This window comes from Cellulophaga omnivescoria, from assembly GCF_001999725.1.
Lineage (GTDB): Bacteria > Bacteroidota > Bacteroidia > Flavobacteriales > Flavobacteriaceae > Cellulophaga > Cellulophaga omnivescoria.
On the sequence record NZ_MDDP01000043.1, the window covers coordinates 173,015 to 230,685 of the forward strand.

General features: G+C 31.2%; 52 protein-coding genes (2 of these 52 running past the window's edge). 31 read left to right on the forward strand and 21 right to left on the reverse strand.

Annotation, left to right across the window (positions count from 1 at the left end; translation table 11 throughout):
• From BFJ87_RS13895 to BFJ87_RS13925, 7 genes are all read left to right on the forward strand, one after another.
• Positions 1-282, forward strand: partial view of an NTP transferase domain-containing protein gene (locus tag BFJ87_RS13895; protein WP_077405817.1) — the final stretch only. Its footprint begins 321 nt before the window's first position; only the last 282 of its 603 coding nucleotides appear in the window; its start codon lies beyond the left edge, outside the window; its stop codon occupies positions 280-282.
• Between the two features lie 15 nt (positions 283-297).
• Positions 298-1,356: a ThiF family adenylyltransferase gene (locus BFJ87_RS13900; protein ID WP_338064801.1), complete on the forward strand. Its 1,059-nt coding sequence runs from the start codon at positions 298-300 to the stop codon at positions 1,354-1,356.
• The gene (locus tag BFJ87_RS13905) at positions 1,357-2,556 is read left to right on the forward strand and encodes a molybdopterin molybdotransferase MoeA (protein WP_077405823.1); all 1,200 of its coding nucleotides are present in this window, start codon (positions 1,357-1,359) and stop codon (positions 2,554-2,556) included.
• A gap of 2 nt (positions 2,557-2,558) precedes the next feature.
• Positions 2,559-3,569: an XdhC family protein gene (locus tag BFJ87_RS13910; RefSeq protein ID WP_077405826.1), complete on the forward strand. Its 1,011-nt coding sequence runs from the start codon at positions 2,559-2,561 to the stop codon at positions 3,567-3,569.
• Between the two features lie 9 nt (positions 3,570-3,578).
• Complete coding sequence (locus tag BFJ87_RS13915) at positions 3,579-4,163, forward strand: nucleotidyltransferase family protein (RefSeq protein ID WP_077405829.1); 585 nt, start codon at positions 3,579-3,581, stop codon at positions 4,161-4,163.
• 117 nt (positions 4,164-4,280) lie between these two features.
• Complete coding sequence (locus BFJ87_RS13920; protein ID WP_077405832.1) at positions 4,281-4,769, forward strand: sigma-70 family RNA polymerase sigma factor; 489 nt, start codon at positions 4,281-4,283, stop codon at positions 4,767-4,769.
• A 2-nt stretch (positions 4,770-4,771) separates the two neighbouring features.
• Complete coding sequence (locus tag BFJ87_RS13925; protein WP_077405835.1) at positions 4,772-5,380, forward strand: hypothetical protein; 609 nt, start codon at positions 4,772-4,774, stop codon at positions 5,378-5,380.
• A gap of 84 nt (positions 5,381-5,464) precedes the next feature.
• Here BFJ87_RS13925 and BFJ87_RS13930 read toward each other — a convergent pair whose 3' ends face one another.
• Positions 5,465-5,728 (reverse strand): hypothetical protein, encoded by a 264-nt coding sequence (locus BFJ87_RS13930; protein ID WP_077405838.1) that lies wholly within the window; start codon positions 5,726-5,728, stop codon positions 5,465-5,467.
• Positions 5,729-5,888: 160 nt separating this feature from the next.
• Between BFJ87_RS13930 and BFJ87_RS13935 the strand changes: the two genes are divergently transcribed.
• The 3 genes from BFJ87_RS13935 to BFJ87_RS13945 all read left to right on the forward strand — a co-directional run bounded on the left by BFJ87_RS13935 (position 5,889) and on the right by BFJ87_RS13945 (position 8,646).
• Positions 5,889-6,461, forward strand: a complete 573-nt coding sequence (locus BFJ87_RS13935) for a uracil-DNA glycosylase family protein (RefSeq protein ID WP_077405841.1) — start codon at positions 5,889-5,891, stop codon at positions 6,459-6,461.
• Positions 6,462-6,719: 258 nt separating this feature from the next.
• Positions 6,720-7,169, forward strand: coding sequence for a cold-shock protein (locus BFJ87_RS13940; RefSeq protein WP_077405844.1), 450 nt, complete (start codon positions 6,720-6,722; stop codon positions 7,167-7,169).
• Positions 7,170-7,293: 124 nt separating this feature from the next.
• Positions 7,294-8,646: a DEAD/DEAH box helicase gene (locus BFJ87_RS13945; protein WP_077405847.1), complete on the forward strand. Its 1,353-nt coding sequence runs from the start codon at positions 7,294-7,296 to the stop codon at positions 8,644-8,646.
• A 7-nt stretch (positions 8,647-8,653) separates the two neighbouring features.
• On the opposite strand, the gene BFJ87_RS13950 is transcribed toward BFJ87_RS13945, so the two are convergent.
• A complete protein-coding gene (locus BFJ87_RS13950) occupies positions 8,654-9,250 on the reverse strand; it encodes an acyl carrier protein phosphodiesterase (RefSeq protein ID WP_077405850.1) in 597 nt (198 codons plus the stop codon).
• Positions 9,251-9,345: 95 nt separating this feature from the next.
• Here BFJ87_RS13950 and glmM point away from each other — a divergent pair, with 95 nt between their 5' ends.
• The gene (gene glmM, locus BFJ87_RS13955; protein WP_077405853.1) at positions 9,346-10,734 is read left to right on the forward strand and encodes a phosphoglucosamine mutase; all 1,389 of its coding nucleotides are present in this window, start codon (positions 9,346-9,348) and stop codon (positions 10,732-10,734) included.
• Between the two features lie 55 nt (positions 10,735-10,789).
• On the opposite strand, the gene BFJ87_RS13960 is transcribed toward glmM, so the two are convergent.
• A complete protein-coding gene (locus BFJ87_RS13960; RefSeq protein WP_077405856.1) occupies positions 10,790-11,677 on the reverse strand; it encodes a lysophospholipid acyltransferase family protein in 888 nt (295 codons plus the stop codon).
• 57 nt (positions 11,678-11,734) lie between these two features.
• Here BFJ87_RS13960 and BFJ87_RS13965 point away from each other — a divergent pair, with 57 nt between their 5' ends.
• Positions 11,735-12,382: a rhomboid family intramembrane serine protease gene (locus BFJ87_RS13965; protein WP_077405859.1), complete on the forward strand. Its 648-nt coding sequence runs from the start codon at positions 11,735-11,737 to the stop codon at positions 12,380-12,382.
• A 116-nt stretch (positions 12,383-12,498) separates the two neighbouring features.
• Positions 12,499-14,136 carry an LVIVD repeat-containing protein gene (locus BFJ87_RS13970; protein ID WP_077405862.1) on the forward strand — a complete coding sequence of 546 codons (1,638 nt, stop codon included), beginning with the start codon at positions 12,499-12,501 and terminating at the stop codon, positions 14,134-14,136.
• Positions 14,137-14,226: 90 nt separating this feature from the next.
• Here BFJ87_RS13970 and BFJ87_RS13975 read toward each other — a convergent pair whose 3' ends face one another.
• Both BFJ87_RS13975 and BFJ87_RS13980 read right to left on the reverse strand, forming a co-directional pair.
• A complete protein-coding gene (locus BFJ87_RS13975) occupies positions 14,227-15,336 on the reverse strand; it encodes a TlpA disulfide reductase family protein (protein ID WP_077405865.1) in 1,110 nt (369 codons plus the stop codon).
• 106 nt (positions 15,337-15,442) lie between these two features.
• Complete coding sequence (locus tag BFJ87_RS13980) at positions 15,443-15,958, reverse strand: hypothetical protein (protein ID WP_077405868.1); 516 nt, start codon at positions 15,956-15,958, stop codon at positions 15,443-15,445.
• Positions 15,959-16,048: 90 nt separating this feature from the next.
• Between BFJ87_RS13980 and BFJ87_RS13985 the strand changes: the two genes are divergently transcribed.
• Positions 16,049-18,955, forward strand: a complete 2,907-nt coding sequence (locus BFJ87_RS13985; protein WP_077405871.1) for an FAD-binding and (Fe-S)-binding domain-containing protein — start codon at positions 16,049-16,051, stop codon at positions 18,953-18,955.
• A 23-nt stretch (positions 18,956-18,978) separates the two neighbouring features.
• Here BFJ87_RS13985 and BFJ87_RS13990 read toward each other — a convergent pair whose 3' ends face one another.
• Complete coding sequence (locus BFJ87_RS13990) at positions 18,979-19,842, reverse strand: UDP-2,3-diacylglucosamine diphosphatase (RefSeq protein ID WP_077405874.1); 864 nt, start codon at positions 19,840-19,842, stop codon at positions 18,979-18,981.
• Positions 19,843-20,009: 167 nt separating this feature from the next.
• On the opposite strand from BFJ87_RS13990, the gene aroC reads away from it, so the two are divergent.
• Positions 20,010-21,071, forward strand: a complete 1,062-nt coding sequence (gene aroC, locus BFJ87_RS13995) for a chorismate synthase (RefSeq protein WP_077405877.1) — start codon at positions 20,010-20,012, stop codon at positions 21,069-21,071.
• A gap of 124 nt (positions 21,072-21,195) precedes the next feature.
• Positions 21,196-22,527: a dicarboxylate/amino acid:cation symporter gene (locus BFJ87_RS14000; RefSeq protein WP_077405880.1), complete on the forward strand. Its 1,332-nt coding sequence runs from the start codon at positions 21,196-21,198 to the stop codon at positions 22,525-22,527.
• A gap of 62 nt (positions 22,528-22,589) precedes the next feature.
• Here the strand turns inward: BFJ87_RS14000 and BFJ87_RS14005 are convergent, their stop codons facing one another.
• The 4 genes from BFJ87_RS14005 to BFJ87_RS14020 all read right to left on the reverse strand — a co-directional run bounded on the left by BFJ87_RS14005 (position 22,590) and on the right by BFJ87_RS14020 (position 28,373).
• Positions 22,590-24,617 carry a DUF4139 domain-containing protein gene (locus BFJ87_RS14005; protein WP_077405884.1) on the reverse strand — a complete coding sequence of 676 codons (2,028 nt, stop codon included), beginning with the start codon at positions 24,615-24,617 and terminating at the stop codon, positions 22,590-22,592.
• A gap of 108 nt (positions 24,618-24,725) precedes the next feature.
• Positions 24,726-25,991, reverse strand: coding sequence for a mechanosensitive ion channel family protein (locus BFJ87_RS14010; protein ID WP_077405887.1), 1,266 nt, complete (start codon positions 25,989-25,991; stop codon positions 24,726-24,728).
• A 57-nt stretch (positions 25,992-26,048) separates the two neighbouring features.
• Entirely contained in the window at positions 26,049-26,456 is a 408-nt protein-coding gene (locus BFJ87_RS14015; RefSeq protein ID WP_077405890.1) for a thiol-disulfide oxidoreductase DCC family protein, read from the reverse strand.
• A gap of 39 nt (positions 26,457-26,495) precedes the next feature.
• Positions 26,496-28,373: a tetratricopeptide repeat protein gene (locus BFJ87_RS14020; RefSeq protein WP_077405893.1), complete on the reverse strand. Its 1,878-nt coding sequence runs from the start codon at positions 28,371-28,373 to the stop codon at positions 26,496-26,498.
• A gap of 359 nt (positions 28,374-28,732) precedes the next feature.
• On the opposite strand from BFJ87_RS14020, the gene BFJ87_RS14025 reads away from it, so the two are divergent.
• On the forward strand, positions 28,733-30,697 hold the full coding sequence (locus tag BFJ87_RS14025; protein WP_077405896.1) for a thiol-activated cytolysin family protein: 1,965 nt from the start codon (positions 28,733-28,735) through the stop codon (positions 30,695-30,697).
• 735 nt (positions 30,698-31,432) lie between these two features.
• Here the strand turns inward: BFJ87_RS14025 and BFJ87_RS14030 are convergent.
• Entirely contained in the window at positions 31,433-33,604 is a 2,172-nt protein-coding gene (locus tag BFJ87_RS14030) for an endonuclease MutS2 (protein ID WP_077405899.1), read from the reverse strand.
• Between the two features lie 65 nt (positions 33,605-33,669).
• Entirely contained in the window at positions 33,670-34,533 is an 864-nt protein-coding gene (gene rlmF / locus BFJ87_RS14035; protein ID WP_077405902.1) for a 23S rRNA (adenine(1618)-N(6))-methyltransferase RlmF, read from the reverse strand.
• Between the two features lie 101 nt (positions 34,534-34,634).
• Here rlmF and BFJ87_RS14040 point away from each other — a divergent pair, with 101 nt between their 5' ends.
• The 7 genes from BFJ87_RS14040 (at position 34,635) to BFJ87_RS14070 (ending at position 41,820) form a co-directional block, all read left to right on the forward strand.
• Complete coding sequence (locus tag BFJ87_RS14040; RefSeq protein ID WP_077405905.1) at positions 34,635-35,972, forward strand: DEAD/DEAH box helicase; 1,338 nt, start codon at positions 34,635-34,637, stop codon at positions 35,970-35,972.
• 13 nt (positions 35,973-35,985) lie between these two features.
• Entirely contained in the window at positions 35,986-37,296 is a 1,311-nt protein-coding gene (locus tag BFJ87_RS14045; RefSeq protein WP_077405908.1) for a DEAD/DEAH box helicase, read from the forward strand.
• A gap of 2 nt (positions 37,297-37,298) precedes the next feature.
• The gene (locus tag BFJ87_RS14050; RefSeq protein WP_077405911.1) at positions 37,299-38,849 is read left to right on the forward strand and encodes an SDR family NAD(P)-dependent oxidoreductase; all 1,551 of its coding nucleotides are present in this window, start codon (positions 37,299-37,301) and stop codon (positions 38,847-38,849) included.
• 134 nt (positions 38,850-38,983) lie between these two features.
• Positions 38,984-39,490 carry a peroxiredoxin-like family protein gene (locus BFJ87_RS14055; RefSeq protein WP_077405915.1) on the forward strand — a complete coding sequence of 169 codons (507 nt, stop codon included), beginning with the start codon at positions 38,984-38,986 and terminating at the stop codon, positions 39,488-39,490.
• 207 nt (positions 39,491-39,697) lie between these two features.
• Positions 39,698-39,889 carry a cold-shock protein gene (locus BFJ87_RS14060; protein WP_013622397.1) on the forward strand — a complete coding sequence of 64 codons (192 nt, stop codon included), beginning with the start codon at positions 39,698-39,700 and terminating at the stop codon, positions 39,887-39,889.
• 144 nt (positions 39,890-40,033) lie between these two features.
• Positions 40,034-41,293 carry an NAD(P)/FAD-dependent oxidoreductase gene (locus tag BFJ87_RS14065; RefSeq protein ID WP_077405918.1) on the forward strand — a complete coding sequence of 420 codons (1,260 nt, stop codon included), beginning with the start codon at positions 40,034-40,036 and terminating at the stop codon, positions 41,291-41,293.
• Positions 41,294-41,370: 77 nt separating this feature from the next.
• A complete protein-coding gene (locus BFJ87_RS14070) occupies positions 41,371-41,820 on the forward strand; it encodes a KTSC domain-containing protein (RefSeq protein WP_077405921.1) in 450 nt (149 codons plus the stop codon).
• 150 nt (positions 41,821-41,970) lie between these two features.
• Here the strand turns inward: BFJ87_RS14070 and BFJ87_RS14075 are convergent, their stop codons facing one another.
• The 6 genes from BFJ87_RS14075 to BFJ87_RS14100 form a co-directional block, all read right to left on the reverse strand.
• Positions 41,971-42,780 (reverse strand): type 1 glutamine amidotransferase domain-containing protein, encoded by an 810-nt coding sequence (locus tag BFJ87_RS14075; RefSeq protein ID WP_171974519.1) that lies wholly within the window; start codon positions 42,778-42,780, stop codon positions 41,971-41,973.
• 9 nt (positions 42,781-42,789) lie between these two features.
• Positions 42,790-43,947, reverse strand: coding sequence for an iron-containing alcohol dehydrogenase (locus BFJ87_RS14080; RefSeq protein ID WP_077405924.1), 1,158 nt, complete (start codon positions 43,945-43,947; stop codon positions 42,790-42,792).
• 38 nt (positions 43,948-43,985) lie between these two features.
• Positions 43,986-44,984 carry an NADP-dependent oxidoreductase gene (locus BFJ87_RS14085; RefSeq protein ID WP_139344255.1) on the reverse strand — a complete coding sequence of 333 codons (999 nt, stop codon included), beginning with the start codon at positions 44,982-44,984 and terminating at the stop codon, positions 43,986-43,988.
• A 10-nt stretch (positions 44,985-44,994) separates the two neighbouring features.
• On the reverse strand, positions 44,995-45,627 hold the full coding sequence (locus tag BFJ87_RS14090; RefSeq protein ID WP_077405929.1) for a nitroreductase family protein: 633 nt from the start codon (positions 45,625-45,627) through the stop codon (positions 44,995-44,997).
• Positions 45,628-45,652: 25 nt separating this feature from the next.
• Positions 45,653-46,231, reverse strand: a complete 579-nt coding sequence (locus tag BFJ87_RS14095; protein ID WP_077405932.1) for a TetR/AcrR family transcriptional regulator — start codon at positions 46,229-46,231, stop codon at positions 45,653-45,655.
• Between the two features lie 100 nt (positions 46,232-46,331).
• The gene (locus tag BFJ87_RS14100) at positions 46,332-46,907 is read right to left on the reverse strand and encodes a pseudouridine synthase (RefSeq protein WP_077405935.1); all 576 of its coding nucleotides are present in this window, start codon (positions 46,905-46,907) and stop codon (positions 46,332-46,334) included.
• A 143-nt stretch (positions 46,908-47,050) separates the two neighbouring features.
• On the opposite strand from BFJ87_RS14100, the gene BFJ87_RS14105 reads away from it, so the two are divergent.
• From BFJ87_RS14105 to BFJ87_RS14115, 3 genes are all read left to right on the forward strand, one after another.
• Positions 47,051-49,174: a M3 family metallopeptidase gene (locus tag BFJ87_RS14105; RefSeq protein WP_077405938.1), complete on the forward strand. Its 2,124-nt coding sequence runs from the start codon at positions 47,051-47,053 to the stop codon at positions 49,172-49,174.
• A 209-nt stretch (positions 49,175-49,383) separates the two neighbouring features.
• Positions 49,384-50,199 (forward strand): AraC family transcriptional regulator, encoded by an 816-nt coding sequence (locus BFJ87_RS14110; protein ID WP_077405942.1) that lies wholly within the window; start codon positions 49,384-49,386, stop codon positions 50,197-50,199.
• A 138-nt stretch (positions 50,200-50,337) separates the two neighbouring features.
• Complete coding sequence (locus tag BFJ87_RS14115; protein WP_245799643.1) at positions 50,338-52,791, forward strand: TonB-dependent receptor; 2,454 nt, start codon at positions 50,338-50,340, stop codon at positions 52,789-52,791.
• A gap of 65 nt (positions 52,792-52,856) precedes the next feature.
• Here BFJ87_RS14115 and BFJ87_RS14120 read toward each other — a convergent pair whose 3' ends face one another.
• Both BFJ87_RS14120 and BFJ87_RS14125 read right to left on the reverse strand, forming a co-directional pair.
• Positions 52,857-53,537 carry a LytR/AlgR family response regulator transcription factor gene (locus tag BFJ87_RS14120; protein ID WP_077405948.1) on the reverse strand — a complete coding sequence of 227 codons (681 nt, stop codon included), beginning with the start codon at positions 53,535-53,537 and terminating at the stop codon, positions 52,857-52,859.
• Entirely contained in the window at positions 53,530-54,453 is a 924-nt protein-coding gene (locus BFJ87_RS14125; protein WP_245799644.1) for a sensor histidine kinase, read from the reverse strand. The genes BFJ87_RS14120 and BFJ87_RS14125 overlap by 8 nt, the downstream gene beginning before the upstream one ends.
• A gap of 308 nt (positions 54,454-54,761) precedes the next feature.
• Here BFJ87_RS14125 and BFJ87_RS14130 point away from each other — a divergent pair, with 308 nt between their 5' ends.
• The 4 genes from BFJ87_RS14130 (at position 54,762) to BFJ87_RS14145 (ending at position 57,090) form a co-directional block, all read left to right on the forward strand.
• A complete protein-coding gene (locus tag BFJ87_RS14130; protein ID WP_077405954.1) occupies positions 54,762-55,052 on the forward strand; it encodes an EF-hand domain-containing protein in 291 nt (96 codons plus the stop codon).
• 5 nt (positions 55,053-55,057) lie between these two features.
• The gene (locus tag BFJ87_RS14135) at positions 55,058-55,903 is read left to right on the forward strand and encodes a YHYH protein (RefSeq protein WP_077405957.1); all 846 of its coding nucleotides are present in this window, start codon (positions 55,058-55,060) and stop codon (positions 55,901-55,903) included.
• Between the two features lie 97 nt (positions 55,904-56,000).
• Complete coding sequence (locus tag BFJ87_RS14140) at positions 56,001-56,447, forward strand: toxin-antitoxin system YwqK family antitoxin (protein WP_077405997.1); 447 nt, start codon at positions 56,001-56,003, stop codon at positions 56,445-56,447.
• Positions 56,425-57,090 (forward strand): SCO family protein, encoded by a 666-nt coding sequence (locus tag BFJ87_RS14145; RefSeq protein WP_077405960.1) that lies wholly within the window; start codon positions 56,425-56,427, stop codon positions 57,088-57,090. Before BFJ87_RS14140 ends, BFJ87_RS14145 begins: the two co-directional genes overlap by 23 nt.
• A gap of 15 nt (positions 57,091-57,105) precedes the next feature.
• Here the strand turns inward: BFJ87_RS14145 and BFJ87_RS14150 are convergent, their stop codons facing one another.
• On the reverse strand, positions 57,106-57,671 hold the 3' portion of the coding sequence (locus tag BFJ87_RS14150; protein ID WP_077405962.1) for a DMT family transporter. It continues 337 nt past the right edge of the window; only the last 566 of its 903 coding nucleotides appear in the window; its start codon lies off the right edge, out of view; its stop codon occupies positions 57,106-57,108.

Consider the following 57,671-nt stretch of genomic DNA (forward strand, 5'->3'; position numbering starts at 1 on the left):
CAGCAACTAATAAAAGAAAGAGATTACACTAAACTGGCAACTGCTTTTGCCACCAACGAAAGTAAACTACCAGAGCCTTTATGTGCCATTTGGGAGCCAGAGGCTTTAAAAATATCTAAAGCATATTTAAATGCAGGTAATGGTAGCTGTCCGCGTAAATTTTTAATTAATTCTGATATTAAATTGGTATATCCAGAACAGGACACAGTACTACTAAATGCAAACTCTAAAGAAGAGTATAAAGTTGCATTAAAGAAAATAGAAGAAAAAGTTATTAAGTAGTTTTAGCATATAAAGATGAGGTATATTAGACAAACCGTATTAAGAGAGTTTGGTGAGGTTGCACAGGAGAAATTAACTAATGCCAAAGTTATAGTTGTTGGCGTAGGTGGTTTGGGTATTCCTGTATTACAATACCTAAATGCTATGGGTGTTGGTACTTTAGGTTTGGTAGAGGCAGACACTATTGATATTACCAATTTGCAACGTCAGGTGTTATATACAGAAGCAGAGGTTGGAGCATCTAAGTTAGCAACAGCTATAAACAAACTAAAAGCACAGAATAGTACTACTATTTTTAAACAATACAATACTTTTTTAACAAAAGAAAATGTATTAGATATTGTATCTGGTTTTGATGTTATTGTAGACGCATCAGATAATTTTGCAACTAGGTATTTGGTTAACGATGCTTGTGTTATTTTAAATAAACCGTTTGTATCGGGTGCAATTCAAGGTTTTGAAGGTCAGTTAAGTGTTTTTAACTACCAAGGCGGACCAACATACCGCTGCTTGTTTCCTAATATGCCAGCTGCTAACGAAATTCCTAATTGTAATGACAATGGTGTTTTAGGTGTTGTACCTGGTATTATTGGTAATTTACAGGCTTTAGAAACCGTTAAACTAATAACTGGTGTAGGAGAGGTCTTATCTGGTCAATTACTATTATTTAATGGTTTGCAACAAACATATAACAAAATAAAGTTTACTACTGTAAAAGAAAATTTAAAACGAACAGAATTAGAAGATTCCTACGGAGATAATGGTTGTTCTGTAGGTTTATCTATAAATATAAAAGATTTTAAACAGTTGGTTAATACAAACACTAGTTTTCAATTAATAGATGTGCGTACTATTGAAGAGTACAATGTTTTTCATATTCCCAGTTCTACACATATTCCGTTAGCAGAACTAGGTATTCATCATTCCAAAGTAAAAAAAGATACAACGGTATATGTAATTTGTCAGTCTGGTATGCGTAGTAAAATGGCACAAAACCAATTACTTAAAAATAGTATTAATGTTATAGATGTAGAGGGTGGTATTAACGCCTACAGAAGTTTAGAAACAGTGTAAATGATAACATTTAAAGAAGCTTACAATAAGGTTTTACAGTATAATGTAAATTATGGTACAGAAAAAGTACAATTAAAAGATGCCGTAGGCAGAGTTTTAGCTTGTGACGTTAAAGCCGATAGAGATTTTCCACCTTTTAATAGAGCTACAAAAGATGGCATAGCATTGTCATATTCGGCAATAAAAAATGGTCAAAATTCTTTTAAAATTGAAGCTGTAATTCCGGCGGGTAATCCTACAATAGAGCTAAAAGATAGTACATCTTGTGTAGAGATTATGACAGGTGCGGTTGTACCAAACAGCACAAATGTTGTTGTAATGTATGAGGATATAAGCATAGAGAATGACATTGCTAAACTTCATAAAACACCAGTATTAGGTCAAAATATACACTTAAAAGGTAGTGATGAACCTAAAGGTGCAACTGTTTTGGGTGAACACACGCTTATTACTGCTGCAGAAGTTGGCGTATTGTCTGCTGTTGGTTTAGCTAATGTTTTGGTAAAAAAGTTACCTAAAATAACAACTATAGCAACAGGTAATGAGTTGGTAGAAGTAGATGAGGTTCCTTTAGCACACCAAATACGTAAGTCTAACATTAATTCTTTACACGCTGCTTTGCTACAAGAGCATATTGTGGCAGATTCTCTACATTTAAAAGACAATAAGGAGGCTATTAAAAAGGCATTAGAAATTGCTTTGCAAACTAATGACGTTTTATTGTTAAGTGGTGGAGTTAGCAAGGGTAAGTTTGATTATTTGCCGGCTGTCTTGCAAGAGTTGGGTGTAAAAAAAGTGTTTCATAAAGTATTACAAAGACCAGGTAAACCATTTTGGTTTGGTGTACACCAAGCCACCAATACGGTAATTTTTTCGTTTCCTGGTAACCCAGCATCTACCTTTGCCAATTATCACATTTATTTTAAACCTTGGCTACAAAAAAGTTTAGGTTTAACGGTTTCTAACAATTATGTTATTTTAAACGAAGAACTTGATAATAAAGGTAGTTTAACCTTATTTTTACGTGTGAAAGTTACTTTTACTAACGGTAAACTACTTGCAAACAGAATTGTAGAAAATGGTTCTGGAGATTTAACGAGTTTGGCAAATTGCGATGGTTTTATTTGTATTGCACCAAACAATAACAGTTATAGCCTAGGGACTTTAGTTCCTTTTATACAAACAAGGAGATTATTGTAAAAATGACGCACGAGCTAAAAAAAATTATAACAGCTTACACTAAAGCTAAAAAGCATAACATAAAAGCAGTTTTAGCAACTGTGGTAGCCTTAAAAGGATCATCGTACAGAAGACCTGGTGTACGTATGCTAATTTTAGACAACGATGAAACCATTGGCGCTGTAAGTGGAGGCTGCGTAGAAAAGGAAGTTATACGCCAAGCGGCAACTGTTTTTACAACTGGTGTAGCCAAAGTAATGACGTATGATGGAAGATATAGGTTAGGTTGCGAAGGTATTTTATATGTTTTATTAGAGCCTTTTACACCAAATGAAGATTTTTGTAATACATTTTGGAAAGTAGTTAAAGATAGATTAGAATTTAGTATAACATCGTATTTTGAGCAAAAAGACACGGAAAATAGCAGTTTTGGATCTGTTTTTAGTTTTTTTAATGAAAAATATGCAGTTTATAATAAGTTTCAACTAAATGAAGAGTTGCCTGCATTTATTCAGAATTTAGAGCCTTGTTTTAAATTAATGATAATTGGAGCAGAACATGATGCAGTACAATTAACATCTTATGCGGCATTAACAGGTTGGGAAGTTACTGTTTGTGTTATTCCAAAAGAAGAAAAACAATTGTTAGACTTTCCGGGAGCAGAGAGTTTACAAGTTACAATGCCAGAAGAATTAGATGTTTCTAAAATAGATAACCAAACAGCTGTGGTTTTAATGACCCATAGCTATGTAAAAGATTTACAATATTTATTGGCATTAAAAAATGCACAGCCAATATATATAGGTTTATTAGGACCAACAACCAGAAGAGAAAAATTATTAAATGAATTTATAGAACAATACCCAGAGGTTAATGATGCTTTTTTAGATGTAATTCACGGTCCAGCAGGGTTGCATATTGGAGCAGAAACACCTCAAGAAATTTCTATAGCAATAGTAGCTGAAATATTAACCGTAATAAGAAAAACAAAGCCTATACAACTAAAAGACAAAATTGGAAAAATACACAACTAAACTATAACAATGAAAATAGCTAATCTTATTTTAGCTGCGGGATCATCAACTAGAATGCAACAAACTAAACAAGTATTGCCTTATAAAGATACAACACTTTTGGGCAATGCAGTACAACAAGCAGAGAGCACAGCTCTGTTAGATGTTTATGTGGTTTTAGGGGCAAACGCAGCCGAAATTAAAAAAGAAATTAATGTTAAAGAAAAACAAGTTTTTAACAATCTAAATTGGAAAAAAGGACTTGGGAGTTCTATTGCTCACGGAATTGTAGAATTACAAAAACTAGATGAAGAGTATAATGCTGTGTTAATATCATTGGCAGACCAGCCTTTAATAGACAGTGCTTACCTTACAAAAATGGTTAGTTTATTTTCTACATCTGTTAGCACTATAGTTGCTACAAATTATGGAGACAGAGTAGGAGTGCCTGCTATTTTTGATTCTGAATATTTTGCAGAGTTAAGACAATTAAATGAAGATTTTGGAGCTAAGGAGATTCTTATAAAACATGCAAGTGAAATTGTAATGGTAGAACCTAATGGTAAAGAAATAGACGTAGATACACAACAAGATTACAACAGTATTGCACATTAAAACTGTTTGTAATTACCAGTAAAAACATAACCTCTAAATAATTTAGGGGTTTTTTTATGCAATAAAGTGTGATTTTTTTAAAGTACCTTATACTAATGTTATAAATGAAAGTTGCTTATGAGCAAGGAAGAAAAATTTGTACAGTTAATACAAGATCACCAAGGATTAATTTTTAAGGTTACAACGGTTTACACCAATAATAAGTTAGATCAGCAAGATTTGTACCAGGACATTGTGTATCAACTTTGGAAATCTTATGATAGTTTTAAAAACCAATCTAAAGTTAGTACCTGGATGTATAGAGTAGCTTTAAATACTGCATTAACTAAACTAAAAAAGAGCACTAAAGGACCAAAAAGTATACCTATAGAAAAAGTGGTGTTACAACAAACAGAAAATTACAATCCTATTTATGAAGATCAATTAAAATTGGTATATGCACAAATACAGCAATTAAATGTTTTAGAAAAAGCATTAATGTTATTGCTGTTAGAAGGAAAAAAGTACGAAGAAATAGCAGAAATTATTGGAATTACAGCAAGTAACGTGGGAACTAAAATTTCTAGAATTAAACAAAAGTTGAAAAATAACATTTTAAAACAATAACTATGAATATTGAAGATATGCAAAACGTTTGGGAAAAAATGGGAAAAGATTTAGAACATCAAAAAAAATTAACAAATACTTTAATTTTAAAAATGACACAAGAACGTTATACCCATAAATTTACCAAATTAGCTACCTATGAAACACTTGGAGCGTGTATATGTTTTATTACAGCAATTATTATCTTGTTAAATTTTAGTAAGTTAGATACTTGGTATCTTATTTTATGTGGCGTTTTGTTAATAGCTTATTTTATTACCTTACCTTCATTTGTATTAAAATCTTTGTATGCTATTAAAGCAATAAAAATTGATGTAGACAGTTATGCAATAACCTTAAAAAAATATGTAAAGGCTAAAAATAACCTATTGCTAGTGCAGCAGTTAGGGATTTACTTAAATTTTGTAGCCTTACTTTTAGTAATACCAGTTTTTTCTAAGCTATTTAAAAATAAAGATATTTTTACAACAACAAACGTTATATGGTATTGGTTGTTACCAGTACTAATTATAGTAATGATTTTAATATCTAAATGGGGATACAATTGTTATAAGAAAATAACAAGTTCTGCAGAAACATTATTAAAAGAATTAGAAGATGTTACAGACTAATTTGTAATATAAAAAAAGCAGCCAATATTGGCTGCTTTTGTATTTTATAAATGTTGTTACCTTGTTAGTGGTTAACCTTGTTAGCTATAGTTGAAACAAGCCACCTTTAGGAATTGCATGAAAACCTGTTGGTTTAACTGCGTTCTCAACTTTATCAATTTCAACTATTTCTGTAGTATGCACTGTAAGTTCTGCAGGGAAAACATCTGTATTTACTAATACATCTTTAATACCACTAACGGTTAGTATAGCTTCTACAACTTTAGCAACTTCTACTTGTTCTTTAGCATTGGTAGTAAAAATTTTACCGTGGTTACCTGGTATTACATTATCAGAAAGTAAACTCATTTTGTATATTTTTAAGGGTGTAAATTATCCATTTTAAACAAAATTAAATATTAATACCTGCAACCTCTAATATAATAACTTAAAAAAAATATAATTATTTAAACTTTTACGTCTAAACTTATAGTAAGCATAGTTTAAATTTTTAAATTGTACGTGTAATATGCAAGAGTTATTATCAAAAATAAAAAGGTGTACTGTTTGTAGTGGAAAATTAGCATTAGGTCCAAGACCAATAGTTAGTGCGTCTTCAAAAAGTAAAATTGTTATTGTTGGTCAGGCTCCTGGTAGTTTAGTTCATAAAACTGGTATTCCTTGGAACGATAAAAGCGGAGAAAATTTAAGAGACTGGATGGGAATCACCAAAGAAGACTTTTATAATACAGATAAAGTAGCCATTATTCCTATGGGGTTTTGTTACCCTGGTAAGGGTAAATCTGGAGATTTACCACCAACAAAAGAGTGTGCTCCTTTATGGCACAAGCCAATTTTAGATGACATAAAAAATGTGCAATTAACCCTTTTAATTGGTGCTTACGCACATAATTACTATTTAGGACATAAGGCTGAAAAAACACTTACACAAACAGTTAAAAATTACCATAACTATTTGCCCAATTATATGGTGTTACCACATCCTTCTCCCAGAAATAATATATGGCAAGCAAAAAATAAATGGTTTGTAACAGATGTATTGCCAGAACTTAAGTTACAAGTAAAACAGATATTAAAATAATAGTTAAAGGTTTTAAAACCATTAATTATCAAAAAATTAACTCTGAAAAAACAGCTTAACGGCAATTTATATTTTAAATTTTGTATATTTGTAGCCTAAAAGAAAGTTTAAATACACAAACACGTGGTTCCTATAAATCCTGAAGCTAGTTCTTTCTAGACAGGTTCTTAATTAAAAGTCGCACATCTACGTATTTACTTCATTCCTTTTTAAGTGGCCACATAGGCTAAGTACAATTCTAAAAAATAGTAAATTTTAATGGCGAGATCGCAACAGACATTCGGTAAAAAAGAAAAAGAAAAAAAACGTTTAAAGAAACGTGAAGAAAAAGCAAAGCGTAAAATAGAAAGAAGAGCAAACTCAAAAGGTGGTGAGTTTGAAGATATGATTGCTTATGTTGATGAAAATGGACACCTTACCGATACTCCTCCAGATCCTGCTAAAAAAGTTAAAGTTGACGCCGAAAGCATTATAATAGGAATTCCTAAGAAAGAAGAAATGGAAGAGGAAGATCCGGTAAGAAATGGTAAAGTTTCTTTCTTTGATACTTCTAAAGGTTTTGGTTTTATTATTGATGCCGAAAATAACGAAAAGTATTTTGTGCACGTTAGTGGTTTAATTGATGAAATATCTGAAAATGATAAAGTAAGCTACGAACTAGAAAAAGGTATGAAAGGTATGAATGCCGTTCGTGTAAAAAGAATATAATACAATACCAATATATTGTATGCAAAACGGTCATATTTACTATGACCGTTTTTTTTAAATCTAATTTTTTAGTCATTACTACACGACTAGAAAATAACTTGTAACTTTGCTTAAAATAGTAAAAATGGAATCTTTCTCTGACTTTAATCTTAAAAAACAATTGCATTACGCAATTGATGATTTAGGGTTTACAACCCCAACACCTATACAACAAGAAGCCTTTTCTGTAGTTATGTCTGGTAAAGATATGATAGGTATAGCACAAACTGGTACAGGGAAAACCTTTGCTTATATGCTCCCAATTTTACAAGATTTAGCTTTTTCTAAGCAAAAAAATCCCAGAGTATTAATATTAGTACCAACTAGAGAGCTTGTGTTACAAGTAGTAGAACAAATAAACAGCTTTGCAAAGTATATTAATGTACGGGTAATGGGGTTTTATGGTGGTACAAATATGAATACACAAGCACAAATGGTATCTCAGGGATCAGATATTATTGTGGCAACACCTGGTCGTTTGTACGACTTGGTTTTGGCAAGAGCATTGCAATTAAAATCTATTAAAAAATTAGTGATAGATGAAGTAGATGTAATGTTAGATTTGGGGTTTCGTTTTCAAATAACTAACATTTTTGAGTTATTGCCAACACGCAGACAAAATATTATGTTTTCTGCGACTATGACAGAAGATGTAGAAATTTTAATAAACGACTTTTTTATTAATCCAGAAAAAGTATCTATTGCTGTTAGTGGTACTCCATTAGATAACATTTCACAGACGTGCTATGCGGTACCAAATTTTTACACCAAGGCCAACTTATTGGTACATCTGCTAAAGGATAAAGAAACCTATAAAAAAGTATTGGTGTTTGTTGCAAATAAGCGTTTTGCAGACCGTTTGTTTAAATCTTTAGATGAAATTTTTTCTAATGAATTATGTGTTATTCATTCTAATAAAACTCAAAATTACAGAATACGTTCAATAAATCAGTTTGATGAAGGTATTAATAGAATATTGGTAACCACAGATGTTATGGCACGTGGTTTAGATTTAGATAAAATATCTCATGTAATTAATTTTGATACACCTACTTTTCCTGAAAACTATATGCACCGTATAGGTAGAACAGGTAGAGCAGAAGAACAAGGAAATTCTATTTTATTTTATACAGAAAAGGAAGAACAGTATAAAGATGCTATTGAGGAACTGATGGATTACACTATTCCTTCTTTAGAAATTCCTGAAACGGTTGAAATATCGAAAGAACTAATACCAGAAGAAAGACCAAAAATATTAGAACACCACAATCCTATTAAAATTAATGAGGAAGAAAGAGGTGCAAGCTTTCATGAAAAGAAAGAGAAAAATAAAAAAGTAAATAAAGGAGGCTCTTATAAGTTTGAAATTGCCAGAAAATATAAGAAACCAAAAACTAGAGGAGACAAAAACTATAATAAGCGTAACAAGAAGAAGTAGTAATTGGTTATTCTTCCTCTAACAAAGACACATATTTTTGTTTAGCAAAAGTTGTTAAATCTTCAAAAAAAGATGTAAATTCTTTCTCAAACTCTTGGTAATGTTCTTTTAAATCTACAATGGCAAAATTCATTTTAGACTTGTTTTTAGTACGTCTATTCATTCCGTCTAAAACCTTAGATATACCTGTTAAACTTGCATAGCTAAGTATCCAATTATCAGCAATCATATAAGGCATCATACGCTTTGTGTTTTCTGGTAGTATAAGGTAATTGTCTTCTAAAAGATCATAAAATTTTTCTACAAATTCATCTAAAGGAGTATCAGAGTAATTATTCCAGTTTTTAGCCAAAAAATGATCGTAAAAAATATCTACAATTACACCACTGTAATGCCCGTAATTTTCATGTAATTTTTTAGTGCTTTTACGTACCGTTTTGTGTGCGTCTGTAAAAGTATCTATATGCCTATGTAAGGTAATTCCTTTTTGTATTTTTTTTGGTAGGTGTTTGTATTTGTTACCTCTAATACTATCAGCTATAAAATTTCCTATAGTAATTTCATCATCTTCAAAGGAAAGGTAAATGTGTGCAAGAAAATTCATAAGTCGATATTAGTATTCTTAAAATCGAATTTACAAATTCAAAACATAAGAATTGCGTCTGTACATGTATATTTGTAAAAACTTTTATAAAATATATGACACTAATCAAATCTATTTCGGGAATACGAGGAACAATAGGAGGTAAGCCTTCAGAAAATTTAACACCATTAGACGCTGTAAAATTTGCTGCTGCTTATGGTATATGGTTAAAAGAGTATGCTAAAAAAGATACGCTTAAAGTAGTTATTGGTCGTGATGCCAGGTTATCTGGAGAAATGATACAAAACTTGGTGGTATCTACATTAGTAGGTTTAGGAATAGATGTAATAGATTTAGATTTATCTACAACTCCAACTGTAGAAATAGCTGTGCCATTAGAAGAAGCAGATGGTGGTATTATTTTAACTGCCAGTCATAACCCTAAACAATGGAATGCATTAAAGCTTTTAAATGAAAAAGGAGAATTTTTAAATGCAGAACAAGGAGCTAAAATTTTAGCAATAGCAGAAAAAGAAGATTTTACGTTTGCAGATGTAGATAATTTAGGTACTATTTTAAAAAATGATTCTTATATAGATATACATATTGATGAAGTTTTAAACTTATCATTAGTAGATAAAGAGGTAATTAAGGCAGCTAAATTTAAAGTAGTTGTAGATGGTGTAAACTCTACAGGCGGCATAGCCATACCAAAATTATTAGAAGAATTAGGAGTAGAGGTTGTAAAGTTATATTGTGATCCTACAGGTCATTTTCCACATAATCCAGAGCCATTAAAAGAGCATTTAGCAGATATTTGTGAATTGGTAGTTAAAGAAAAGGCAGATTTTGGTATTGTTGTAGACCCAGATGTAGACCGTTTAGCTTTTATTAGTAATGATGGTGAAATGTTTGGAGAAGAGTATACTTTAGTGGCTTGTGCAGATTATGTTTTAAGCAAAACAAAAGGAAATACAGTGTCTAACTTATCTTCTTCTAGAGCACTAAGAGATATTACAGAAAAACACGGAGGTACATATGAGGCTGCTGCTGTAGGTGAAGTAAACGTTGTTACAAAAATGAAAGCCAATAATGCAGTAATTGGAGGTGAAGGTAACGGAGGTATAATTTACCCAGAAAGTCACTATGGTAGAGATTCTTTAGTTGGTACAGCTCTGTTTTTAATGCTAATGGCAGAAAAAGGAGGTACTGTTGCAGAGTTAAGAGCTAGTTATCCAAGTTATTTTATGAGTAAAAAGAAAATACAATTAACACCAGGTTTAGATGTAGATGGTATTTTAGTTGCTATGGCAGATAAGTATAAAGATGAAGAAATATCTACTATAGATGGTGTAAAAATAGATTTTGCTGAAAATTGGGTACACTTACGTAAATCTAACACAGAACCAATTATTAGAATTTACACAGAGGCAAAGAGTCAGGCAGAAGCTGATACACTTGCAGACCGTGTAATAGGAGAAATTAAAGAAGTAGCTGGTTTATAAATTACAAACCACTGGATAATAAAAAACTCATTGCTTAAATAGGCAATGAGTTTTTTTATTTATTAAACTTGGGCTTTTTGCCGGCGTGTTTCCAACGCCTGTGTGTCCATAAATAATATTCTGGCTTTTCTCTTATTTGTTCTTCGGTAAGCCTTAAAAACTCATCTGTTATATAATTTTTTTCAGTCTCTTTACCAGCTAGTGTAATGGGAATAAATTCTACTTTATAATATCCTCTTTTTACTTTAGACACTTTTGCATACACTACAGCCAAATCTAATTTTCTGGCTAAAACCTCTGCGCCATTATGTATTGGTACATGCAGCCCCATAAAATTACTCCAGTGCATAGCACGGGAGTATTGTGGTGATTGGTCACTTACCATACCATAAATAGCTCTAACGCCATTTTTCTCGTTTTTTATTACCGTTTTTACAGTGTCTTTTTGTGTAATTGGAGTAGTGTTCCATCGGGCACGTAAGTTTCTTATCCATTTATCAAAATACTTATTAGCAATTTTTTGATAAACAGCATAACCCTCTGTATCTATAAGGTTGTTAATACTCACCATCCATTCCCAATTGGCGTAATGGGCACAAACTAACAAAATACTTTTGTTTTTTTCAATAGCTTTTAGTTTGTCCATATCTACAACATTAAACCTTTTTTTAACAGCAACTTTAGACAAGCTCATTGTTTTTACCATTTCCATAAACATATCGCACATATGTTTATAAAACTTTATTCTAATGGTTTTTAATTCCTTATCTGATTTGTTAGGGAATGTAAGTTTTAAATTGTCTAATACTACTTTTTTACGGTAACCAAATACACGAAATACCAAAAAGTACATAACATTAGAAACCCCATAAAATAAAGTATGTGGTAATATAGAAACAACCCAAAGTATAGGATAAACTAAAATAAAAACTAGTAACTGCATTAAGAATAAAATTATGCAAATATAACTATATTTGAAGCTAAACTACAGTAGTTAAAAATGAATTTACACATTGTTACAATAGTCATTATTGCTTTAAATGTAATAGTAACCTTAAAGGGCTTAAATGATGCTTCTTTTTTTGAACGTTATAAATTTAGTATAGGTGGAATAAGATCAGGGCAAAAAGAGCGTATGCTAACCTCTGGCTTTTTACATGTAGATATATCACACATTTTTTTTAATATGTTTACCCTTTATTTTTTTGCTAATGTGATTATTACGCATATGGGAGCATTTAACTTTGTTTTAATTTATGTAATAAGTTTATTAGCGGGTAGCTTACTAGCCTTATTTTTTCATAAGGACGAACCTTATTATAGTGCCGTAGGTGCAAGTGGTGCTGTAACAGGTATTTTATATGCAGCAATTTTATTAGAGCCCAATATGCGTTTAGGTATTATGTTTATACCAATACCAATGCCAGCATATGTTTTTGGCATAGGGTACTTATTGTATTCTATTTATGGTATGAAAAAGCGAATTGGAAACATAGGACACACTGCACATTTTGGTGGCGCTATTGGTGGTTATGTAACTACATTATTTTTTATACCAACTCTTATTTTTACAGATACTCTTGTTGTTGTGCTTATGGCAGTGCCTATTATTGTACTTTTTATCTTAGATAAATTAGGTAAAATATAGAATTTTATCGTTAGAAACACTAACTATGACTAAAATATTACTCATAATATAAATTATATACTATTTGGTGTATTTTTGCGTTATAATTATCCCAAATAATTAATAACCTACTTATTATGAAGTTTAGATCCTTAGTATTTTCTACGGCTGTAGCCCTAGGATTTGTTGCGTGTAGTGATGAAACTACCGTGTTTAATGAAGCAGAAAAATTAGCTGAGTTAGAAGTTAACCAAGAAACACTTACCAATAGTATAAGTTTTGATAAAGCTGGAGTGCTTGGTGTTTTTGAAGAAGATAAAACCACAGGAAAGTTTTCAAAAGAAGAAGATGGTTTAGCGGGAGATTACCCACTAACTTTAGTAGCACAAGTACAGCCGCCAACTTATAACGGAAACACAAATTTGGCAGCAACACATATTGCTGTAGAGGGAGATTACGCTTATGTGTCGTACAATACGCAGTTTGATACTTATGCGGGTGCCATTGATATTGTTCGTATAAGCGACCCACATAATCCACAAGTTACTGCTAGGTTAAATTATACCAATGCAGATATAAACTCAGTTACAGTATCTAATGGTTACGTTTATGCTGCCGGTAGCGTAGACGCAGAATTATCTGTAACCGCAACAGAAAACTCTTTTGTAGCTAAAATTAGCGTAGCAAACGGTTCATTTAATTTAAATGATATTACTTACGGTTTTCAAAAAGGAAAAGCTGGTACAGATGTATTATCATTTAACAATAAAATATATGCTACCAGCGGTAAAGAAGGTACATTAACAGTTTACAATGCCGCAGACATGATGGTAGAAAGTCAGTTTGAAGCAAATGATTTATTATCAGTAGCCAAGCATGACAATAAATTAGCAGTTTTAGATGGCGATTTTGGAGTTACTGTGTACAATTCAAATTTAGAAAAGGTAAGTACCATTGCTATAGATACAGATTTAGGTATTGGTACTAAAAAGAATATGGATTTTACAGACACTAAAATTCTTGTTCCCGAAGCTAATAAAGGAGTAGGAGTTTATAACTTTGCTTCAGGAAATCGTATAAAATATATAGCTATTTCTGCTCATCCGGATGCAGATGCAAATGGAGACAATGTAACTAATGCCATTTCCAAAAATGAAAATGTAGTTATGATTGCTAATGGTGCTGCTGGTTTAGCTTTAGCCGAAGAAAAAGAAGGAGAACTAAGTGTTTTTGGTGTTATAGATATTGAAGGTTCTGTAAATTATGTAACTACTAAAAACGATTATGTTTTTGCGGCTACAGGAACAGAGGGTTTACAAATAATTAAGTTAAATAGACCATCTGAATCTTTAGAGACCAAATGTACTGGTTTATCATGGTACAGAGGTTCGTCTAACTTAGTAGTTAATGCAGGTGATGTTGCACAGTATACTGGTTATACTAGGTTTAATTCTGTAACTACAAGTGGTGAGCTATTGTTATGCGGATCATGGTCTACTAGGTATAGTACCACTTTAGAAGAAGGTGCATTGTTTGAAATGAGAGGTTCTTATTATATGGCTACAAATAACAGAAGGTCTTCATTAACCATAAAAAAAGATGCTACTTTTAGGGTAGAAGGTAACCTATACGTATATGGAGATGTGATTTTAGAAGAAGGAGCTACCCTAGAATTTTTAGGAGAGGATTCTGTTGTAAATGTTTTTGGATCTGTTACTATAGCTCCAACAGCAAAAGTTATTGGTGAGTATAGGGATGTTAGAAACAAATTTTAGTAAGCTTTTTAGTCAATTAAACAATAATATGCTAAAAAAAGTCCGAAACTAATAATGGTTTCGGACTTTTTTATTGTTTAAAACAGTAACTTAATTAAGTAACTCTGCTATTTTATTCTCTAGATTTTCTCCTCTTAAATTTTTAGCAATTATAACTCCATTTTCATCTAAAATAAATGTAGACGGTATTGTGGTAACATTATATAGTTTAGCAACTTGTTGCACATCTTTTTCATTGTAAACGTGGTACCATCCTAAACCATCTTCTTCAATTGCTTCTTTCCATTCATTTGCATTTCTGTCTAAAGAAACACCAATAATACTTAAACCTTTATCATAGTATTTATCGTAAACTTTTACCATATTAGGGTTTTCATTTCTACAAGGTTTACACCAAGCAGCCCAAAAATCTACTACAGTTACTTTTCCTAAAACATCTTTTAAAGCCAAAGGCTCTCCGTTTAAATTTGGAGCTGTAAACTCTGGAGCTTTTGCGCCAATTGAAGTAGCTTTGTTTTTATTTAATATTTCTATAATAGACTTAACTGAAGCAGTTTTTTTAACCTCGTCAGATAAAATATTAACAAGCTCGTTTATTTCTTCTTCATTTATTAAATTGTTTTGAAACAATCTGTTAGTGATCATTCCAGAAATTACAGCATTAGGGTTTTCTTTTACAAAGTTAACTTCAAACTCTTTACCTTCTTCCTGTATTTCTTTAATTTCATCTTGCAAAGCTTTTACAGTTGCTGTATCCCTAGCCATAGCAGCTTTTTGGTAATCTGCTTGTATAGATTGTACTTTTTCGCCAATTAACTTAGAGCCTTTTATAAAATCTGTAAACATATCATTTTGTGGTGTACCCGATATAGTAACGTTTCTAAGACTATCTTTATGAGCAGACATTTCTATTGTTCCTTGCTCGGGAAAAAACATCATATTACCTCTTATTTTATCTATAAAAACATAGTACGGATCTAAAGTAGCCGGTAATGGCGTGTTAAATACAAATTTGCCATCTTTTACTGTAACGGTATCTATTTCTTTAACAGAATTATTTTCTCCTGCTGTTTTTAAAAACACTTGTGTACCATCTGCAACATCTCCTCTAAGGTTTCCGTTTAGTACAAAAGAATCTGTTTTTTCTCCACAAGACACTGCTAAAACAGCAATAGTAAGTGTAACTAGTAATTTTTTCATTATAAGTTTTTATTATTATATGTTACAAATGTAGGTAAACTAAAAGTGATAAAAAAAGCCCTTAACATTTTGCATGGTAAGGACTTGTTACTCTTTTGTTTAGTGTTTAAAACTTGTATCGTAAACCTAGTGCTATGTCAAAATCAAAATTATCACTAAAATGTTTATAGCCAGTTAAACCAATTTCTGGTCTAATATCTAAAGATACTAGCAATGGAAAATCAAAATTGTATTCAATACCAAGGTCACCAGCGGCAAAAATAAACAAGCCACCATCTGGCTCTCTAATATCCGAAGGATTATTTGGGTTTGCAATAGGTTCAAAATCTACACTTCCAAAACCTGCACCTGCACCATAATACCAGTTAAAACCAGCGTCTATGGGTAGTACCCATTGGTGAATACCAGAAACTTTAAAGGCGTCATAGTTTTTACTATCTCTCCAGCCTAAATTAGCTTCTAATCGTGTATATCTTGTTAAACTTTTTTGGTATGATAATTCTGCGCCAAATCCTTTACTATCTCCTAGTCTTAAGCCAGCGGTATGCTCTGCAATGTCTTGTGCACTTAGAGTGGCAGTTATCAAAAAAACAAAAAATGGAATTACTTTTAAGATTTTCATAATACTATATAATTTTGATGTAAAAATATGATGTTTAAATTACATTTAAGTGAATAAAAACTTATTTTAGTTCCCAAAAATTATACCAAATTGACTACCAAATTGCTTAACTCACTAGAACAGAATTTAGAAGGAGATTTATTTGTAGATAAACTTTCTACTACTTTATATGCAACCGATGCATCTGTATACCGAAAAATGCCTTTGGCTGTAGCTTTACCCAAAACAACAGATGATCTTAAAAAATTAATTCGTTTTGCATCAGAAAATAATATTGGATTAATACCAAGAACAGCAGGTACATCTTTAGCAGGGCAATGTGTGGGAGATGGTATTGTTGTAGATGTATCTAAACATTTTACTAAAATAATTAGCGTAGATAAAGATAAAAGACAAGTTACTGTACAGCCGGGTGTTATTAGAGATGAGTTAAACCTTTTTTTAGAACCTTATGGTTTATTTTTTGGCCCAAATACATCTACATCTAATAGATGTATGATTGGTGGTATGGTTGGTAATAATTCTTCGGGAACAACATCTATACAATATGGCATTACCAGAGAGAAAACGGTATCCTTAAAAGCAATTTTGGCAGATGGCTCCGAAGCAAATTTTGGAAATATAAGTAAAGAAGAATTTCATAATAAAAGAGCAGAAAATACTTTTGAAGGAAAAATATACAATGCCATTTTTAAGGAACTAAGCGTTAAAGAAACACAGGAAGAAATTATAAAAGAATTCCCTAAACCGTCTATTCATAGAAGAAATACTGGTTATGCTGTAGATGAGTTGTTGCAAAATAATGTGTTTGGTAAAAATGGTGTTTTTAATATGTGTAAATTGTTAAGCGGTAGTGAGGGTACACTTGCGTTTACCACGGAAATTACACTTAGTTTAGATCCTATACCACCAAAATATTCTGCTATGGTTGTTACACACTACAATTCTTTAGAGGATTGTTTAGCAGATGTTGTACCGGTTATGGAGCACCAGTTACATTTGTGTGAAATGATGGATAAGGTTATTTTGGATTGTACCAAAAATAACCGTGCACAATTGGCTAATAGGTTTTTTGTAGAAGAAGATCCTGCCGCACTTTTAATGTTAGAACTAAAGGCAGAAACCAAAGCAGATTTAAATTACTTAATAGATAGTTTATTAAAAACAATTAAAAAATCTGGATTAAGTTATGCTAGTCCTATTTTATTTGGTGATGATATAAGAAAAGCAATAGAACTGCGTAAAGCAGGATTAGGACTTTTAGGTAATATGGTTGGAGATAAAAAGGCTGTAGCCTGTATAGAAGATACCGCTGTTGCCATAGAAGATTTAAAAGAATTTATTGCAGAGTTTTCTGTTATAATGAAAGGGTACAACCAAAGTGCTGTATATTATGCTCATGCCGGTGCGGGCGAGTTGCATTTACGCCCTATTTTAAATCTAAAAAAAGGTGAAGATGTAAAATTGTTTAGAGATATTACTACAGATGTAGCTAAATTAACTAAAAAATATAATGGCTCTTTTAGTGGTGAACACGGAGATGGCATTGTGCGTGCAGAGTTTATACCTTTAATGATAGGTGAAAAAAACTACCAACTGCTACGCAGAATAAAATCTTATTTTGATCCTAAGGGAATTTTTAATCCTGGTAAAATAGTAGATTCATACCCAATGGATGAATCTTTTAGATATGAAGTAAATCGTGAAGAACCAGAAATAGAAACGTTGCTAGATTTTTCTGAAAGCGAAGGCATACTTAAAGCAGCAGAAAAATGTAATGGTAGTGGTGATTGTAGAAAAACCGAAAAAGCTTCAGGTGCAATGTGCCCAAGTTACCACGTTACTAGAAATGAAAAGGATACTACTAGAGGTAGAGCAAATGCATTAAGAGAAATGCTTACCAATACAGAACAAACCAATAAGTTTAACCAAAAAGAGCTTAAACAAGTTTTTGACCTTTGTTTAAGTTGTAAAGCTTGTTCTAGTGAGTGTCCTAGTAATGTAGATGTTGCTACTTTAAAAGCAGAACTTAGTTACCAATATCAAGAAGAAAACGGATATTCTTTTAGAAACAAACTGTTTGCTTACAATACAAAATACAATGCGCTGGGTAGTAAAATACCAAAAATTACCAATTTTATGTTTAATTCTTCCCTGTTTGGTGGAGTAATTAAAAATATTAGTGGTGTTGCTCCAGAACGTAGTTTACCAAATGTATATAAATTTAATTTTGATAAATATTTGGGACAAGTAAATACATCCGTTAAAAAGAATATAGGCCGTGTTGTTTTGTATATAGATGAGTTTACCAAATATTTAGATGTTAACTTAGGTATAGATGCTATACAAGTACTTACTAAACTAGGATACAGTGTAGAATTGTTTTATGCAGAGAGCGGTCGTACATTTATATCTAAAGGTTTTTTAAAAGAAGCTAAAGAATTAGCATTAAAAAATGTAGTGCGTTTAAAAGAATATACAGATAAAGGTTTAGTTATTGTAGGTTTAGAACCATCTGCAATTTTAACGTTTAGAGATGAGTATAAAAAATTGGTTAGTGACAAAGATTTAGTGAATACAATAGCTAAAAATTCGTTTATAATTGAAGAGTTTTTGGCATCAGAAATAGAAAAAGGAAACATTTCTAAAAATCAGTTTACTAAAGAAACCAAAACGGTAAAAATACACAGCCATTGTCATCAAAAATCATTAAGCAACCAAAAAGTTACTTTTGATGTGTTAAATATTGTAGAAAATTATAAAGTATCTATAATAAGTTCTGGCTGTTGTGGTATGGCGGGCTCTTTTGGATATGAAAAAGAGCACTATAAAACTAGTATGGCTGTTGGTAATTTAAAATTGTTTCCGGCGGTAAAAAATAGTGATAAAGATGTAATTATTTCTGCAAATGGTACAAGTTGTAGACACCAAATATATGATGGTACAAAACGCAAAGCTTTACATCCAATTACAATTATAAAAGAAGCACTTGTTTAATATCTAAGTGCTTCTAATTTTTTTTATTCGGTAGCGTTACCTTCAGTTTTGTTTTTTTCAGGAGTAGTAGTGCTGGTTATAGAATTAATAAGCTGTTGCATATCCATATTTTTTATTTCTTCATCAGCAAAAAAAGGGGATAATTTATCATGGTTATATTGGTAAAGTTTCCATCTTTTAAAAGAGTATTCTAAGGCAGTTAAATTTTCTACCCAATCACCAGAATTTAGATACACACACCTTCCGTATTTGTTTTCTTTAAGTTCTTTTTTAGGTTGGTGTATATGTCCGCAGGCTACATAGTCGTACCCTTTTTCTATTGCTAAATTTATAGCAGTTTCTTCAAAATTACTAATATACTTTACAGCACCTTTTACACTATTTTTTATCCGTTTAGATAAAGAGTATTTCTCTCTTCCCATTTTTGTTAAACCCCAATTTAGAGCTCTATTTATAAGTATTAGCAAATCGTACCCTTTACCACCCAGCTTTGCTAACCATTTAGCATTAGTAATAGATGCATCAAAAACATCGCCATGAAAAAACCAAGCTTTTTTACCATCCAAATCTAAAACTAGCTTATCTAAAATTTGTACATTACCCATAATGGTACCGCTAAATTTACGTAACATTTCATCATGATTGCCAGTAATGTAGTAAACCTGTACACCTTTAGATGCCATACCAATAATCTTTTTTAAAACCTTCATGTGTGAAGACGGAAAGTAGCGTTTGCTAAACTGCCAAACGTCTACAATATCACCATTTAAAATTAAAATTTTGGGGTCAATACTATTTAAATAAATAAGTATTTCATCTGCATGGCAACCATAAGTGCCTAAGTGAACATCAGAAATTACAGCAACATCAATTTTTCTTTTCTTCATCTTTACTAGTTTATACAAACTAACCCTTTCAATATGAACTGAATATGAACAACTAATGAAAATTTTGTGATGATTGTGTTAAGTACACATTAAGGCTTGTGTAAATTTTATATTCTGATGCTTATAAATTACCTTTGGGACTTATACATACCAATACAAAAAATTAGATGGCAGGAAACACTTTTGGTAACCTTTTTAAGGTGGCTACCTTTGGAGAATCTCACGGAATAGCAATAGGCGGAGTTATAGATGGTTGTCCGTCTGGAATAGAATTAGACCTAGATGCAATACAAACAGAATTAAACAGAAGAAAACCTGGGCAATCTAAAATTGTTACTCAACGTAAGGAACCAGATACGGTAGAGTTTTTCTCGGGTATTTTTGAAGGTAAAACTACAGGCACACCAATTGGGTTTGCTATTCGTAATACCAATCAAAAATCTCATGACTATTCGCATATAAAAGACTCTTACAGGCCATCTCATGCAGATTATGTTTACGATAAAAAATACGGTTTTAGAGATTACCGTGGCGGCGGACGTAGTTCTGCTCGTGAAACAGCAAGCAGAGTTGTGGCAGGTGCTATTGCAAAACAGTTTTTATCTAACATAAAAATAAATGCTTTTGTATCTCAAGTAGGAGAATTAAAATTAAATAAAAACTATACAGAGTTAAATTTAGCAGATACAGAATTAAACCCAGTTCGTTGTCCAGATCAAGAAATGGCAGCTAAAATGGAATCTTATATAAAAGAGATAAAAAAAGAAGGTGATACTATTGGTGGCGTAATTACATGCGTAATACAAAATGTACCTATTGGCTTAGGAGAGCCTGCTTTTGATAAGTTACATGCAGAATTAGGTAAAGCTATGTTAAGCATAAATGCTGTAAAGGGTTTTGAATATGGTAGCGGTTTTAATGGTGTAGCTATGAAAGGTAGTGCGCATAACGACCAATTTAATACAGATGGTACTACAAAAACTAATTTTAGTGGAGGTATACAAGGCGGTATTAGCAATGGTATGGATATTTATTTTAATGTTGCATTTAAACCAGTTGCAACAATTATACAACCTTACGAGACTATAGACAAAAATGGAGCAATAGTTAAAACCCAAGGTAAAGGTCGTCATGATCCTTGTGTTGTACCAAGAGCAGTACCAATTGTAGAGGCTATGGCTGCTTTAGTTTTGGCAGATTACACATTAATTCATAACAGTGCAAAGTAATTTGTTAGCTGTTTAAGATTGAATTATTTTTAATAATTAACTATTATAATTATTGATTCAATTTTATTTGGAGCGTAACACTCCAAAATGGTATATTACTCACAAAAATTTATAAAAAAGAAGTATGAAGAAATTGGAGCTGCACTGGCGGATTATGATTGGGATGGTTTTTGGTATCCTCTTTGGTTTTGGAATGGCACAACTAACTTGGGGAAAAGATTTTATAATGGACTGGATAGGACCATTTGGACAAATTTTTGTAAACCTCTTAAAATTAATTGCAGTACCTTTAATTTTAGCTTCATTAATTAAGGGAATTTCGGATTTAAAAGATATTTCTAAATTCAGAAATATAGGTTTTAGAACCATTGGTATTTATATGTTTACTACTGTTATAGCCATTACAATTGGTCTTGTTTTAGTAAATGTAATACAACCAGGAGAGGGTATATCTGAAGAAACCATTACAAAACTATCTAATACCTACGCTAATGATGGTGACATACAAGGTAAAATAGCAGAGGCTACAAACCAGAAAGAACGCGGACCACTACAGTTTTTGGTAGATATGGTGCCTAGCAATGCGTTGGCTGCAATGAGCAACAATAAACTTATGTTGCAGGTTATATTCTTTACTATTTTTATGGGTATTTCTATGCTCTTAGTAGGAGAAAAAAGGTCTAAACCATTAAAAGATTTTTTTGACTCTTTAAATGATGTAATTTTAAAAATGGTAGATTTAATTATGCTTGCAGCTCCTTATGCTGTATTTGCATTATTAAGTCAAGTTGTTGTTACAGCAGATGATCCAGAAATTTTACAAAAATTATTATCGTACTCGGGAGTTGTAGTATTAGGTTTGTTATTAATGATAGCTTTTTACTGCTCTTTAGTATATTTTTATACAAAAAAGAATCCTATTTGGTTTTTAAAACAAATGAGTCCGGCTCAATTATTAGCATTTTCTACTAGTTCTAGTGCAGCAACGTTACCTGTAACTATGGAGCGAGTAGAGGAGCACATTGGTGTAGATAAAGAGGTGTCTAGTTTTGTATTGCCTGTTGGAGCTACAATTAATATGGACGGTACAAGTTTATACCAAGCCGTTGCTGCTGTTTTTATAATGCAGGTGTTATGGCCAGAGGGATTAACTTTTGGTAACCAATTATCTATTGTGCTTACAGCACTACTAGCATCTATAGGTTCTGCAGCAGTACCTGGCGCTGGTATGGTTATGTTGGTTATAGTTTTAGAGGCAATTGGGTTTCCGGCAGATTTATATCCGGTGGCTCTTGCATTAATTTTTGCAGTAGACAGACCATTAGATATGTGTAGAACGGTTGTAAATGTAACGGGAGATGCTACAGTGTCTATGATAGTTGCTAAATCTGCAGGAAAATTGCATGACAATCCTAAACCTAAAAATTGGGATGATAATTATGATGAAGTAAAGTGAAAAAAAGCTTTTTAACTGATATTTAAACAGCATCAAACTTAATTGTTTGATGCTGTTTTTAATTATAAAGATATATACTTGTGTTTAGGATATTTAACTTGATAAGAGAAACGTTCTTTTTGTGTTTCCTTGCTATTTAAATCTATTTTCCAAGTAAGTAAGCCTTTTTTGTCATTATACGTTGCATTGTATGTTTCTATTTCGCTTACTTTAATTTCTTTATTTTCTGATAGCGGAATCCTGTCTATTAATTTTATAGAAACCTTTGTATTTTTATTATTCTTAATTTCTAAATCGTAGGCTCTGTTTACTATACGATTATTACCAAGTAAAGTTTTGCTTTTAAAATTACGATCTTGTTTTCTTATAACTGTAATACCAGCATCTACACCTAAAGAAACAACCATTTCCTTTGTTGTTTTGTAAGGATCTATTACTGTTTTGCCAGCAAAACCTCCTTTAAAGTAAATGTTAGCCTCACCAGGTAATAAGTTGTATTGCTCCCAGTTTTTAAAAGATGCTGTTAAAAATACATTTTCATTTAGTACAGGTATTGCCAAGTACTCGTATGTAGCCTCTAAATTAAAAGTATTAATTTCTATAGCAATTATATCTCCATCAGACTTAATAGAGTATGGTTTTTTAATGGCAAAAGTAGTATTTGTAATTTCATCTTGTAAAGTACTTTTTTTAGTGGTAATTACAATAACGCCGTTACTTGCTCTAGAACCATACACTGCAGTTGCAGAACTTCCGTTTAATTTTTCTAAAGACTGTATGTCATTAGCATCAATATCACCTTCAATAAAATCTTCAATTGGCACACCATCTACAATATATAAAGGTAATTCTGGCTTATGGTTTGGTATTGATGATGCACCTCTAATTGTAACTCCTGCCACTTTTCCTTGTAAAGAACTAGAGTAACTTGTTACTACAACTTCTTCTAATGCTTCACTACTTTCTTCTAAGGTTGTGTTTATAATAGAGGCATAAATGGGGGTTTCTACCGTTTCCATACCTATATAAGAAAACTGTAATTTTTGGCCCGTATGTGTTTCTATTGTATAATTACCATCAAAATCTGTTTGTGTGCCTATGTTGGTGCCTTTAATTAGTACATTACAGCCAGGTAAAGGTAATCCTGTAGCATCTGTAACTAAGCCTGTAACCTTTTTTACGGATGGATTATAGTAATATTTGTTCTTCTTTATTGTTTTAGGTTGGTAAGTGTAACCATTTGTAAAGTTTAAATATTTTGTGTTTATAACTGGTTTTGTGGTTTGTTTTATAGGGTTTCCGGTTGATAAGTTAATTTTTACATTCTTCCATTCGTTACCTGTGTTTTGGTACACATTAGCTTTGTATTTTAGTTGAAGATTACTTGCTGTATTTTTAGATTTTATATCATAAATTGGCACCCAGCCAGCATCAGAAACTACATAAGTTAACACTAAATTTAAATTTATATCTATAGGAGCATCAAACTTAACTACCAATTCTCCTTGTGCAATTTTAGGCCCTTTTGTAAGTTCTTTTACTTGTAAATTTAAATCTCTAATTGTAGTATTGGTGCTATTAATTTTTTTGTTAATAGTAAAAATTTCATTTCTAATTTGTGTAATGCGCTCTCTGTAGTAAGTACTTATTTGTTTCAGTTTCTCTAGGTCTAAATTTTCTGTAGTTGCACTAACTTGTCTGTTTTTAGTAATTAACAATTCTTCTTCTTGCAAGCCAGAAATTCTATTTTTTAAACGCTGTATTTTTTCAGATAACTGTTTAACTTTATCTTGTAGCTCTGCGGCTTCTGGAGTTACCATAAACTTGTCTAAATAATTAATGCCGTAATCTATAGATAAAATAGAAACAGACTGCAGCCCGGATATTTGAATACTATTTTCATCAATTTTAGAAGATAAACCAGTAAATTTTAGCTCGGTTGTACCTTGGTTAAGCATAAAATTACTTGTACGTGTAATTTGTGCTCCATTTAAGTAAACAGTAACTTCTTTTATGGTAGACGGTGTTTTATTATCGGCGCCAAAAAATGTTATTGGCACCAGTAAAAATAAGCAAAGTAGTTTTTTCATAAGTAATAATTTTTAAGGTTATGTAAACCTAATTATTACCAGTAGGGTGTAAAACTACAATTGTGTAAAGTAATCTTTAGAGTGAGTAAAGTGATCTTTTGGGCTAGTTTAGCTTTTTGTGGTGGTTTTAAATGAAGTGCTACTAGGAAGCTCAAACAACTCTAAATCAAAAAACGGAATAGCTGCAAGTAAATGGTCAAATATATCAGACATAATATACTCGTAGTTTTCCCACCTTTTATCGCTACTAAAAGCATAAACCTCTAAAGGAATACCTTGTGGAGTAGGAGCCAGTTGCCTAACCATAATAATCATATTCTTATTAATTGCAGAATGATTTTTTAAATACGTATCTGCATATTTTCTAAAAAGTCCTATGTTAGTTAGGTTTCTGCCGTTAATTAAAATAGATTTATCTATGTTATTACTTTTATTATAATCCGTAATATTTTCTTGTCTGCCAATTATATAATCTGTAATTAAACTTATTTTTTTAAATTTTTGAATTTCTTTTGGAGCTAAAAACTTTATACTTTCTTGTTTAATAATTAAAGCACGTTTAATTCTACGTCCAGGAGAATTTGTCATTCCCCTCCAATTTTTAAAAGAGTCTGATATTAAAGCGTATGTAGGTATTGTTGTAATGGTATTATCAAAATTACGGACTTTAACTGTGGCAAGGTTAATTTCTACAACATCGCCATCTGCACCATAATTGTCAAAAGAAATCCAATCTCCAATACGTACCATATCATTAATAGATACTTGTATGCTTGCTACAAACCCTAGTATAGTATCTTTAAAAATTAATAATATAACAGCAGATGCAGTTCCTAAACCGGTTAAAAACTTCCAAAGTTCTATGTCTGTAAGTATAGATATTGCTAATAGTATACCAATAGACCATAAAAATATCATAAACACCTGTATGTAACTGTCTATGGGCTTATCTTTAAGGTTTGGTATGGTCTTAAAAAAATCTTTTAAGGTGTTAAGCAGGCTTCTAATTACCCAAAGTGTAAGTATAATGCCAAATACTTCTAGGCCTTTTAAAATTACTATTTGTGCATTAGGAAAATCGTTAAAAACATAAGGTATTGTATTGTAAGCAATAATAATAGGTACAATGTGCGCTATATTTCTGGGTACTTTATTTTTAACCAAAAAGTCATCAAAATTTGTTTTAGATAAGCTTGTAAATTTGGCAAAAACTGAAATAAATATTTTTCTTAAAATGTAATCAAAAATATAAAGTACCAGTATTAAAAGTAGTAGTAAAGTTAGGGTGTTAAGGTATTTTGCGTAAACATCATCTAAACCAATTTCTACTAAATAATTGTAAAGCAAAGAAGATACTTGATTTAAACTGTACATAAAATGTTTTGTATTTTAAATATTAAACAACCAAGTTAATGTAGTTGCTAGAACTTATTAGTCTAAAAATTTTGATTTTAGCTCTGGGGTAGGAATCATACAATTATTTTTTTTGCCAAACCAGTTATATCTGTTTTTAGCAATAATAGAATACACCCAATCTCTAAAGCCAACAGGAATTTGCTCTAATACCCATAATAAAGACCAAATACCTCCAAAATTACGACCAATTTTAAGTGCTGCTGTAGATTTTACATAATAAGCAACGTTGGGTTCTATTAGTACTATAGAATCTGTTTTTTGAATGTCTATATTTCGCTTAGAAAAAAAGTCATTAGCAATTTTTCCTTGAAGTGTAGCAAACCTAAATTCATCTTTTTTATCATTTTTAATAATAAACTGTATGGCGCTATTACACAAATTGCATACGCCATCAAAAAGAATTATTTTTTTATCTGTTTTCACTTTGCAAAGATAAAATACCAGCAGTAAATAAACGGTTTTTTATAATGAATTTAAGAAATCACTTAAATCTATTTCTTTTCCTAAACCCAGTTTCTTTTTTAGCCGGTATTTAGATTTTAGAATACTATCTGGCAATACATTAAAAATAGCAGCAATTTCCTTTGTAGACAAGTTCATTCTTAAAAATGCAGCAAGTCTAATTTCTTTTTCAGAAATGTCTGTATATATGGCTTTTAATTTGTTATCAAAATCATTATGGACATCTGCAAAATAAGATTTAAAAAGATCCCAGTCTTTATCATCTGCAGTTTGTTTTTTTAGTAGCATTAAAATACGTCTAAATTCTAATTTAAATTTATCAGGATTATTTTTAAGTTCTTTTAGGTTTTCTATAAGCTCTTGTGTAAAGGTGTTTTTTTGTACTAGGTGTACCGTTAAACTTGCTAATTCTTTTTGCTTGTGTTCTATTTCTTTACGGTAAAGTTCATCTTGTTTTTTATGATTTACAATATTTTTTTTCATCTTATGCTTGTATATAAAGAATAGCATAATTGAGATTGAAAGTACAGAAACCATACCAGCTGCATAAAGGCTAGTAGTTAATGCGTTTAATTTGTCTTTTTGTTGCAGGTTTTTTATTTCTTCTTCATTTAGCGCTAATAGTGTTTGTTTTTTTTCAGTTTCATAAATAGTTTTAAGCTCTTCTATTTGTTGAGCATTTTTTAAGTTATAAATACTGTCTTTATAATTTTGATGATTTTTTAAATCCTTTAAAGCCAAAGTATTTTTGCCTAATTGCTCATACGCTAGGGAGCGTAGTTTATAATTCTCCATTAAATAATCTATTCTTTTAGAAGGAGTAGATTTTTCTATGGCCTTATCTAAATACGTTATAGCTATTTTTGGCTTATTTAAGTCTAAATAAAGTGTTCCCAACTCTTTTAAAACATCTATATAGTTGTATAAAAATCCTTCTCTTTCATGAAAACTTAAACTTTCTTCTAAATATATTTTAGATTTTTCAAATTCTTTAGATTGTCTGTATAAAGAGCCAATGTTGGTGTATAACATTGCTTCATTAGATTTTAAGCCTTGGTTATGAGCAATTTTTAAACCTTCTTTAAAATGTAAAATAGCTTTATCAAAATCTTTTAAATTACAAAAAGCAGAACCTATTTGTAAGTACATATTACACATCCAAATACTATCATCATTAATTTTATATACTTCTAGAGCTTTGTTGTAGTATGTTATAGCTTCATTATAATTTCCAATGTGGTTTTGTATTTCTCCAATTCTGGCAGTAACATCTGCTATACGTATAGCACTGCCGTTTATAGAATCTAATATGTTTAAAGATTGCATATACATTTTTTGAGACAACCTATACTGTCCTTTACTTAAGTAAACACTAGCTATATTACCTATAGTGTGGCCATATAATGCTGTTTTGTTGTTCTTTTTAAATACATCTTTGGCTTCATTAAACATTTTTAAAGACTTGTCTAAATTAGAGTTTAACCGTTCAAAATCTGCCAATTCATTAAGTCCCTTAGCATAAGAAACATCATCGCTAAGTTCCTTGGCCAAAGACATAGCTATTTTATGATAGTAGATAGAAGAGTCTAATTTATGTAATGCTTTGTAGTTTAATGCACTATTATAGGCATTGTATATGGTTTTTTGTTTGTTATCTATAAATTTTGAAATGTGATACGCCTGTAAAGAATACTTTAAAGATAACTTAGGATTTTTGTATTGAAGAATTGAATGTAAACTATCTAATAAAATTAATTTTTGAGTTGATGATTTTTCCGTTTTTAATGCATTTTGTAGGCTGTCTATTCTTTTGTTAGTTTGACTGAAAGAAAATTTTGTAATACTTATTACCATTAAGGTAATTAATAAGGATTTCATAAGTTAATTCTGATAAAGTTAATTACATAAAGAATAAAATAATTGGGGACTTTACCTTTTTTCTTTGGTTCTAAGGTATTGATTTTTTTTATTTTTTTGAATATAGCATTCTTCATAATTCTTAGTTTGTCTATATAAATACAGACTTTTATAACTTAATTTTTATAAAGTAAATTTACTTGTAACTATATGTAATACAGTGTTTACACAAGTGTTTTGTGTAATTATTATTCAGTTTTTCTTGTCCTTAGTTTTATTAGTAATAAAGTTAACTTGTCCATACTTTGTCTATTATATATTTAGTGATTTGATCCTGCTTAAAATTTAATTTTGTGCTCTCAAATCTTAAAATATACATTATGAAGCATATGCATTCATATAGATTAAAAACAAACCTACTAATGTTTTTAATACTATTTGCGTCAGTATTGTCTTGCAATAAGGAAGATGATGCACAACAAACTGATAATGAGTTAAAAGAAAGTGATTTTAATAGCGTTCTTGCTATTGGTAAAGATTTAGAAGAGCCTGTGCAACAACAGATAGAGGTTTCTTCTACACAAAGCGAACAAGCAATAACATCTAACGATGATGAAGGGAACCCAATTGTAGAAAATTGGAAATGTACAACCACAACCTATGATTTAAAAAGAGAATCTGGCGGAGAAGATGGTTTTCCTTTGTTTAGCCCCAATGCTAAAATAATTTATCCAGGTAGTTTATTACAAGGTAAAACATTAAAAAATACAACTCCAGACGTTATAGCTGTAGATAGGGCAGGAGGAACAGTGTCTTATGATTTGGTTAATGGTAATATATCTAGTAATGTTACTGTAGATGTGGTGTCTAAAAGTAGCATACAAGATGCTATGAACCAGATTATAGCTGCATCACCAGATGTAACACCAGCAAATTTTACTTTTGAGTATGAGCAAGTACAAAGTAGAGAAGCTTTAGCTATTAGTATGGGGTTAGATATAAAATCTGCCTTTGTAAAAGCAGGTGCTAGTTTTGACTTTAAAAACGGAGATAATAAAAATAGAATTTTGGTAAAGTTAAAACAAACGTTTTACACAATGTCTATGAATTTACCAACTAGTATGGATGATTTATTTACAGATACAGTAACTCCAGAAGATTTAGCAAAATATGTGCAAGAAGATAATCCTGCCACATATATAAGTGACGTTACATATGGTAGAGTTTATTATATGTTAATAGAGACAAGCTCATCTTACCAAGAGCTTAATGTTGCTGCTAATGCTAGCTTTGGAGTTTTTAGTACAAAAGTAAAAGCAGAATTAGAGGTTAATCATTTAAAAGAACTAAAAAATGTTAATATAAAAGTTATTGCTTTTGGTGGTGATACAGAATCTACCATATCTACTATAGGTGAAACAAATTTAAGCTCTTTAGTTAGCCTACTATCTAAGAGTGCCAACATTGGTTCTGGATTGCCTATAAGTTATGTGGTACGTAGTGTAAATACAAACCAAATAGTTGGTGTACAACTCGCTACAAATTATAATGAAACTAATTGTGAACCTCTTTTTGATAATGGAGAACCAATACAAACAAAGCATTGGAGAGGTAACATTTTAGATAAAATGGGAGGTGTTGGTGCCGCTTTTGAGCGTAATAAAGGAGAGTTTATACTTATAAATACTTCTGGAGATAAGTATATGCGTAGTTTTAACGGTGCTTTAGAAGGTCCTTTTTCTGTATCTGATTTGTTTAGTGGTGAGTACCCTTTTTTTATAGGAGATAAAGATAGTGGGAAATTTGATGGTATTGGGGCTATTGTAAACCTTAGGAAAACTAAAGAATACGGCACTATTAATAAAGAAAGACAATTTTTAGCAATATCAAAAAGTGGGTTACAGTTTAAATATGTTAGTTCAAATTCCTGGGAAAATTTCACCACTTTAGAAGACCTTTCTATAGAGAATTTAGGAAGAGCTGGAAGTAGTGAAGGTTTTGGTACAGAAGGCATAGGTGCTTTGTTATATAACGATTATATTTTGTCAAATGAAGAGGAAGATTTATACGAAAGTTTAACAATTGCCTTTGATAAATCTGGTAAAAGAATTATGTACTTTATAACAGGAGATGGTAACACAGATATTGTAATGCCATTAAATTTATATACCATTAAAAATTCTAATAACATTTTAATTAAAAACATACCCTTAGAGACTGTAGGTGCATCATTTAATTTTTATGTAGGTGATAAATTAAGGAGTGTAGTTTTTGATATAACTGGTACAAAATACGCTGTTTCTGGTGATGATATAGGTAACTATTCTCCAATTTTTACCCTGTAAGTATGTCATAAATACTTGCAAATAACTCATCCTAAAATTATTTTCAAATTTTACTTTCCTACTTATGATTACATTTAATTATGTACTGGTCTTAATAACTGTTAATAATACACAGGATTGAGTTAGTGTAACTGAGCAATTTAATTATTGCTCAGTTTTTTTTCTAATAACTACTGTCTTAAAAAATAGTGTAAATTTTATTGTTTTTTTAAGCTAAGCAGAATTTTCTGAATATATATTAGTAAGTAAGTTGTTTATTGTATGTGTAATTTATTCACACAAATGAACTCTATAAGTGTAAGTTTATTTTTTATGTCTACTTTAGAATAAAAATAAAAAAACGGTGTATAGTAAGCACTCATAGAATATAAGTTTTATATGCTATTTAAAGTTTTAAATTAAAAAAAAATACATTTTAATTTATTAAATATCAGCTATTTGAATAAAAATTAAATTTATTGACATCTTTTTTGACCAGTTGTGCGTATATACACTGTTGTTAGATAAAATCTTTATAAAATGTAAAGATTTTACACCAAAAACCAAGAAAATATATGCTTGTCCATAGTTTGTCCATAGTATTTTCTTTAAAAATGCATTGTTAAAAGTTACTTTTGCAGTGTAAGAAAAAATATTAACTAAATAATTTCACCCAAAAATATTTAGTTTTAAAAGTTGGGGAACAGTCGGCCTCTTAAGTAGTTTTGTAAACTTCATAATACTTAATGCTGGCTGTTATTTTTTAGCTTGTACCAACTCTAATTTATCTACACTAACACTTGTGGTAAATAATCCGTAATTAACAACAGCTTTATTTTTCTCTAAGGTGTCTATACTACCTACAGCTTTACCATCTAGTAAACGTACCCTGTCACCAACTTTAAAAATATATTTAGGTTTTAGTTTTTCTTTTACAATAGCCTTTTTCTTTTCTACTTTTTTCTTTTCGCGTATTACCTCTACCTTTTTGGCTACTTCTTGTTCTACTAACTTCTTTTTAGCTTTTTGTGCTTTTACTTCTTTTGCTGTTTTCTTTTTGCGTTTACTATTTTCAGTTTCCACAATACGCAATAGCTCAGCTATTACTACCTTTTTTTTCTTATCCTGAAAATATTTTTCTGCGGCATCATTAACCTTATTACCCAAATAAATCATTCTTTGGTTATGGTCATAAAGCTCTTGATAATTTTCTAGTTTAGATTTTATTTTAGAGTTTAGTTCTTCAAGTCGTCTAGATTCTTGTCTAGCTTTACTTTCTTCTTCTTGTAACCTAGAACCTGTTTTTTCCATTTTGCTTCGCTCTTTTTGCATTTTAGCAATAGTAGCATCAAAACGTACTTTACCTCGCTCAATTTTCTTTTTAGCTTTATTAATTAAGCTATAAGGTATACCGTTTTTTTGTGCAACTTCAAAAGTAAACGAACTACCTGCTTGTCCTAACACAAGTTTAAAAGTTGGTTCTAAACTTTTTGCATCAAACAACATATTTGCATTGGTTGCGTGTGGTAATTCATTGGCAAGCATTTTTAAGTTAGCGTAGTGTGTTGTTATAACACCATAAGCACCACGATCATAAAAAACTTCTAAAAATGTTTCTGCCAAGGCGCCACCAAGTTCTGGGTCACTACCTGTACCAAACTCATCAATTAAAAAAAGTGTTTTATCATTACACTTTTTTAAAAAGCTGTTCATATTTTTTAGTCTATAGCTATAGGTACTTAAGTGGTTTTCTATAGATTGATTATCTCCAATGTCAGTCAATATTTTTTCAAACAAACAAACAGTACTACGTTCATGTACCGGAATTAGCATTCCGCTTTGTAGCATCACTTGTAATAAACCTATAGTTTTTAGGGTTATACTTTTACCACCAGCATTTGGACCAGAAATTACAATTATTCTATTATCTTGTTTAAGCTCTATAGTTTGTGGCCACGTTTTTTCATTTTTTCTTGTATTTGTTAAATACAAGAGTGGGTGGTAAGCATCTCGCAAATACATTTCTCTTTCTTCACTAATTTTTGGTAAAAGAGACTTTGTATCTTGTGCATATTTGGCTTTTGCAGCAGTAACATCGGTCTGTGCAAGGTATTCTTGGTAATTGGCCAATACGTAATCAAAAGGTTTAATAGCAGCTGTTAATTCTTTTAAAATACGATTTACTTCCTCCTTTTCATCATACTCTAAATTATTTAATTCTCTGCTGTAACGTAAAGTAGCCTCAGGTTCTATATATACAATACTTCCTGTTTTAGAAGCACCCATAACAGCTCCTTTTACTTTTTTACGGTACATTGCTTTAACAGCCAATACACGCCTATTATCTACAACAGATTCTCTAATTTCATCTAAATAATCTGCAGAATTGTAAGAGTTTAAAGCCGACAGAAAACTAGAATTAATTCGGCCTTTTACAGCATTAATTTCTCTACGTAAATCGTATAATTTATTGGAAGCTTTGTCTTTTACATCACCAAATTTGTCTATTACGGCATCTATTGCATTTGGTATTTCTGGTAACACGTTTAAGGTGTTAGAATAATTGTGTAGTAAAGGATAGTATTCTTTAAATTTCTTAAAAAACTTAGTATGCACAACTATAGTATTGCATATATTACTAATTTTTTTAAATCCACCAATTTCTAGTGTTGCATTTTCTATTTTAAGTAAATGTAATTCCTTAGTTATGGTATCAAAACCGTGATTGGGTATTCGGTTTTCATTATCATAAGATGCTACATACTCATTGGTTTTACCCAATTGCTCTAAAATTTCTTCTTTGGAATGAAAAGGAGCTATTTCTAGAGCCAATTCTTTACCTAACTCTGTACTACAACGTAAATTTATATGTTCTAATACGGTATTAAATTCTAGGTCTTGAAGAGTTTTAGGGTGTATTTTATGCATTGTATAATTTTAAGCCTTGCAAAGGTAAAGATAAGTGATGAAACTGTGAATTTGTAGTGTTTATTTTAAGCATTAAACTTCCAAGCTAAAATTCTACTTTTTTTGTTTCCTTGCTGCATTGGTATTATAAAATGTATAGCCTTAAGCTTTGTAAGCTGTTTTTGTAATTTTGGTAAATTATCGCTTTTAGAAACCAAGCTTGTAAATATGGTAACTTGATTTTTAAACAAAACGCTTTCTTTTATTAATCTTTTTAAAAATAATCCTTCACCACCATTACACCAAAGCTCATTAGCCATACCGCCAAAATTAAGTTCCAATTCACTAGTTTGTTTGCCTAAATTTTTAAGCTTGCGTTGCGTTCCTTTAGTAGCTTCTTTTTCAGATGAATGAAAAGGAGGATTACACATTGTAAAATCAAACTTCTCATTTGGTTTAATTATACCAGTAAAAATGTTTGCATTACTATTTTGTTTCCTTATTTCTATGCTATCTATTAAGTTAGTGTTGGCTGCTACAATTTGTTTGGCATTAGTAACTGCGGTTTCATTAATATCTGCACCAACCATTTGCCAATTGTAAATTGTTTTACCTAAAATTGGATAAATGCAATTTGCACCTACTCCTATGTCTAAACCCTTAATATTGTTTATTACATTTTCATTGTTAAGTATATCTGCAAGGTGGTGTACGTAATCTGCACGCCCAGGAATGGGAGCACAAAGGTAATTTTTTGGTATATCCCAATGTTTTACATTATAATGAACCTTTAATAGGGCCTTGTTTAATTCTAAAACAGCAATAGGATTTGCAAAGTCTATAGTGTTATTTCCAAACTCATTAGTAATTATAAAAGGAGCTAAAGCAGTATGTTTTTCTAGTAACTTTTTAAATTGATATGGTGTATTATGTAGGTTTTTTGGATGCACAGTAACTGTTTTTTACAAATGTAAGATGATATCTAATGAGTTAGCTAATTTTTTTATGCATTCTAGCAAAAAGAGTACCTATCTTTGCGCAAAATTAAATTATGTCAAAAAAGTTTTCTAAACTTGGAGTATCTGCTCCGCTTCTAAAAAGTTTAGCCGAATTAGAGATTACTACTCCTACAGAAATACAAGTTAAATCTATACCAGTTTTATTAGAAGCTAACAAAGATTTTGTTGGTTTAGCAAAAACAGGAACAGGAAAAACCGCAGCTTTTGGTTTGCCACTTATACAATTAATAGATACAGAAAATGACAACATACAAGCTGTAATAGTTGTGCCAACAAGAGAGCTTGGTCAACAAATTTATAGTAATTTAGTTTCTTTTGCTTCACATATGCCTGCTGTTTCAATAGCATCAGTATGTGGTGGTACTCCTATAAAACCACAAATAGAACGTTTAAAAGAAAATACACACATAGTTATTGCTACACCAGGTAGATTAATAGATTTACTTAAACGTAACGCAATTAGTATTAAAAATGCTAAATACCTTGTTTTAGATGAGGCAGATGAAATGGTAACGTCTTTAAAAGATGGTTTAGATACCATTGTGGCCGCTTTACCTAAAGATAAGAGAACTATACTGTTTACAGCAACAATGCCAGGTGCCATTAAGCAAATGGTACAAAACTATTTATCTAAACATGTTACGCAAGTAAGTGCAAACATGGAGACGGTTGGTAACACTAGCATAGATCACCAATATGTTGTTGTAGAACCAATTGAAAAACTAGAGGTTTTAATGCACTTTTTAAACACTAAAGAAGGGCAAAGAGGAATAATATTTTGTAAAACTAAAGCCGCTGTTAACAAACTTGCAAAAAACTTGGCCATAAATAAATTTTCTTCTGGAGCATTACACGGTAGTTTAACACAACCAATAAGAGATCGTATAATGGGGCAGTTTAGAGAAGGGCACATAAAAATATTGGTGGCTACAGATTTGGCCGCTCGTGGTTTGGATGTAAAAGAAATTACCTATGTTGTAAATTACCACTTACCCGATGTTTATGAAACTTATGTGCATAGAAGCGGACGTACAGCAAGAGCAGGAGCAGATGGTTTTTCGTTAACAATACTACAGAAAGAAGAGGAGCAAGACATAGCAGAGTTTGAAAATGAATTAGGCATAACGTTTAAAAAGTTTAAAAAAGCAGATGCTGCTAGTATTGAAGAAAATAATACGCTTTTATGGGCTAGAAAAATTTTTAAAACCAAGCCAAATCATAACATTTCTCCAGATTTTAAGGAAAAAGTACATACCATTTTTCATCATTTAACTAAAGAAGAATTGGTAGATAAAATTTTAGCAAATCATTTAGGACAAACCAAAAAACTTGGTTCTGCTCCATCAGAAGATAACAGCTTTACGCTTTAATAGCATAAATAGTATGGCAAATACAATTAAAAATCAAGAGGATATTTTACAGAAATTAAATATTCATCAATTAAATCCAATGCAGCAAGAGGCTCTTGCTGTAATAGAAAATACCACAAACACTGTATTATTATCGCCAACAGGAACAGGTAAAACACTTGCTTTTTTATTGCCTTTAATAAATAGGTTAAATCCAGAGTTAGAAGAAATACAAGCTTTAATTTTAGTGCCTTCTAGAGAATTAGCCATACAAATAGAGCAAGTTATACGTTCTATGGGATCTGGTTATAAAGTAAATGCTGTATATGGTGGTAGAGCAATGTCTAAAGATAAAATAGAGCTTAAACATACGCCAGCTATTTTAATAGGTACTCCTGGTAGAATTGCAGATCATTTTGATAATGAACGCTTTTCTACAAATTATATAAAAACTTTGGTTTTAGATGAGTTTGATAAATCTTTAGAGACTGGCTTTGAGGAGGAAATGAAATACATTATAGGGTTACTTCCTAGTTTAAATAAGCGTATTTTAACTTCTGCAACACAAGGAGTTCAAATACCTAAATTTGTTAGGTTAGACAAGGCAGTAACTATTAATTATTTACAAGAAACTACCAAAAAATTAGCAATAAAAACAGTGGTTTCTCCAAACAGAGACAAACTGCGTACCCTACTTAATTTATTAAATAATGAAGGTAATAACCCTGGAATTATTTTTTGTAACCTTAGAGAAAGTATAAAGGGAGTTAGTAAATTTTTAGATAAAAATAATATTACTCACGGCTGTTTTCACGGAGATATGGAGCAGAAAGATAGAGAGCGTTCTTTACTTAAATTTAGAAACGGTACTTATGATGTTATTGTTGCTACAGATTTGGCAGCACGTGGTATAGATATTCCAGAGATGAAATATATTATACATTATGAGCTTCCTTATAAAAATGAAGAGTTTATACACAGAAATGGAAGAACTGCACGTGTAAATGCTAAAGGAACAGCTTATGTATTAAAATGGGAAGAAGAAAATTTACCAGATTTTATCAAAAATGTACCCGTAGCAAAAATTAATAAAACAGGAACCAGAAAACCACCGTACTGGACCACATTATTTATTTCTGGTGGTAGAAAAGATAAAATATCTAAGGGAGATATTGCTGGTTTATTTTTTAAACAAGGCAATATTAATAAAGATGAGTTAGGGGTTATAGAACTTAAGCAAGATTGCACTTTTGTTGCTGTACCTACTACAATTGCTTCTAAACTTGTAAATAAATTAAGCAATACAAGATTAAAAAAGAAAAAAGTTAGAATAAGCATTATTTAAGGATGAGTAAAGAAACCGCTGGTGCAAATAATGCATTACAACAAGAAGAAATAGATAAGTGTATTTCTGTTTTAGAACACTTAATTAATAATACCGATGAAATTTTTGAAATTTCTAAGGAGAGAAGAACCGCTTTAATTAAAGCAGCTGGTCAATTATCTAGACCAAATAGAGACGAGTTTTCTAGAAGAAAAAAAGATGCAAAAAAAGCTCAAAAACGCAAGCAAGATGCCAAAGACCGCAATGCACGTAAAGAAACTGGTATACGTAGTGCTCGTGAAGCAGTAGTTTTTGTTGCTCCTAAATTGTTACCTCAGGCAGATTTAACTAACCAAAAAGAACTAGAACTACAGTCGCCAAGAAACTGTTATGTATGTAAAGACTTGTTTACCAAGCTGCATCATTTTTATGACACTATGTGTACTAGCTGCGGAGACTTTAATTATGCCAAACGTTTTCAAACAACAGATTTAAAAGGTCAGGTTGCGGTAATTACTGGTTCTAGGTTAAAAATAGGGTATCACATAACATTAATGTTGTTACGCGCTGGTGCTACAGTTGTTGCAACTACAAGGTTTCCTGTAGATTCTGCTTTGCGTTTCTCTAAAGAAGAAGATTTTACGCAATGGGGCCATCGTTTAAAAATTCACGGTTTAGATTTAAGACACATACCAAGTGTAGAAATCTTCTGTAATTTTATCGAGCAAAAATATGAGAATTTAGACATTTTAATTAATAATGCAGCCCAAACAGTGCGCAGGCCAGCTGGTTTTTACACGCATTTAATGGCTAATGAAGAAACTCCAATTTCTGATTTGCCTAAATATGCCGCAGATTTGTTACAAGATCATGTTGGTTGTATGCAAGAACTTAAGGCACTAACTTCTGGCGCATCACCCAATAAAAATATGCCAGTAACCTGGCACGGTCCAGAACCAGGAATAGGAATAAGAGCTTCAGCTAAATTATCGCAAATTCCGTATAGTTTTGATAATTCTTTACAAACATCAGAAGTGTTTCCAGAAGGAGAGTTAGATGCGGATTTACAGCAAGTAGATTTACGTAAAACAAACAGTTGGCGTTTAAAACTTGGTGAAATTGAAACTACAGAAATGATAGAAGTACAGTTGGTTAACTCAGTAGCCCCATTTGTACTGTGTAATCGTCTGTCTGAAGTTATGAAAAAAGAAAACACGGGTAAAAAACATATTATAAATGTTTCAGCTATGGAAGGTAAATTTCATAGGTTTTTTAAAGAAGACAGGCATCCGCATACAAATATGGCTAAGGCAGCTTTAAATATGCTTACCCATACCGCAGCAGGCAGTTTGGCTAAAGATGGTATTTATATTAATGCTGTAGATACTGGATGGGTTACAGATGAAGATCCTGCAGAATTATCTAAAAGAAAAGTGGAATTACATGATTTTCAGCCTCCTTTAGATATTGTAGATGGTGCAGCACGTGTAATGGACCCCTTAATAGATGGTATTAATACAGGTAAACATTGGAGTGGTAAATTTTTAAAAGATTACCGACCTATAGATTGGTAATTTTAAATAGACGTTAAACTTCTGTTAGGGTTTGTTAAATGCTCTTTATTAGTTTTCTCTTTTTGTAAATTATACCATATTGATGTTTTCATCAGTAGAATTATATGTATAACAAATTTTGAAAATTTTATAGAATGATAAAACCTAGAGAAAAAACACCAGAATTAAGTATTAAATTGGTAAATGACAGCACTTGGAAATTAAGTGAGCAATCTCCTAAAAATTTTACTTTAATTCTTTTTTATAGAGGTAAACATTGTCCTGTATGTAAAAAACAATTAGAAGAACTGCAAAGTATATTACCTAAGTTTACAGAACGCGGTGTAAATGTAATTGCCATAAGTTCTGATACAGAAGATGTGGCAAAGAACACATATAAGGAATGGAATATTAATGATATTCCGCTTGGTTATGGTTTCTCTATAGAAGAGGCACGAAAATGGGGACTGTTTATATCTAAAGGTATAAAGCAAGAACCAGATTATTTTACAGAGCCAGGCTTATTTTTATTATCACCAGATACAACAGTGTACTGGGAGTCTATACAATCTATGCCCTTTGGAAGACCAGAATTTAATGATGTTTTAGGAGGTATAGATTATATTTTAAAAGCAGATTACCCAGCAAGGGGAGAAGCATAATTTTACAAAAATAACAGCTGTAACTTTTTTATGGTTTAATTAAAAAAAGTATAAAATGGTAGTATACAGCTTGTTGTAAAACAATATAAATTTTTGTTGCAATATTAACTTTAAGTTAACTGATTATAAAGTATTTAAATAAATTTTGGTGGTACGCAAGTTTAGTATTACTTTTGTTGTAAATTAATTTATTATAAATACAATACAATGAGTAAAGGAACAGTAAAATTCTTCAACGATGAAAAAGGATTTGGTTTTATCACAGAAGAAGGTTCAGGTAAAGACATCTTTGTACACATCTCTGGTTTAGTAGACGAAATTCGTGAAGGCGATGAAGTTGAATATGAGGTTACAGAAGGTAAAAAAGGTTTAAACGCAGCAAACGTAAGAGTTTTATAACATATACTAGTAAAAGCTTTAAGCTAAAGAGTCTATTCGGCAGAATAGACTCTTTTTTTTTTGCTAATTTTTAACGTAAAAACTAGAGGTATATCAACCTAAAAAATAAGCTTATTTTGTATCTTTATTGTACAATATATACTTATGGGAGATAAAAAAAAAGTAGTAGTTATAGGTGCTGGTTTTGGTGGTATAACTATAGCAAAAGCTTTTAAAAACAAAAATGTAGACGTACGTCTAATAGATCAAAACAATTACCATAACTTTCAGCCTTTAATGTATCAAATTGCAACTGGTGGTCTAGAACCAGATAGCATAGCTTATCCTGTTAGGCGTATTTTTAGAGGATACAATAATGTTACGTTTAGAATGGCCAATGTTTTTTCTGTTAATTCGGAAGCTAAAGAGCTAGATACTTCAATTGGTACAATTAAATATGACTATTTGGTTATTGCAACAGGAAGTCAAAACAACTTCTTTAATTTTGAACCTATAAAGGATGAATTGCTTACACTTAAATCTATACCAGACGCATTAAACTTAAGAAGTTACATTTTTCAAAATTTAGAAAAAGCACTAGCTAAAAAGGATATAGAGCCATTAGATGAAATATTAAATATTGCAATTGTTGGTGGTGGACCAGCAGGTTTAGAGTTGGCTGGTGCGCTGGCAGAAATGAAAAAGCACGTTTTACCTAAAGATTTTCCGGATTTAGACATTTCTAAAATGAGTATAAATTTATACGAGGCTTCTCCTAACTTATTAAATGCAATGTCTAAAGAAGCTTCAGAAAAAAGTTTACTGTATTTAAATAATTTAGGAGTTAATGTACATTTAAACTCTAGAGTTAGCTCATACAAAAACAATAAGTTACAAATAGGTGATAGTAGTTTTTATACAGATACTGTAATTTGGACAGCTGGTGTTAAAGCTGCACCTATAAGTGGTTTGCCAAAACAGGCCATAGTTGGTGGTAACCGTATTGCTGTAGATCAATACAACCAGGTAATACAAGCTAACGATGTTTTTGCAATTGGTGATGTTGCTGCGCATATTACAGAAAATAATCCTAATGGTTTACCTATGTTGGCTCCAGTAGCACAGCAACAAGGTGCGCATTTGGCAAAAAATATAATGAAATTGGTAAATAATGAAAAACCCGAACCTTTTGTTTATGTAAACAAAGGAGTAATGGCTACCATAGGCCGTAAAAAAGCAGTGGTAGATTTACCTAAATTTAAGTTTCAAGGAACATTTGCTTGGATTGTGTGGATGTTTATACATATAATGTCTTTGGTAGGTTTTAAAAATAAAATATCTGCTTTTATGGGATGGATGACTAATTATTTTACCTACGATAGGCCATTAGGATTAATTATTAGGCCATTTACTAAAAGAAAATAATATTCTATTGTAGTTTATAGATTGATAATCAATTAAAAAGATGTAATTTCGCGGCTGGTTTTAAAAAAAACACCCGAATGAAACGTATAAATCAATATAAAAAGATGTTTTCTGTAGAGAATTCTATAGATCTTAAGTCATTAAAAACTAGCTACAGAAAGTTGGTTAAAGAGTGGCACCCAGATAAGTTTCAGGAAGGAGACGCAAAACGTGAAGAGGCTGAAATTAAAAGTAGAGAAATTATAGATGGCTACCATTTTTTGGTAAGTATTGCTCCAGAAACTAAAGAGGCTAACGCAGAAGAATATAAAGCGTTAACAACAGCTTCTGGTATTTTAGACTTTCAGCATAATGGCCAGCTTTTAGAAATTACTTTTTTAGATGGTACTACCTATGAATATTTTGGTGTTCCTAAAAAAATATACATAAAAATGATTAACTCAGATAAGATTTACCGTTTTGCAAAACGTAATATTTTTGAGTCTTATATGTACCGTAAGTCCAAAAAAACAACACAAGAAGCTTAGTAATTTTTTATTTAATTAAAACTCTGTAATTTATTGTTTTTAAATATTTTAACAGGTCTTGGTTAAATATTTTTTTATTGTGTTTGTTATATGTAAAAGCCCGTAAACAAATTTGTTTACGGGCTTTTTATTTACTAATTAAACACTTAATTATTTGTTTAATTCTGCAACTAGTTTTTCTGCTACTAACTCAGACGATGCTGGGTTTTGACCAGTAATTAAATTACCATCTTGTATTGCATATGCAGCCCAATCCTCTTTTTTAGAATAAATACCACCATTTTCTTTTAGCATATCTTCAACTAAAAAAGGTACAACATCTGTAAGTTGTACAGCTTCTTCTTCAGAATTTGTAAATCCTGTTACTTTTTTACCTTTTACTAATGGGTTGCCATCTACATCTTTAACACCTTTTAAAGCAGCAGGAGCATGACAAACAAATGCCACTGGTTTTTTCTGTGCATTAAATTTTTCAATTAAAGCAATAGATTTCTCATCGTTGGCTAAATCCCATAATGGACCGTGACCACCAGGATAAAATACAGCATCAAAATCATCTGCATTCATATCTGCTAAAACCTTAGTGTTTTCAATTTTAGCTTTTGCATCTGCATCGTTATTAAAACGTTCTGTGTCTTCTGTAGCTGCATCAGGAGCATCACTACTTGGATCTATTGGAGCAGCACCACCTTTTGGTGTGACAATTGTAATTTCTGCCCCTTTGTCTAATAAATTGTAATACGGATTAGCAAATTCCTCTACCCAAAATCCTGTTTTTTTACCAGTGTCTCCTAATTTATCGTGTGATGTTAATACAAATAATACTTTCATTTTTTTATCTTTTTTAAGTTCTTTTTTATCTTCTAAAACTTTTTCAGAAGATTGCTTTTCTTTTTTGTTATTGCAAGCTGTAACTGTTAATATAACAAGTGCAATAACTGTTGTTTTAATTAAATTCATTTTAGCAATTTAGTATGCCATTTTTACAATTTTTTCTGCATCTTCTGGCAATAATGCTTGGCGCTCACCTAATTTCCAACCACGCTCTGTAAAACGTTTGGCTATTTCTTCTGCAGTACCTTCATAATCTTTTGTATAGTCAGATAATTTAGTATCTATACCTAATTGGTGAAAGAAAGCCTCAGTTTTTTCTATAGCAGCATAGGCTTTATCATCTATACTACCTTCCGTTACATTCCAAACACGTTCTGCATATTGTGCTAATTTTTCCTTTTTAGCTTCAAAATTGTATTTGTAATGACTAGGTGTAACTACAGCTAATGTTCTTGCGTGGTCTATACCAAATAAAGCTGTTAACTCGTGCCCCATCATATGTATAGCCCAGTCTCCTGGAACTCCTTGTTGTATTAAACCATTTAAAGCCATTGTACAACTCCACATAAAGTTAGATGCTGCTTCATAATTTGTTGGGTCTTCTACAACAGTAGGAGCAACTTCTATTAGAGTTTGCAAAATGCTTTCTGCAAAACGATCTTGCAATAACCCCCCAGCAGGGTAGGTCATATACTGTTCTAAAACGTGTGTAAAAGCATCTGTTATACCATTTGCTAACTGGCGTTTAGGAATAGATGTTATTACTTGCGGATCTAGGATAGAAAAAGTAGGGAACAATGCTGGTCCGCCCATAGATAGTTTTTCTTTGGTTTCTTCTCTAGATACTACCAAACCAGAATTCATTTCAGAACCAGTTGCTGGTAGAGTTAATACTGTTCCAAATGGTAATCCTTTGCTAGGACGCTCTTTGTTTTTTAGCATTTCCCAAGGCTCTTCACCTTCATACAAAGCCGCAGCAGATAAAAATTTGGTGCCATCTATTACAGAGCCACCACCAACAGCTAATAAATATGTTATGTTTTCATCTTTAATAACTTTTAGCGCATCCATAAGTATGTTGTACTCAGGATTTGCAGGAATACCACCAAACTCTACTATATCTACTTTAGCTAAAGCAGTTTTTACTTGGTCATAAATTCCGTTTTTTTTGATACTACCACCGCCGTAAAGCATTAAAACTTTAGCGTCTGAAGGTATTTCTTGGGTTAATTTATCAATTGTGTTTTTTCCAAAAATTATTTTAGTTGGATTTTTGTATTCAAAATTGTTCATTTTCTTTAGTTTTTAAGTTGATAAAAAAAATCTAACTTTTAGATTTTTACAATCATTTTCCCTTTGTTTTTACCATCAAACAGATCTATAAAAGCAGCAGGGATATTTTCAAATCCTTCTACTATAGTTTCTGTATAGGTTAACTTGTCTTGTGCCAACCAAGTTGATAATTCTTTCATTGCTTCTGGGAATTTATCGGCATAGTTAGAAACAATAAAACCTTGCATTAAAGCACTGTTTTTTACTAAAAATGGTTGTACGCTTATACTTTTTGGTAACTCTGTATTGTTATAGACAGATATTGCGCCACAAATAATCATTCTAGCAAATTTGTTAATGTTAAAAAGCACAGCATCAGATATAGGTCCGCCTACATTGTCAAAATAAACATCTACGCCATTTGGAGCGGCCTCTGCAATAGCAGCAGTCATATTTTTTGTAGTGTTGTAGTTAATACCAGCATCAAACCCAAATTTAGACTTAAGCATTTCTACTTTTTCATCTGTACCAGCAATACCAACTACGCGTAGTCCTAAAAGTTTACCAATTTGACCAACAACGCTACCAACGGCTCCGGCTGCACCAGATACAACAAGTGTTTCACCCGCTTTAGGTTTTCCTATTTCTGTTAATCCTAAATAAGCTGTTAAGCCCGTCATACCTAATATACCTAAATAAGCACTTAATGGCGCTTTAGATTTGTCTACTTTTAAAAGACCTTCTCCTGTAGACACTTGTTGTGTTTTCCAATCTAGCATACCAGAAACAAAATCTCCTTCTGCAAAATTTTCATTTTTAGAAGCAACTACTTTAGCAATAACACCAGAGTGTACTGGTTTATTTAACTCAAACGGAGGAACGTAAGATTTAGCATCGCTCATTCTTCCTCTTAAATAAGGATCTACAGAAACATAAGCGGTTTCTAATAGTATTTCACCATTAGTAATGGTAATATCAGATTCATTGGTTACAAATTCAAAATCTGAAACTGCTGGCCTTCCAACAGGTCTGTTTTTTAATAAAATTGTCTGAATCATAAGTTTTGTTTTATTCAATTACTGTTACTAAATCCTCTGTACTTTTACGTACTTTAACCAAGTTAACTAACCAGTCTTCTTCTGTTTTTCTGTATCCTAACGGAAGTAAAACAGCACTGCGCAATCCTTTTTCTCTTAAGCCTAAAATTTCATCAACAGCAACAGGATCAAAACCCTCTAACGGTGTTGCGTCTACCTTTTCAAAAGCGGCAGCCATAATTGCATGTGCAAAAGCAATGTATGCCTGTTTAGCGGCGTGATTAAAGTTTTCTTCAGCATCTCTTTGTGGGTACATATCTAACAACATTTTTCTGTAGTTTTCCCAACCCTCGTTTTTAAAACCACGAATTTCATTTGTCAAATCAAACATATAGTTAATACGTTCTGGAGTATAGGTATCCCAAGCAGCAAAAACTAGTAGGTGAGAGCAGTCTGTTATTACAGATTGGTTCCAAGCTATTGGTTTAATTTTCTCCTTAATTTCTTGGTTTTTCACTACTAAAATTTCAAAAGGCTGTAATCCACTAGAAGTAGGAGCTAAACGTGCAGCTTCAATAATCCTTTCAATTTTATCTTCTGCTACTTTTTCGCCATTCATTGCTTTAGCGGCATATCTCCAATTTAATTTATCTAATAACTCCATTATAGTTTATGTTTAGTTAATTTTTTTAAGCTTTTATACTATTCCAAGCAGCTAAGTAAGCTTCTTGTATATGTTTTTGATTAAGAGTTATTGCACCTCTTTTTTGCGATATTATCAGAAATGATAAAGGAATAATTGTGTATGCGTACATTAAATAGTCTGATAACTGGTTTAGAACTCCTTCTTTTCTGCCGCGTTCCCAAAGATCCAATAAGGTCTGAAAATGTTTAATGCCCTCTTCTCTGCTAGGTTCATCTATCATAGGAGTATTGTCACACTGAGCTAAAAACATAGCTTCTTCACAATTTTTAAATTTAAAATCTGCAATTCTATTCCAAATAATTTTAAATCCTTCTTCAACAGACATTTCTTCTTTATATGTTTTAAAGGCATAGTCTGTAAATTTCTCTTTAACTTCTATATAAGTTTTATTTACTAAATCTTGCTTGTTTTCAAAGTACAAGTAAATAGTAGCAGGAGATACATTGGCCATTTTAGCAATTTTAGACATAGGTGTTGCATGAAAACCATTGTTATTTACCAACTCTATAGTTGCTTTAACAAGGGCATTACGCTTATCTATGCTTTTCTGTAATTTTGCCATAACTTTTTTAGTTCTACTGCAAAGATATATAAAAATGAATGTTCATTCTTTTTTTTAACGCTATTTAATATCATCTTAACAAAAATGTTAATTAAGAGCCTTAAATGTTAATGGGTGTTACACTGCCTAGTGTAAGGTTGTCTAAAGTAATATTGTTTATACGCACACGTACCAAACGTAGGGTAGGGAAACCAACAGCAGCAGTCATTTTACGTATTTGTCTAAATTTGCCTTCGGTAATACAAATGCTAATCCAGCTGTTAGGGCGGTGCCTTCCTAATCTAATTTTAGTGCTTGGTTCTGGTAAATTTTTTGGAGTTTCTATGTGTTTTACAATACAAGTTTTTGTTGTGTAAGTAGTACCATTTAATCCTATTACTACACCTTTTTCTAGCTTGGTTATAGCCTCATCAGTTATTATGCCATCTAACTGTGCGTAATATTCTTTTTCTATGCCCAATCTGTTAATTGTATCACTCAATTTACCATCTGTAGTTAAAAGTAATAATCCTTCAGATTTTTCATCCAAACGGCCAACAGGCATAATTCCTTTAGGAAAATTATAAAATTCAGCTAAAAATTTTTTGTTAAGCTGATTGTTGTCATTACTAGCCAACTGACTAAGAACACCATATGGTTTATACATTTTGTAGTGAATATGTTGGCTTTTGGGCATAAAAGTAATTTGTTATTATAGCAAAAATAGAAAGAAAAACAGAACTGCTATACAGATTTAAACTCTATAAATATTAAGACAATTTTAAGAGTGAAGACAAAGGAACAAAAGTATCTTTATATCCGATAAAAAATCTATTATTAATGAAAAAAATATATACCATAGCACTTGTTACTGTTTTGTTTGCTTCTTGTAAAGATGCAAAAACAAAAACGGGGACAACTACCACTAACACTATGAATACTACAGAAAACCCGTTATTAGTAGAAAGTACATTACCTTATGGTGCGCCCAACTTTTCACTAATTAAAAATGAACACTTTAAACCTGCATTAGAACAGGGTATTAGAGCGCAAAAAGAAGCTGTAAGTAAAATTGCTAATAATACAGAGCCAGCTACTTTTGATAATACTATTTTAGAGTTAGAAAAAAGTGGAACACTGTTACAAAGCGTACAAAATGTTTTTTCTGGACTAACAGGAGCACACACCAATGATGAGTTGCAAGCTGTACAAGAAGAAATGGCTCCTAAATTCTCTGAGTTACAAGATGGTATTTATTTAAATGACAATTTGTTTAAGCGTGTAAAAGAATTATATGTTAAAAGAGATAGCTTAGTTTTAGATCCGGAATCATATAAGTTATTAGAATCTTATTTTGAAGCCTTTGAAAAAGCAGGTGCAAACCTTAGTTCTGAAGATAAAGAAACGTTAAAAAAATACAACACAAAGTTAGCAACACTAATAAACAGTTTTAATAAAACTTTGTTGGAAGCTAATAATAATGGAGCATTAGTTTTTACAAACAAGGAAGATTTAGCTGGTTTAACAGAAGCTCAGTTAAAGTCGTTAGAAAACAAAGACGGTGAAGGCTATAAAATTCCGCTACAAAATACTACGCAACAACCGTTATTGCAAAGTTTAGAAAACAGAGCTACTAGAGAAAAAATTTTTAAAGCTGCTTTTAACAGAGCAGATGGTACTAAAAATGATACCAAAGATATTATTACTAAGATAGCAGAACTAAGAGCTAAAAAAGGAGCTTTATTAGGCTTTAAAAATTATGCTGAGTGGAGTTTACAAGGTACTATGGCAGAAAAACCAGAAAATGTATTTACTATGTTTAATGGTTTAATACCTGCAGCTACTACTAAAGCAAAAAATGAAGCAGAAGAAATACAAAAAATGATTGCCAAAAATGGTAAAGATTTTACTTTGGAAGCTTGGGACTGGAACCGTTATGCAGAAATGGTAAAAAAGGAAAAGTACGATTTAGATGAGAGTGCTATTAAACCATATTTTGAGATAAAAACAGTTTTAGAAAAAGGTGTTTTTTATGCAGCAGAAAAATTATATGGTATAACATTTAAAGAACGTAAAGATATACCTACCTACCATAAAGATGTTATGGTGTATGAGCTATTTGAAGAAAATGGTGACCAATTGGGCTTATTTTACGCAGATTATTTTGCTAGACCAAGTAAAAGAGGTGGTGCTTGGATGAGTAATTTTGTAACCCAGTCTCACTTGTATAACAAAAAACCTGTTATATATAATGTGTGTAATTACCCAAAACCAGCAGAAGGTGATGAAGCCTTACTAACTTATGATGAAGTTAGTACTATGTTTCATGAATTTGGACACGCTTTACACGGTTTTTTTGCAAACCAAGAGTACCCTTCTTTATCTGGTACTGCTGTAGCAAGAGACTTTGTAGAGTTTCCTTCTCAGTTTAATGAAAACTGGGCTTTATACCCTGAGGTTTTAAAAAACTACGCACTACATTACAAAACAGGAGAAAAAATACCTCAAGAGTTAATTGATAAGATTAAAAAAGCAGGTACATTTAATCAAGGTTATAGTTTAACAGAAAACTTAGCAGCTTCTAATTTAGATATGAAATGGCATACTATTAGTCCAGATTTTACAATATCTAGTGCCAGTGCTTTTGAAAAAGATGCGCTACACAATACAAAACTAGATGTAGTAAGTGCTGTGCCACCACGTTACAGGTCTACTTATTTTGCTCATATTTTTGGAAGTGGTTATGCTGCCGGATACTACTCTTACTTATGGACAGAGATGTTACACCACGATGCATACAATTGGTTTGAAAACAATGGTGGTTTAACTCGTGAAAACGGGCAGCGTTTTAGAGATATGGTACTGTCTAGAGGTAATACTGTAGATTTAGAGGCTATGTATAAGAACTGGAGAGGTAGTGATCCTAAAATAGAACCTATGTTAAAAGCACGTGGTTTAAAATAAACGCGATTGTATAAATTTTAAAAGGAGCCTATATGGCTCCTTTTTGTTTTTAGCACGCTAAATTTTAGCTTATTTTAAGTGTTGTATAAACATTATAAAGTTAGTATTTAGCGAAATCCTTTTCGTGGTTTTAACAAATTTTATAGATACTCCTTTTATCAATTACCTCTTATATTTTTTACATTTACTAAAACCAAATTTAAATTAACTTGCAAAGTTCTATTAAAACATATAATAAAATTTCTTCTAGTTTAGATATAAAAATAGAACCATTTGATACACGTAAACGTTATACAAAACCACACAAGCACAACAAGTATTTAGAGATTGTTTACTTTACCAAAGGTACTGGCTACCATCACATAGATTTTAAAAGTTATAAAATAGAACCTCCCGTATTTTTTTTAATAAAAAAGGATCAGGTTCATAATTGGGAAATAGATACTGAACCAAAGGGCTATGTAATAATTATTAAAGAATTATTTTTAGAAAAAACGCTAGATAAATTTATAAATACCCAACTGTATAAGTTAAAAAATAGCTCTAAGGTTATAATTAAAGAAGTTGACAGTTCTTTAGAATACTTGTTTAAAGCTATGAGTTTAGAAATTAAACAAGAATTTGCTAACCAGGAAGTTATAGAAGGTGGTTTAAAGTCAATTTTAGCTAAGTTGGTTGGCTATACAACCACAAACTTTGTTACAGATTACACAAGTTTGAGTTCTGGTTTTTTAGATTTACTATCTACTCAATTAAAAAATAATGTAGCTTTTTACGCCACCCAATTGCATACTACTTCTCAGAACTTAAATGCAATGTGTAATAAGGTTTTTGGTAAAACAACATCAGATGTTATAGCAGAGCATATAATAAAAGAAATAAAAAGACAGCTGCTATTTACAAACAAATCTGTAAGTGATATAGCTTATGATTTAGAGTTTAAAGATACATCACACTTTACAAAATATTTTAAACGTTATGTGTTGCAAACACCTTTGCAATTTAAAAAAGCTGCTAATACATAAATTAGACCATTATTTTGTTAATAACACCATTCTTACGCTAAAACAACTATTACTTTAGCTTTCAATAAAAATAATAGTATTATGAAAATGAAAACGCTTTTTTTACTGATGTTTTTCTGTTTTATTTGGCAAAACCTTATGGCTCAAATAACAGGTAAAGTAATAGATGCAAGCACCAACCAAGCCCTAGAATATGCTACAGTTGCATTATACAAAAAACAAGATTCTGTTTTGGTTACTGGTGTTATAACAGAGTTAGATGGTTCTTTTAAAATACCAAACATAAAAGCTGGCAGATATTATTTAGAAGCGTCTTTTTTAGGGTATACAACAAAAACTATTAGCCCTGTATTACTATCTAAAAAAGGAGAAAAACTGAGTTTGGGAACTATACAATTGTCTTTAGGTAACCAATTAAACGAAGTTGTAGTACAAGCAGAGCGTTTAGCGGTTTTACATAAAATAGACCGTCAGGTTTTTGATACTAAAAAATACCAAAATAGTGAAGGTGGTTCTGCTGTAGATGTAGTTAAAAATTTACCTTCTGTTACTGTAGATGGTCAAGGAGAAATTAGTGTTAGAGGTAGCCAGGGCTTTTCTGTATTGGTTAACGGTAAGCCAACACAAGGAGACGCCAGTGCAATTTTAGCCCAATTACCTGCAAATGCGTTAGAGTCTGTAGAGCTTATTACTGCTCCGTCTTCTAAATACGACCCTGAGGGCAAAGGCGGAATTTTGAATATTATAACTAAAAAAGGAGCTACAAACGGTACGTACGCACAGGTAAATGTACGTGGCGGTTTTCCGTCTATAGAAGAATATGATACAAAAGAAGCTGCACAGCGTTACGGTATAGATGCAACGCTAAATAAACGCACGGATAAATGGAACTTTTCTTTAGGAGCTAGTTACCAACGTAATGATAAAACAGGTAGAAGAGAAGGTGATATGTTTATTGTAAACGAAGCCGAAAATAAAACTACTTTTTTGCCCTCTGATGGCGAACGTAGTTTTGACGAAATTAGTTATAATGGTAGGTTTAATATAGACTTTACTCCTAATAAAAGAGATAGTTATTCTGTTGGTTTTTTTGTTGGGAAACACACTAAAGATAGATTAGCAGATATTGTTTATTATGACAATCACGCAGTGTCACCATCAAATAGTGATAATAGGTTGTATACATTTACATATTACAACCACAACCTAAGAATTAGAAAAGGAGATTTTGCTTTGGGTAGTTTTGATTATGAGCATAAGTTTGATGATGAGTCTAAATTAGCGGCATCATTTTTATATGAATATACTTTTTTAGGCGGACCAACGGAGAATGACAACCTTGGTTATCCAGATAATACTATTGTTTACCAGCAAGAATACAATACTAATGATAACCCATTATATGGTACACGGTTTAATTTAGATTATAAGTTTAAACCTTTTTCTTTTGGAACTTTAGAAGCTGGTTATCAGTTTCGTAATTTAGACCATACAGGAGAATTTGTATACCAAAGAGATGGTGTTTTGGTACCAGAGTTTTCTAGTGATGTGTCTTTAGATAGAACTATACACTCTGGATACACACAGCTTACTGGAGCAAAAAACAAGTGGGATTATGCTGCTGGTGTGCGGTTGGAGTCTATGGATAGGGAATATAGAGAATCTTTAAAAAGTGAAATTTCTCCCAATAGCTATAAATATGATTTTGCAAAGCTTTTTCCGTCTGCATCTTTACAATATAAAATTAATGATAAAACAAAACTAAAAACGGCTTATAGCAAAAGGGTAGAGCGTACAACGACTTTTAAAATGAATAGTTTTGCAGAAAGAGAACACTCTGAAGTTTTTGAGCAAGGAGACAATAAATTAGAGCCAGAGTTTATAGATTTGGTAGAAGTAGGAATAACAAAAAAGTTGAAGCAAGGAAATTCTTTTTTTGCTACGGCCTACTATAGAAGTGTAGAAAATGTAATTAACCGTGTTAACGTACTTGCATACCAGGAAAATGGAGCTGTAATAGATACTATTATAAACCGTGTGTATTCTAATGTAGGTAAAAGCAACGCCTTTGGTTTAGAGGTTGGAGCAACCATTAAACCCACTAAAAATTGGTCTAACTTTATTGGAGCAAATGTATATAGTTATGATATTAAAGGTGCTTTAAACTTTAACCACAGAGATGGTATTGCACGTACTTACGGTATAAATAGTAATGCAACTATTTACTCTATAAACTTAAACTCTACGTATAATTTTTGGCAAAATGCTAGCGCACAGTTTTCGTTTAATTATTTATCAGACAGAAACACGGCAATGGGAGAGGACTCCAGATTTTATTCTCCGAATCTTACGCTTAGAAAATCGTTTTTAGATAATAAATTAACAGCAACATTGCAATGGCAAAATATAGATATGGGACTTTTAAATACAAATGAGCAACGTATTACTACATCTAGAACTGGGCAATTTTATACTACAACAAATTATAAATATGAGGTAGATATGGTTTCTTTAAACTTGTCTTATACATTTAACGCAAACAAAAATAAATCTAAATTTATTGATAGTGAATTTGGTAAACGAGAGTTTTAATTAATCTGTTAGATTTGTAAATTAAAGCCTAGTTAATGTTTGTATAGCTAGGCTTTTACTTTTTGTTAAAACAAATCTTGTTTTACTTTATCATAATAGCTATCGCTAACAGGTATACTTATGTTTGTTAGTAGTAAGTCTCTACCTTTTAAACTTGTAACTTTTGTTTTATTAACAATAAAAGACCTGTGAACACGCATAAATAAATTAGGATTTAAGGTTTTCTCTAAAGATTTTAATGTTTGGTGGCTCATTATCTTTTTACCATCTTCTAAATAAAATTTAACGTATTCACTATCACTTTCTATATGCGTAATGTGCTGTAATTGTATTTTATGCAAGTCATAACCAGATTTAATAGTTATACTATCATTAGCAACATCTTTTGTTATGCTTTTAACAGCTTCAAGCTTGTTTACAGCTTGCAAAAAACGGTCAAAAGTTATGGGTTTTAATAAGTAATCTAAAGCATTTAGCTCATAACCCTGCAAAGCATATTCAGAATAAGCCGTTGTAAAAATTATTTTAGTAGTATCGGGTATCATTTTAGCAAAATCTGTTCCTTTTAAATTAGGCATTTGTATGTCTAAAAAAATAAGGTCTATTGTATTTGCTTTAAGTGTTGGTATAGCATCAATAGGGCTTTCATAATCGGCAACAAGTTCTAAATAATTTAATTTACTAATGTAACTAGTAAGTAAGCCTCTAGCTAGTTCCTCGTCATCAATAATAATACACTTATACATTTTGTTGCAAATTTAGTTCAACTTTAAAAATACCATCACTTTTAGATACATACAACGTGTGTTTGTTTGGGTACAATATATTTAATCTTCTTTTTACATTATCTAAACCAATACCACCTACATCATCCTTTAAAATATCAGTAGTAGCTATGCTATTTTCTACCTTAAAATTAATATTTGTTTTGTTTGCTGTTAATTTAATAGTAATAAATGTAGCATTAAATTGGTCTATATTACTATGTTTAAAGGCATTTTCTACAAATGGTATTAATAGCATTGGTGCAATTTGCAAACTACTATCTGTTATATTAAACTTGGTTTCTATAGGATATTTTTTACTGCTTTTTAGTGTAAAAAGTTTTATGTAATTTTCTATATATTCTATTTCTTTTGTTAATAATACAAATGGCCTTTCACATTCATACAAAACATACCTTAACATTATAGATAAATAGTTTATACTTTCTTGTGTTTTAGCTGTATCTATAGCAGATAGTGCATAAATGTTATTTAAAGCATTAAACAAAAAATGCGGATTTATTTGAGATTTTAAAAGCTTTAATTCCGTTTCTAAATTTTCATTTTTACTAATAATTATCTCTTCTTCCTTTTTTTTAGTGTACACAATAAACTCTATTACTGTTGCTAATATATAAGCTATAAATAATAGTAATATTTGTGTGAATTGCCTAGACGGTGGCCTTGGTAAGTTTTCTCGGTTAAAATTTGGTAAATCTGGTACTTGCGGTACTCTAAAAAAAGGTATGGGACGTTCTGGTAATAATACAGACATTAATCCTATAAACACTCCTAAGGCAATTGCAGAAATTATTAAAAACTGCAAATGTTTTTTTGGAAATAAAAACTTAGGAGCAGTGTAAAATATTAGTAAAGCAATTAATACAATTTGTCCCAAAAAAAGGAATGTATTTTGGACTATAAAATTTGTTGTCCAAGCTTGTTGCGACCATAAAACAAACCACAAAGCAAACCATAAAATTATCTGAGAAATAAATCTAATTGTTGTATTCATACTGCAAATAAATGAAAATAAAAATCAATGTATAGCCAATAAATAGCCTATTTAACACCTGTAAAATAGATTTTGCGGAATATAATAACAGTTTTACAGAAAGCTTAGCTGCATTCACTTAAAACCAAACATCTGTATTAATCTTATGTTCATCTTTGAAATCTAAATAGTAGAATTTTAAAAATAAAAAGATGAAAAATACAACAGTAAAAAAAGGAATTTTAGGAGTAGCGTTAGTAGCATTTGGTGCAATGGGATTAAGAGCACAACCACCAAAAGGAGAACAACGTAAAAGACCTACGTTAGAAGAAATTTTTAAACAGATGGACGCTAATGAAGATGGCAAACTTACTAAAGAAGAGGTAAAAGGACCTTTAAAAAAAGATTTTAAGAAAATTGATGCCAATGAGGATGGGTTTTTAACTAAAGAAGAAATAGAAAAAATGCCTAAGCCAGAAAAGAAAGAGAAACCATCTAAATAAAACTTATGAAAATTTCTAAATTAAAATATATACCATTATTTAGTGTAGCAACCATTGTTACTGTAGCATTTATTGCTTGTAGCAATGATAGTAATGCTGATGAGGATGATACAAATAATGATAGTACAAGTGCAGAATTACACGCAGCTTTTGCAGAGTTTGATACTGAGAATGTAACAATTTTATTAAATGGTACAGAAGTAGAAATAGAAACTAACGGAATGCCAAACCATACGTCTCCGTATTGGTCTAATACTACAGAACGTTCTGCTGTAGACCCAATGGGTAATACGTTAACTACAGAAGCAGCAGATAGTAATCATCCTTTATTTGTAGAGCCTACGGTAACTAGCTTTGAAAAAATGGCTCCAGGTAATATTGATGATTTTAACGGATCATATTCTTTAACTGTTCCCCAAACACCAACTAAGGCATCTACAAGTACTTCTACTGGTTTAGGAGCTATTGGTATAGCTGTAAGTGGCGCAATGATTTATAATGATGAAGAAGGACCAAATGTACCTTTAGATAGTGCAGTTGGCTCCTTAGATTATACAGCAGCACATACAGGTCCGCAAAGTTACCATTACCATTTAGAAACTAAAGCTTGGTCTAATGATGATGAAAATTTAATTGGTATTATGGCAGATGGTTTTTTTCTGTATGGCAGAAAATGTAATGCTACAGGCACATATCCTACAGACTTAGATGCTTCTGGCGGACATACAAGTACAACACAACACACAAGTAAAGAAGAATATCATTACCATATACAAAATGAATTATATCTTAACCAATTTTACATTTTATTCCCAGGAGATTACCAAGGTACGCCAGCTACTATTTTATAAACTGCTTTTAATTGTAGTATTACTATGTGTAAGCAGCTGTACAAATGTAACAGTTGTCTTAAAAAAAGATTTAAATGTAAAAAATAATCAAGGGCTTGTGTATTATAATAACAAGCCTTTTACGGGCTTAGCTATTAATTTTTATAAAAATGGTGGCAAGTCTGAAAGTATTAGCTATAAAAATGGTAAAAAACATGGCAATTACCAAAAATGGTTTTATACGGGAGATCTTAGTTACCAAGTATATTACAAAAACGGAAAAAAAGAGGGCGTGGCTAAGTCTTGGTGGAGCAATGGTAAACTAAGGTCTAGGTCTGTTTTTGCAAACGGAATTGTAAACGGTATACAAAAGCAGTGGTACAAAACTGGAGCAAAATTTAAGGAGATGAACATTGTAAACGGAAAGGAAGAAGGCTTGCAAAGAGCATGGCGTAAAAACGGAAAAATATATAATAATTATGAAGCAAAAAACGGTAGAATTTTTGGACTTAAAAGAGCAAATCTTTGTTTTCAATTGGAAGATGAAATTGTACAGTTTAAATAGCTTGTTTACAGTGTTTTTAATTGTTTTTACATTGTTGGGATGCAATAATAAATCTAACAGTAAAAAAGCGAGCGCTTTACCTTATTATGGGGAATCTAGTTTTACTCCAAAATGGTTGGCTCCAAATAGTAAAGAAGCTAAAGAAATGCACAGTATACCCAACTTTAGTTTAATAAACCAAAATAGAGAAGTAATAACACGTAATACTTTTAAAAATAAAATTTATGTAGCAGATTTTTTCTTTACTAGTTGTTCTGGTATTTGTCCTAAAATGACAAGTAATATGTCTGTACTACAAGAAGCTTTTAAAACAGATAATGATGTTTTGTTGTTATCACATACAGTAACTCCGGAGACAGACACAGTAGAAGTTTTAAACGAATATGCAAAAACTAAAGGTGTTACGGCTAACAAATGGCATTTAGTTACTGGTAGTAGAAGTGAAATTTACAACTTAGGTAGAAATGCCTATTTTATAGAGGAAGACTTAGGAGAATTAAAAACAAATGATGATTTTTTACACACAGAAAATTTTGTTTTAATTGATAAAAACCAGCACATTAGAGGTATTTATAACGGATTAAATAAAACTGCTATACAACAACTTATTACTGATATTAAAACTTTAAAAGAAGAGTCTTAATTATTTGTTTACTATTTAGTTAGAATATAATATTAAAGCAACACCTAAAAGTATACCTGCAAGCGGAATGAGTTTTTTTCGTTTATTTTTTTCTTTAAACAAAATTCCGCCTACTAATACGGCTATTAAAATTTGACTCCTTTTTATAGCAGATAAAAGCATAATTAAGGCATCTGGATCTTGTAATGCTTTAAAGTAAAAATAATCTGCAGTTTGTAATAAAATACCAACGGCAGGTATAGACCAACGCCATTTAAAGGCTTTTCTTTTTTCTGCTTTAGGAAACCAAGTTATAGCAAGTATTACCAATAAAATTAAAATTGTATACCAGCAAAACCAAAACTGTAATGTTTGCGGATTTAAGTTTATGTGTTGTATTAAAAATTTATCATACAAACCACTAGAAGATCCTAAAAAAGTAGCACCTATTATAGCAAATATCCATTTGTTTTTTTTAAAATTGATACCTTCTTTCTTTCCAATTCTAGAATATAGGAATACTGAAAATATAATTAAGAAAAAGCCAATCCATTGCCAGTAATTTGGTCGTTCATGATATATAAAAATTGCACCAATAAAAG

Bases quoted from the DNA above. Each gene is read 5' to 3' on its own strand.
- BFJ87_RS13900 (WP_338064801.1), top strand. From the start codon at position 298: ATGAGGTATATTAGACAAACCGTATTAAGAGAGTTTGGTGAGGTTGCA.
- BFJ87_RS13905 (WP_077405823.1), top strand. From the start codon at position 1,357: ATGATAACATTTAAAGAAGCTTACAATAAGGTTTTACAGTATAATGTA.
- BFJ87_RS13910 (WP_077405826.1), top strand. From the start codon at position 2,559: ATGACGCACGAGCTAAAAAAAATTATAACAGCTTACACTAAAGCTAAA.
- BFJ87_RS13915 (WP_077405829.1), top strand. From the start codon at position 3,579: ATGAAAATAGCTAATCTTATTTTAGCTGCGGGATCATCAACTAGAATG.
- BFJ87_RS13920 (WP_077405832.1), top strand. From the start codon at position 4,281: ATGAGCAAGGAAGAAAAATTTGTACAGTTAATACAAGATCACCAAGGA.
- BFJ87_RS13925 (WP_077405835.1), top strand. From the start codon at position 4,772: ATGAATATTGAAGATATGCAAAACGTTTGGGAAAAAATGGGAAAAGAT.
- BFJ87_RS13930 (WP_077405838.1), bottom strand. From the start codon at position 5,728: ATGAGTTTACTTTCTGATAATGTAATACCAGGTAACCACGGTAAAATT.
- BFJ87_RS13935 (WP_077405841.1), top strand. From the start codon at position 5,889: ATGCAAGAGTTATTATCAAAAATAAAAAGGTGTACTGTTTGTAGTGGA.
- BFJ87_RS13940 (WP_077405844.1), top strand. From the start codon at position 6,720: ATGGCGAGATCGCAACAGACATTCGGTAAAAAAGAAAAAGAAAAAAAA.
- BFJ87_RS13945 (WP_077405847.1), top strand. From the start codon at position 7,294: ATGGAATCTTTCTCTGACTTTAATCTTAAAAAACAATTGCATTACGCA.
- BFJ87_RS13950 (WP_077405850.1), bottom strand. From the start codon at position 9,250: ATGAATTTTCTTGCACACATTTACCTTTCCTTTGAAGATGATGAAATT.
- glmM (WP_077405853.1), top strand. From the start codon at position 9,346: ATGACACTAATCAAATCTATTTCGGGAATACGAGGAACAATAGGAGGT.
- BFJ87_RS13960 (WP_077405856.1), bottom strand. From the start codon at position 11,677: ATGCAGTTACTAGTTTTTATTTTAGTTTATCCTATACTTTGGGTTGTT.
- BFJ87_RS13965 (WP_077405859.1), top strand. From the start codon at position 11,735: ATGAATTTACACATTGTTACAATAGTCATTATTGCTTTAAATGTAATA.
- BFJ87_RS13970 (WP_077405862.1), top strand. From the start codon at position 12,499: ATGAAGTTTAGATCCTTAGTATTTTCTACGGCTGTAGCCCTAGGATTT.
- BFJ87_RS13975 (WP_077405865.1), bottom strand. From the start codon at position 15,336: ATGAAAAAATTACTAGTTACACTTACTATTGCTGTTTTAGCAGTGTCT.
- BFJ87_RS13980 (WP_077405868.1), bottom strand. From the start codon at position 15,958: ATGAAAATCTTAAAAGTAATTCCATTTTTTGTTTTTTTGATAACTGCC.
- BFJ87_RS13990 (WP_077405874.1), bottom strand. From the start codon at position 19,842: ATGAAGAAAAGAAAAATTGATGTTGCTGTAATTTCTGATGTTCACTTA.
- aroC (WP_077405877.1), top strand. From the start codon at position 20,010: ATGGCAGGAAACACTTTTGGTAACCTTTTTAAGGTGGCTACCTTTGGA.
- BFJ87_RS14000 (WP_077405880.1), top strand. From the start codon at position 21,196: ATGAAGAAATTGGAGCTGCACTGGCGGATTATGATTGGGATGGTTTTT.
- BFJ87_RS14005 (WP_077405884.1), bottom strand. From the start codon at position 24,617: ATGAAAAAACTACTTTGCTTATTTTTACTGGTGCCAATAACATTTTTT.
- BFJ87_RS14010 (WP_077405887.1), bottom strand. From the start codon at position 25,991: ATGTACAGTTTAAATCAAGTATCTTCTTTGCTTTACAATTATTTAGTA.
- BFJ87_RS14020 (WP_077405893.1), bottom strand. From the start codon at position 28,373: ATGAAATCCTTATTAATTACCTTAATGGTAATAAGTATTACAAAATTT.
- BFJ87_RS14025 (WP_077405896.1), top strand. From the start codon at position 28,733: ATGAAGCATATGCATTCATATAGATTAAAAACAAACCTACTAATGTTT.
- BFJ87_RS14030 (WP_077405899.1), bottom strand. From the start codon at position 33,604: ATGCATAAAATACACCCTAAAACTCTTCAAGACCTAGAATTTAATACC.
- BFJ87_RS14040 (WP_077405905.1), top strand. From the start codon at position 34,635: ATGTCAAAAAAGTTTTCTAAACTTGGAGTATCTGCTCCGCTTCTAAAA.
- BFJ87_RS14045 (WP_077405908.1), top strand. From the start codon at position 35,986: ATGGCAAATACAATTAAAAATCAAGAGGATATTTTACAGAAATTAAAT.
- BFJ87_RS14050 (WP_077405911.1), top strand. From the start codon at position 37,299: ATGAGTAAAGAAACCGCTGGTGCAAATAATGCATTACAACAAGAAGAA.
- BFJ87_RS14055 (WP_077405915.1), top strand. From the start codon at position 38,984: ATGATAAAACCTAGAGAAAAAACACCAGAATTAAGTATTAAATTGGTA.
- BFJ87_RS14060 (WP_013622397.1), top strand. From the start codon at position 39,698: ATGAGTAAAGGAACAGTAAAATTCTTCAACGATGAAAAAGGATTTGGT.
- BFJ87_RS14065 (WP_077405918.1), top strand. From the start codon at position 40,034: ATGGGAGATAAAAAAAAAGTAGTAGTTATAGGTGCTGGTTTTGGTGGT.
- BFJ87_RS14070 (WP_077405921.1), top strand. From the start codon at position 41,371: ATGAAACGTATAAATCAATATAAAAAGATGTTTTCTGTAGAGAATTCT.
- BFJ87_RS14075 (WP_171974519.1), bottom strand. From the start codon at position 42,780: ATGAATTTAATTAAAACAACAGTTATTGCACTTGTTATATTAACAGTT.
- BFJ87_RS14080 (WP_077405924.1), bottom strand. From the start codon at position 43,947: ATGAACAATTTTGAATACAAAAATCCAACTAAAATAATTTTTGGAAAA.
- BFJ87_RS14085 (WP_139344255.1), bottom strand. From the start codon at position 44,984: ATGATTCAGACAATTTTATTAAAAAACAGACCTGTTGGAAGGCCAGCA.
- BFJ87_RS14090 (WP_077405929.1), bottom strand. From the start codon at position 45,627: ATGGAGTTATTAGATAAATTAAATTGGAGATATGCCGCTAAAGCAATG.
- BFJ87_RS14095 (WP_077405932.1), bottom strand. From the start codon at position 46,231: ATGGCAAAATTACAGAAAAGCATAGATAAGCGTAATGCCCTTGTTAAA.
- BFJ87_RS14100 (WP_077405935.1), bottom strand. From the start codon at position 46,907: ATGCCCAAAAGCCAACATATTCACTACAAAATGTATAAACCATATGGT.
- BFJ87_RS14105 (WP_077405938.1), top strand. From the start codon at position 47,051: ATGAAAAAAATATATACCATAGCACTTGTTACTGTTTTGTTTGCTTCT.
- BFJ87_RS14115 (WP_245799643.1), top strand. From the start codon at position 50,338: ATGGCTCAAATAACAGGTAAAGTAATAGATGCAAGCACCAACCAAGCC.
- BFJ87_RS14120 (WP_077405948.1), bottom strand. From the start codon at position 53,537: ATGTATAAGTGTATTATTATTGATGACGAGGAACTAGCTAGAGGCTTA.
- BFJ87_RS14130 (WP_077405954.1), top strand. From the start codon at position 54,762: ATGAAAAATACAACAGTAAAAAAAGGAATTTTAGGAGTAGCGTTAGTA.
- BFJ87_RS14135 (WP_077405957.1), top strand. From the start codon at position 55,058: ATGAAAATTTCTAAATTAAAATATATACCATTATTTAGTGTAGCAACC.
- BFJ87_RS14145 (WP_077405960.1), top strand. From the start codon at position 56,425: ATGAAATTGTACAGTTTAAATAGCTTGTTTACAGTGTTTTTAATTGTT.